Origin of the sequence: Candidatus Binatus sp. (assembly GCF_030646925.1) — a bacterium.
Lineage (GTDB): Bacteria > Desulfobacterota > Binatia > Binatales > Binataceae > Binatus.
Genome location: NZ_JAUSKL010000029.1, coordinates 57,672 through 108,954, shown reverse-complemented (window position 1 = coordinate 108,954; position 51,283 = coordinate 57,672). Strand labels below are relative to the sequence as shown.

Below are 51,283 nucleotides of genomic sequence, written 5' to 3'. Positions count from 1 at the left end.
CTGATGAAGGTCACATATCCCAACGTGACCGCGTATTTTCAGGCCGCGGATATCGTGAGCCAGGTGCTCAATTTCGGCCTTCCCGCGGCGATCGACGCGCAAATCAACGGCAACGACATGCAGGCCAACTACGATATCGCGCTGCGGCTCAAGGATCGGATGAAGCTGATTCCGGGTATCGCGGACCTCCGAATCGCGGAGCCGCAGGACTATCCCACGTTCAAAGTTGAAGTGGATCGCGACAAGGCGCTGCAACTTGGGATCACGCAGCAGCAGGTGGCGTCGAGTATGCTGTCCACGCTGAGCGGCGCGTCGTTGTTGCAGCCGAATTTCTGGCTCGACCCGAAGACCGGGGTGAATTACAACGTGGTGTCGCAGGCGCCGCAGCATCTGATTGATTCGGTCGCGGCGCTGTCGAATATCCCGCTCAGCACGCCGTCGAAGGATGGCGTGCAGGGGCGCCCGCAACTGCTCGGCAATCTCGCGTCGGTCACGCACGCGTGGAATCCGGCGGTGGTCGCGCATTACTCGGTGCAGCGCGTGATGGACGTCGATGCGGCGGTCGAGGGCCGCGATCTCGGCGGCGTGGCAGCGGCGGTGCAGCACGAGATCGACAATATAGGTCCGCTCCCGAAGGGCACGCACATTGTGATTCGCGGCCAAAGCCAGGCGATGCACGAATCTTTCAAAACGCTCGGCGAGGGACTGATTCTCGCGATCATCCTGGTGTACCTGCTGATGGTCGCGAATTTTCAGTCGTGGCTCGAGCCGTTCATCATCATGATGGCGGTGCCCGGAGCGCTGGCGGGCGTGCTCTGGATGCTCGCGATCACTGGCACGACGATCAATGTCGAATCCTTGATGGGCGCGATCATGGCGATCGGGGTCGGCGTCGCCAACGCGAATCTGCTCGTCACGTTCGCCAACGAACTGCGCGAAGACGGCTACAGTCCGACCGCCGCGGCGATCGAGGCGGGCCGAATCCGCTTTCGCCCGATCATCATGACGGCGCTCGCGATGATCCTCGGGATGCTGCCGATGGCGCTCGCGCTCGGTTCCGGCTCGGAGCAGAACGCGCCGCTCGGGCGCGCGGTAATCGGCGGATTGATCGCGGCCACGATGATGACGCTGTTCGTGGTGCCGGCGGTCTATTCGATCTTCAGCCGCAGCTTGATGGGCAAGCATCAGCGCGACCTCGAGATCGAGGCGATCACGCTGCCGGGCGCCTAAGCTGATATTGTGAACGACGCGACGCGTTAATCCGCGAACTCTATGGCTGAACTGGAAGAAGATCCACGGAACTTTACTGCTCCGCCACCCGGCAAATTTTTCTATGCCGGCTGGATTATCGCGGTGGTGCTGATAATGGTCGCGACCGCCGGCTTGGTGCTCGCGCGCGAACTCTGGATCGGACGGCAAACTTCGGAACTCGAACGCCAGCACGAGGCGGGGCCGCACGTGCTGGTGAAGAATGTCACGCGCTCGCCCGCGACCCGCGAAATCAAGTTGCCGGCGACGATCCGCGGCTTCGACGAGACCGAGGTGTACGCGAAGGTCTCCGGCTACCTGAAGAAGATCAACGTCGATAAGGGCGACCGCGTGCGCAAAGGTCAGGTGATCGCGATCCTCGAATCGCCGGAACTCGATCAGCAGGTCGCCAACGCGCGCGCCAACTACAACCTCGCGCGCATCACCGATCAGCGCAATCAGACGCTGCGCAAGGAAGGAGTCGTCGCGCCGCAGATGGCCGACGAGGCGCACGCGCAGATGCTGCAGGCGAAGGCAATCCTCGAGCAGGATCTCGCGAATCAGGCTTACAAGATAATTACGGCGCCGTTCGACGGAATCATCACTGCACGCAATATCGATCCGGGGCGCCTGGTGCCGGCGAGCACGAGCGGCGCTGGCGGCGGCAATATCGTCACGATCGCGCGCTCCAAACCGGTGCGCGTGCTGACGTCGGCGCCGCAAGCGGTCTCGCCGTTTATCAAGGACGGCGACCAGGCGACGATCACGGTCGCGGAATATCCAGCGCGCAAATTCAGCGGAACGATCACGCGGCATCCCGATGCGCTCTCGCCTGATACGCGCACGATGCTGGTCGAAGTCGATCTGCCGAACGACGATCTCGCGCTCTATCCCGGCATGTACGCGCGCGCGCAATTCACCGTCACGATGGGCGCCGGCGCGCCGATGGTGCCCGACGATGCGCTGGTGTTCCGCGACGGCAAAGTCTTCGTGCCCGTCGTCCGCAACAATCAATTGCATCTCGCCGAAGTGACGCTCGGCTACGACAACGGCCAGATGGTCGAAGTGACCAGCGGTATCAATGAGACGGACAAGGTTGCGGTCAACGTCGGACAGGCGGCGCGCAACGGCGAGCACGTCCAGCCGGTCGAGAGTCCGGTCGTCAAATAATCGTCGGCGCGCAAAAAAGGCTGACTCGTCGCGCGCCCGGAAGGACGGACCTCCCGCGCCCATGCAGCGAAGGAAGTCTTAGCCTGCTGCGAAAGATGATGCACAATCATCATTGTGACAGCCGCATTGGATAGGCGTGTCGATCGCATCGGGCGTGTCGGGAAGCGCTGGTTGATGCTGACCGCGGCGATCGCGATACTCGTGAAACCAGGGGCGGCGGCGCGCGCGGGCGATCCCGCGGCGGTGCAATCGAGTATAGAGGTCGCGCCGAGGGCGATACTCTTCGAGCCGGAAGAAGTCGGCAATCAGATCGATGAGAGCAGGCCAGTCGCGGTGACGTTCACTAGTTCCGCGATCGCGGGCGGTGCTCCGGTCAAATTTTCGGGACCTGTTATCAGCCGAGGATTCGCGATCGTCGCGAACGGATGCAGAGAACCGCTGATGCCGGCTGCGAGCTGCTCGATCACCGTCGCCTTCGCGCCAATCGCGGAGGGCGGGCAGCGCGGAACGCTGCAACTCATCAGCAATGCCGCCAACAGTCCGCATATCGTGAAGCTGCGCGGCAAGGGCGTCGCGGGGCCGCTCACCTTTCAGAAAAAACTCCACTTCGGCGCGTTGAAGGTCGATGGAACGCCGGCCTCGATGAGCCTGAAGGTGACCAACAACACGCGCACCGCGATCAAGTTCTCGAGCGTCGCGGCGTCGCCGCCGTTCAACGTCACCGCCAACACCTGCGAGACGCTCGAGGCGGGCGGCGGCAGTTGCGTGGTGCGCGTCGAGTTCGCGCCGCGCTCGGCGGGCATCTTCAAGGGCACCCTCGAACTGCGCGATACCGCGGCCAAGAGTCCGCAGCATGTGAAACTGGTGGGTGTTGCGAACTAGATTGCGCAGTATCGGGTTCTCGCGTCATTGTGAGGCGCGCGCGGAGGCCGCGATTGGGGCATCCTCGCGCTGAGATGGCGCAAACGATGAGACGACCGCAACTATGAATTGGCTCGACGCCTTTTCGGTCTCCTTGCAAGCCGAAATTGTCGCGCTGGTTTTCGCCGGCGTCACGATCGCGGGACTACTTATCATGCGCCGCCTCGTGCCGTGGGAGACGTTGCGCGAGAACCACGAAGTCGCGGGCTTCACCTTCGGCGTGGTCGGCGCATTCTATGGCGTGGTGCTGGCATTCGTGATCGTGGCGGCGTGGCAGCGCTACGAGAGCGCGAACGAGAGTGCGCAGCAGGAAGCGCTGGCGCTGGCGAACATCTTCTATCTGTCGCGTGGATTTAACGAGCCGATGCGATCCGAAATGCGCTCCGCGGTTCATCAGTACGCGCGGATCGTCGTGAACAACGAATGGGAAGCGATGGCGAAAAACGATTTCGCCGCCGACAGCGCCACTGCCAACCGGCTGTGGGACGATCTGGTCGCCTACAAGCCGGCCGATTCGCGCGAGAGCCTGCTGCTCGACAAGAGCCTCGACCAGATGGCCGATCTGAACAACGCGCGGCGCCTGCGCTACGTCTATTACAGCAATGACCTGCCGTCGGTGGTGTGGATCGTGATCTACGTTGGCAGCGTGATCACGATCGGCTTCAGCTATTTTTTCGGTACCCGGTATTATTATGCTCAGGCATTGATGTGCGGCGCGTTCGCGGCTCTGATCGGACTGACGATCCTGGCGATTTCAGAACTCTCGACGCCGTATCAGGGCGCGGTGCACGTCTCGAGCGACGCGTTTCGCGCGGTGCTGGCTGGAGTAGGATCGCCGGGTTCAACTGAGTCGCAGCCGCGCTAGGCCGTCGCGATTAGGCGCGCAATAAGATCGATCACAGTCGATTCGGCGAGCGAGACTAGACGGTAGAAATGGCAATGCAGGCTGCTCACTTGGATCCGGGCACCGTTCCTCATCCCTCCACGCCGGGACTGCCGCGTCCGCGGCGCTACCTGATCGCGCTGTTCGTGATGCTGATGTCGGCCACGATCTTCGAAGGCTACGACATCACGATTTTCCATCTCTGTACGCCCGATATCGCGCGCACCTTTCATCTGGGCGATCCTGCGATCGGGCTGATCGCGACGATCGTGCGCCTCGGCGGGATGATGTCGTTCTTCGTCGTGATCCTCGCCGATCGTTTCGGCCGCAAACCGATCATCTCCACCACCGTGCTCTGCTACACCGTGCTGACCCTGCTGACGGCGCTGTCCACCGGCGTCGGAACCTTCACCGTCTTTCAGAGCTCGTCGCAGATTTTTCTCGCGGCGGAGTTCGGCGTCGCGGTCACGATGATCAGCGAGGAATTTCCGGAGTTGCAGCGCGGGCGCGCGATCGCGGGCCTGCACATGATTGCGTTTTTGGGCGTCACCGCAGCCGGCCTCGTGTACGGCGCGATGTCGGAGTCGCGCTTCGGCTGGCGCGGGATGTACATGCTGGGGATCGTGCCGCTGGTGCTGATCGCGTTCCTGCGCCGCGGTATCCAGGAAACCGCGCGCTTCAGCGCGCTCGAGCACGCGCGCGCCGCCGAGGGGAAACCGCTGATTCCGTTCTGGACTGCGATTCGCAACTGCCTTAGGCCGTTCGCCGGCGCGTATCGCTCGCGGCTGCTGATCGTCGCGTCGCTCTGGAACAGCATCGGCCTGATCGGCGGTCCCACGATTACTTACTTCAGCCTCTACGCGCGGCGCGATCATCATTGGACCTCCGCGCAGGTCGGCAGCGCGGTGATCGTCGCATACCTGATGGGCACGGTCGGCACTCTGCTGTGCGGATTTTTGATGGATCGCATCGGGCGGAAATTGACCGCGGCGACAGCGTACCTGATTTCGGCGGCCGCGATGTTCTGGCTGTTTCGCAGCGATACCTACTCGGCGATTCTTGCCGCCGAGGTTATCACGATGTTCGCTTACCAGGCGGCGCGCACCGCGACGTCCGCGCTCTCGACCGAGTTGTTCCCGACCGAGATTCGATGCACCGGCTATAGTCTGTGCGCGCAGGTGATCGGGCAAATCTGCTGGATGCTATCGCCGGTGGTCGTGGGACTGCTATCCAAACCGCTCGGCGGACTCGGCCAAGCGGCTTCGATTTTCGCGGTCGGACCGCTGATCGGGGTCGTGGTGCTGGTGCTGTTCGTGCCGGAGACGCGCGGCAAATCGCTCGAGGATCTTTCGCCGTCTTTCTCCGAAGAAGAATAGAATAGCCTTTCAGCACGCCGCCTTCCTCCATCGCCGCTCCATTCCGTCATCCTGAGCGAAGGCTGCCGGAGTCGAAGGATCCGGACACGCCCATCACGATTACGACCTTCTTCGGCTAGCCCTGCACACGCGCAGATAATTCAAATCCGATGCTGATTCTGACTGAGCAGGACCGTGCGGTCGTCTGCTTCCTTGACAGCTTTCAAAGTCAGTCTAAGATACAGTCGTCGTATCCCACTTGCAGGTTTCTGCGGAGGTTCCCCCTATGGCAGGCGCAATTCTCGGTGAAGTGAATGAGCCCAATCGATGGCGGCTCGAATCGCCTGGACATGCGGGATGGAAGCGCACCGGGCGTCCCGGCGATCCCGATAAATACGTGATGATTTCGGCGGACTGCCACGCCAACGAGCCGACCAATCTGTGGGTCGATCGAATTGACGCGAAGTACAAGAGCCGCCTGCCGCGAATCGACATCGACGAGAACGGCGTGAAATGGCAAATCTCCGAGGGCTGGGCCAAATCGCGCCTGCTCGACAGCAATCTCGAAGGCGAAGACAAGGTCCGGTCGCGTGCCGGCGCCGATCCGGAGCAACGAATCAGGGATCTGGCGGCCGACGGCGTCGATGCCGAGATCATTTTTCCGAACAAGGGCCTCACGATGTGGGCGACGACCGACGCGGATTTCGCGCAGGCGCAATGCCGCATCTACAACGATTGGGCGTGGGAAACTTTCGCGAAGTACAATGATCGATTGTCGCCGCTGGCGGCGATCGCGACGGCCGATCTGCCGGGATCGATCAAGGAAATCGAACGCGTCGCCAAGATGGGATTTCGCGGACTGACGCTGCCCTGCAAGCCGATCTTCGGTCCGCACAATCATCGCGATCCGAACTACAACATGCAGATGTTCGATCCGATGTGGGCGATCATCGAGGAAACCGGGATGCCGATCACGTTCCACGTTTCCACCGGGCGCGACCCGCGCGCGGCGCGCAAGGACGGTGGCGCCGTGATCAATTACGTGTCGCATTCGCTGGTGCCGACGATCGAGCCGGTCGCGAATCTCTGCGGCTCGGGCGTGCTCGAGCGTTATCCGGGAATCAAATTTGCGGCGATCGAGTCGGGTATTGGATGGGTCGCGTGGGCGCTCAGCGCGATGGACGAGGCCTATCACAAGCATCATATGTGGGCGCTGCCACGGCTCAAGATGCTGCCGAGCGAATATTTCCGCGCGCACGGCTACGCGTCGTTCCAGGAGGACCCCGTCGGGCTGGATCTCGCCGTGAAATATGATTTGACCGACAATTTCCTGTGGGCGAATGACTATCCGCATCACGAGGGCAGTTGGCCGCATTCGCCCGAAGCGATCGAGCGCCAGATGGCGCATCTGCCCGACGATGCGCGCGCGAAAATTCTCGGACTGAACGCGGGGCGGCTGTTCAAGTTCGACGTCGATGCGTTGACGCAAAGGCATCGCGCCACGCTGAACTGATCGGCGCCTCGTCGGCATCCGCAATTTTACCTCCCGCGTCTGCGGCTTGATCGCGGGCGCGGGAGTTTTTGCATTGAGTGGCACAGGCTTCAGCCTGTGCGAATTCATCTGATACGCTTCGGGCCCACGGAGACTACCGATGATTAGCAGCGACTTCATTCATCACTATGCGAATCTGAAAGGCGTGCGGATCCATTTCGTTACGATGGGGCAGGGCGCTCCGGTCGTCCTGCTTCATGGATGGCCGCAGACTTGGTTCGAATGGCGCCGCGTGATGCCGCTGCTCGCCGACAAGTTCTCGCTGGTCGCGCCGGACTTGCGCGGACTCGGCGATTCGTCGCGCCCAAGCAGCGGCTACGATAAAAAGACGGTCGCCAACGACGTCTGGCAGGTGATGCACGATCATCTCGGGCATGCGCGGTTTGCCGTCGTCGGGCACGATTGGGGCGCGCCGGTCGCGTTTCGCCTCGCCGCCGATCATCCCGCCGAAGTCACGCATCTTGCGATGCTCGATGTTCCCGTGCCCGGCGATCAGCCGGCGGGCGCCGCGATCGGCGGTGCTCCGCGATGGCATCATATGTTTCACCAGGTGCCCGATTTGCCCGAGGCGCTGACGGTCGGCCGCGAGCGAACCTATCTCGAGTGGTTTTTCATGAACGGATGCGATCAGGCGGGCACCTTCAGCGATGACGATGTCGCGGAATACGTGCGGACCTACTCGCAGCCGGGCGCGATGCGCGCTGGATTCAATTTCTATCGCGCGCTCTCTCAGGATGTCGCCGACAATCGCGCGAGGTTCGCCGCCGGATTCAAATTGCCGATGCCGACCCTCGGTATCGGCGGGGGAGGACCGCGCGGCCGTGGCGATCTCGTGGTTGAATCGCTGCGACGGATCGCAAATCGCGCTGAAGGCGGCTCGATCGCCGACTGCGGCCATTTCATCCCGGAAGAAAAGCCCGAAGAACTGGCGCGCCGTTTGCGCGAATTTCTTTCGGCCTGATTCTGCGACTCTTCAAGCGCGGCGGCATCTAATAGACGTTGCGCGTCGTAACGCGCCCGCAGCTTTGGGCTCTCGCATCACGGTACGAGAACGCGCATCAATATTAGTCACGCGAATTTTTTAGATCGCACAAGGAGCAAAGCCGATGCAGATGGGAATGGTTGGTCTTGGCAGAATGGGCGCGAACATGGTCCGGCGGCTGCTGCAGGGCGGCCACCAATGCGTCGTGTATGACGTCAATCCCGCATCGGTTAAAGATCTGGCGAAGGACGGCGCGATTGGCGCGACCTCGCTCGACGATTTTGCGGCGAAGCTCAGCAAGCCGCGCGTCGCGTGGATGATGGTGCCGGCGGCGGTGGTCGAGGACACGCTGGCCGAGTTGTCGAAGCGCTTTCAGACCGGCGACATCATCGTCGATGGCGGCAATTCGTACTACGTCGATGACATCCGGCGCGCCAAGCAACTCAAATCGAAGGGGCTGCACTACGTCGATTCGGGCACCAGCGGCGGCGTGTGGGGACTCGAGCGCGGCTACTGCCAGATGATTGGCGGCGAGCTCGGCGTCGTCAAGCATCTCGATCCGATCTTCGCGACCTTGGCCCCGTCAATCGATTCCGCCCCGCGCATCGCGGGCCGCGAAAAAATCACCGACAGCACCGCCGAGCACGGCTACCTGCATTGCGGGCCGAATGGCGCGGGCCACTTCGTCAAGATGGTGCACAACGGAATCGAGTACGGAATCATGGCGTCGTATGCCGAGGGTCTCAACATCCTGCGCCACGCGAACGTCGGCAAGCAGACGCACGCCGTCGATGCGGAAACGACGCCGCTGCGGGCGCCCGAACTGTATCAATACGATTTCAATCTCCCCGACATCACCGAAGTGTGGCGGCGCGGCAGCGTGATCGCGTCATGGCTGCTCGACCTCACCGCGACGGCGCTGGTCGATGATCCGGAGTTGAAGAAATTCGCCGGGCGCGTCTCCGATTCGGGCGAGGGTCGATGGACGATCGAGGCGGCAATCGATGAAGGCGTGCCGGCCTATGTGCTGAGCGCATCGTTGTATGAACGCTTCAGCTCGCGCGGCGCGGCTGACTTCGGCGACAAATTACTGTCGGCGATGCGCTACGAGTTCGGCGGCCATCTCGAGAAAAAGAGTTAACCGGCAACCGCAGATGCGACCTAAGCTATAGAAGCGAAAACACGGGCGCTCTGTTCGCGCCGAAAGGGGCTATCCGATGGCCGACTCAAAGAAGAGCGCGAGCGCCGCGCACGTGCGCCGCGGCGACGACTGCGTGATGGTGATTTTCGGCGCGACCGGCGATCTCACCAAGCGCCTGCTGATGCCCGCGATCTACAATCTCGCCAGAGCAAAGCTGCTGCCCGAGAAATTCGCGCTGGTCGGCTTTTCGAATATCGAAGAAAGTTCCGACAGCTACCGTGATCAGATCACCGCCGACTTGTCGAAATACGCAACCGCGAAGGTCGATCCGAAGATGTGGGAGCACGTCGCAAAAAGCATCCAATACACATCTGGCGACTTCAAGAATCCGGCCGCGTTTAATCACTTGAAGGAGATGCTTGCGGATATAGACAAGGAATCCGGAACACCCGGCAACTACCTATTCTATCTGGCTACGTCGCCGATCTTTTTCGGCGAAATAGTAAAGCAACTGGCTAATGCCGGACTGACTACCGAACCGAATCATCAATGGCGGCGAGTGATTATTGAGAAACCGTTCGGCCGCGACCTTGAGTCCGCCAAGGCGCTCAATCATGAGATCGGCACTCATCTCGACGAATCGCAAATCTTCCGCATCGATCATTACCTCGGCAAGGAGACCGTTCAGAATCTGATGGTGTTTCGTTTCGGCAACGGCATCTTCGAGCCGATCTGGAACCGGCGCTACATCGAGTTGGTGCAGGTCACCGCGGCCGAGACGGTCGGTGTCGAGTTGCGCGGCGGCTACTACGATACCGCAGGCGCGCTGCGCGACATGGTGCCGAATCACATGCTGACGCTGCTCTCGATGACCGCGATGGAACCGCCGATTTCATTCGATTCGGAGGCCGTGCGCGATGAAAAGGCCAAGGTGATGCACGCGATTCGGCCGCCCAGAAAAGAGGACGTCGCCCGCGACGCGGTGCGCGGCCAGTACGCCGCCGGCAATGTGCTCGGTAAGCCCCGCGCGGCTTATCACGCGGAGCCCAGCGTCGATCCGAATTCCAACACCGAGACTTACGCCGCGGTCCGCCTCTTCATCGACAACTGGCGATGGGCCGACGTGCCGTTCTATCTCCGCACCGGCAAGAGCATGGCGAAGCGGGTCACCGAAATCGCGATCCAGTTTCGCCGCCCGCCATTCCTGATGTTCAAGGATACGTCGGTCGAGTCGATGGTGCCGAACATACTAGTGATTCATGTCGAGCCGGATCAGGGAATCTCACTTCGATTCAGCGCGAAGATACCTGGTCCAGTAGTCAGTCTCGGCAATGTGGATATGAACTTCAAATACTCAGAGTATTTTCGGGCCACCCCGGCAACTGGCTATGAGACTTTGCTTTGGGATTGCATGCTCGGCGACACCACCCTGTTCCAGCGCGCCGACATGGTCGATGCCGGATGGCGCGCGATCGAGCCGGTGCTCGAGGTCTGGGGCGAGCAGAAGGCCACCGACTTTCCGAACTACATGGCTGGTTCGTGGGGTCCGGCCGCTGCCGATGAACTGCTTCATCGCGACGGACATTCCTGGCGCAAGATCGAGTGATCGAAACGCACCAAGTAGCGGGCGAGGTAAAGGAAAATATCCGGGATCCTTCGAAAGCTCTCGATCCTTAAGCGGCTTCGCATCAGCCTGGATCGCTAAACTACAAAAAAATTCAGTCATGAGCTGACTTCGATCACGACGAACGCGGCAATCCGTAAACGCTGCGGATGCTCTCGCCGTGGTCGAATCGCGCCTGAGTCTCTCTCATCGTGCGGATCGCTTCCGGCGTTTGCGCGACTGTCTGGAACAGGCGTTGCTCGTTGTTCAGCGCTTCGGTGAGATTCATTTCGTCGTTGTCGATGAGAATCTGCTTGAGCGTCGAGAGCGCCTTGGCCGGACGAGCGGCGATCGTTGTCGCCCATTCGAGCGCGACTTCGACTGACTTGCCCGCCGGTACAACTTCATTCACGCCGCCGAGTTGATAGATGCGCCGCGCGGTCATCGGCCGCCCGAGCATCACCATCTCGGCCGTCGCGGTGCGGCCGATCAATCGCGCGAGCCGGCAAGTGCCGCCGATTCCCGTCGTCAGCGCGATCTGGATCTCCGGTTGCGCGAACAGCGCCTGCTCCTCCGCGATGCGCATGTCGCAGGCCCATCCGAGCTCAGCGCCGCCGCCCGAGCAATCGCCCGAGACCGCCGCGATCGTCACCACGTGCGTCTTGCCGATTTCGTAGAGCGCGTTGAACCACGCGACGCCTTCCGCGGTGGTCGGCTTGCCCTCGATCGCATCGGCGAGGTCCTTAAGCCACGCGTGCTCGAACCAATGCCCCGGCACGCCCGACGCAAGCACCGTCACGCGCGCGCCCGCCTCGCGCGCCCGCTTTATCGCGGCCGCCAATTCGGCGATTCCGATCCACGAGCCATGATTGTTGATTGCCGGATTGGTCATCGTGACGAGCGCGACGCCGTCGCGCGGCTGTTCGAGTTTGATTATTTCAGGCATGCAATTTCTCCTGCGGTGATAGGGCTGAAACAAGTGCGACGAAGCAGTCCTCAGTCTAGATCGTACGTCGTCCAGGGCGAAATGATTCGGCGCCCCGACCCGGATCGTTCAGCACGCAAGCCGTAGCTACCCCGCGCTGATTGATCTCGCCGGCATGAAGGATTCGTTCGGCAACATACCGCGAATCGTGACGCACGTCGTTCAAACCCCAGCGCGCGGTATCGCAGCGAGTTTTCCTGACGGCGATCGGGATGCCATTATCGGGCGACTGCGATTTGTCCGGATCGAATCGTGGATGCGAGCGAACCTCAGGAGGGATTGTGTCTTCACGGCTGTGTTCTCGAATGAAGTTGCCTGCGATCGCGGCGAGCATCGCGCTGATCACTTTGCTTTTCGGCTCGGCGCTCGCGGCCGGCGACAATCGCATCAACGTGGTCGTCGCATGCCAGTGCGCCGACGAAGTCGGCCAGGATCTTTGCAAAGCGATCCGCACCGAGGTCGCGGCCTCGCCGGCCTACCGGTTGCAGGACTCGACGAAACAGTACGGCCTCGGGCTGCATCTCTCGTGCACCGACGCGTGGAAGGGAATCAACGCCGAGCTCACCGGCCATATGTCGGCAGTCGCGATCACATTCACAATCTATTCGCAAGATTTGCCAGGCGAGGTGTACGAAGACTCGTCGGTGTTTCGCGTCGGCAAGGATGCGGTTGGCGACGTGTCCGGCAAAATCACCGAAGCGATCGGACAGCTTGTCAAGGTGAACGCCAAATTCTTCGAGCACGAACGCAGCGTGACGGCCGCAGCGCCGGCCAAGCCGCCGACCGCAAAGCCGTCCGCCGTTCCGACGATGCACGAACTGACGACGATACCTCCCTGATTCGCGAGCGCCGCCAATCGATGCCGTGCGCTCATTTCGACCCGCCGATTTCTTCGACGAGCGCCTCGGTTCGTGGTAAACCCTCGATCGACGAGTTGACTTGTACGGCCCAATTTGCGGTGGCCGACACGCCAGGAGGTTTCATTGCAAATGGATTGTCCATACGACCGCGCTAGCGAGGATCTCGGCAATATCGTCGCGCTCGAACACGTCAACGTGACGGTGCCCGATCAGCAACTCGCGACGCTCTTCTATGTGATCGGGCTGGGGCTGACCCGCGACCCCTACCTGATGAACAGCATCACCAACATGTGGGTGAATATCGGGCGCAACCAGTTTCATCTGCCGACGAACAAGCCGCAGGTGGTGCGCGGGCACGTCGGAATCGTGGTGCCGGATCGAGCGGCGCTGCTCACGCGATTGACGCGGCTGCGCAAGCGCCTCGATGGCACCAGCTACGGTTTCTTCGAGCACGAGGAATTCGTCGAGGCGGTCTGCCCGTGGGGCAATCGCATCCGATGCTACGAGCCATCGGAGCACTTCAAGCCGATTAGTCTGGGTATCGCGTATGTCGAATTCGACGTTCCGATCGGAGCGGCGGAAGGAATTTCGCATTTCTATCGGCGCGTGATGGCGGCCCCGTCCGACGTCGTTCAGGCGGCCGCCGGCGCCTATGCGCGGGTTACCGTCGGTATCGGTCAACGTTTCATCTTTCGTGAAACCGATCGCGAGATTCCGCCTTACGACGGGCATCACGTGCAGGTTTATGTCGCCGATTTTTCGGGGCCGCATCGCCAGCTTCAGGAAAAGGAGCTGGTGTTCGAGGAGAGCGACCAGCATCAGTACCGCTTCCGCGACATCGTCGAGCCCGAGAGCGGAGCGCTGCTCTTCAAGATCGAGCACGAGGTGCGCAGCATGAAGCATCCGCTGTACATGCGGCCGCTAGTGAATCGCAATCCCGCGCAGAGCAACATGAACTATATGCCCGGTCACGACGCGTGGGTTTGAACGCTCGGCGCGAGGAGTGCGGCGATGAATCAGCTTAATACCGAGCGCGAGCAACGCTTTATCGATCTCGCCGCTGGACTGGCTGACGATTTTGCCAAGCGCGCAGCACTGCACGACGAAGAGGCGTCGTTCCCGTTCGAGAACTACGCGCGGCTCCGCGAGAGTGGCTACACCGTCCTGACGGTGCCCGAGAAATTCGGTGGCCTCGGCGCGACTCTGCTCGAGCGGATCAAGGCGCAAGAGCGGCTGGCCGAAGGATGCGGTGCCACGGCGCTCGCGATCAACATGCATTTCAACGTGCTGGGACTGCTGATCGATCTGCATCGCAAGTTCAAGGCGCCCAACGTCGAGGCGATGCTGCAGCGAATCGGCGGCGAGCGGCTCATCTGCGGCGGATCCGGATCGGAGCCCGACAACGCGGTGATCAATTTGCGTCCGCGCACCACGGCCAGCCGCGTCGAAGGCGGCTTCCTTGTCAATGGCAGGAAAATTTTCGGCACGCAGAGTATCGCGCTGGACTTGTTCTTCGCCGAGGCGGCGTGGGAGGACGCGCCGCAAGGCATCACGATCATCACGTTCTTCATCCCGCCGCGCGAAACGCCGGGGCTGACGTTCAAGGATGACTGGAACGTGATGGGGATGCGGGCGACGGCGTCGCGCAGCTCTGAGCTCAAGGACGCGTTCGTGCCGGATTCCGCGGTCGCGCTGCAACGGCCAATGTCGGGCAGCGGCCGGGTGACCAAGGTGTTCGCCAAGGCGCCGTTCACGATCGGCGCGCCGTATATCGGGATCGCAGTCGCGGCGCGCAACTTCGTCGTCGAGTTCATGCGCGATCGTCCGCGCTTCCCGCTCAAATTTCCGATGAGCCACCTGCCGGGCGTCTATAATAAGGTTGGCGAGATGGACATGCTGATCGAAGGCGCGCGCGCGGTGATGTGGAAAGCCGCCGCCGAAGTGGATAGCGATCATCCGCAAAGCTGGTCGCGCAAAGCGGTGGCGGCGCGCATGATCGCGATCGAAAATTCGGTGCGTGTCGTCGATCTCGCGCTGCGCGCGGTCGGCGGCTCATCGTATTTCAAGCGACTACCGCTCGAGCGATTCTTCCGCGATGTGCGCGCGGGTCTTTATCATCCATTCGATAGCGACGAGTCGCTCGAATTTCTCGGCAAGAGTGCGTTCGGGATCCCATTGGTCGAGGGCCTCAAGCCCGACTGATGCTGCCGAACGCCGGATAGACCAGAAACGCGATATGGTCACTCGAAGTTCGCGATCAGCTTGCCGATCCCCTTACACTTTGAGATAAGAAATCTAACAGTGTGCTATTAGATTCGGGGTTAGGTGCATCTTCACGTTTTCGAACGTCTGGGAAGCAATTGATCGGCAGGCCGCGCTACTTCCCGACAACTGAGGAAAAATTATGGAATACGATCTGATCATTCGAGACGGAACGGTCATCGATGGTTCGGGTCAGCCGCGATTTCGCGCCGACGTCGGCGTCGCGGATGGCAAGATAGCGACTATCGGCAAAGTTAGCGGCAGCGCGAAGGAAACCATCGACGCCGAAGGGCACGTGGTGACGCCGGGTTTTATCGACGCGCACACCCACATGGATGCCCAGGTGTTCTGGGATCCGTTCGGAACTTGCTCGTGCTGGCACGGCGTCACGTCGGTGGTGATGGGCAACTGCGGGTTCTCGCTCGCGCCGTGCGCCGAAAAGGACAAGCTGCTCGTGATGCGCAATCTCGAGCGCGCCGAGGACATTTCGCCCGAAGCGATGGAAGCCGGCATCAAGTGGTCGTGGGAGACCTTCCCGCAGTACCTGGACTCGGTTGATCGATTGCCCAAGGGAATCAACTACGCGGCTTACATGGGGCATTCGGCGCTGCGTACCTACGTGATGGGCGAGCGCGCGTTCACCGACGAAGCGACCGAGCACGATCTCCAGCGGATGAAGCACGAAGTGCGCGAGGCAATCCGCGCCGGCGCGATCGGCTTCACCACGTCGCGCACGCGCAATCATCAGACGCCGGACGGCAACCCGGTCGCGAGCCGCCTCGCCAATTGGGACGAGGTGCGCGAACTCGTTTCCGCGATGGGCGAGATGAAGGCGGGCATCTTCGAGATCGCGGGCGAAGACACCGGCATGGATCCGGAGCGAATCCAGGATTACCTGAATCGCCTGAAGGCGCTCGCGGTGGACTGCAAGGTGCCCGTGACCTACGGGATGTTCAGTTCGCGGCGCGTGCCCGACTACTGGCGTCCATTCTTCAGCCTCGCCGATGAAACCGAAGCCGCCGGCGGCCGGATGTTCATCCAGGTGCACAGCCGCTCGCTGAACCTTGTGCTCTCGTTCGAAACCGCGATGCCGTTCGATCGGCTGCCGGTGTGGCGCGACATCCGCAAACTGCCTCTCGCAGAGCAGGAAGCTGCGCTGCGCAATCCGGAAATGCGCCGCAAACTGGTCGAGGCGGTGCACTCGGAACCGCGCAACCGCAATGAGGCGATCGGCGCCGAGCCTCGCGGCGTCAATTTCAAGTGGCTGTTCGTGATGGACAAGGCGAGCCCGCCGCATCGTTCGGTCGCGGAGATCGCGGACGAGCAGCACAAGGATCCGGTGGACGTCGTGATCGATCTCGCGCTCGCGAAGCACATGAAGCAGTTCTTCCTGCAGCCGCTCGCCAACGAGAATCAGGATCACGTGCTCGAGATGATGAAACATTCGAAGTCCGTCGTGACCTTCTCGGACTCGGGCGCGCACGTTTCGCAAATCATGGATTCGTCGCTGCAGACACACGTGCTCAGCTACTGGGTTCGCGAGAAGCAGGCGCTCACACTCGAACAGGCAGTCAGGATGCTGACGCTCGTGCCCGCGACTCAATGGGGCTTGAAAGGCCGCGGACTGCTGCGCGAGGGCAACGCCGCTGACGTCATCGTGTTCAATCCGGACACTGTCGCGGCGACGCTGCCGCAGGTCGATCACGATCTGCCCGCCGGTGCGCGGCGCCTAAAGCAGAAGGCGAACGGATTTCTCGCGAGCGTCGTCAACGGACAAGTGGTGCTGCGCAACAACGAGCACACCGGTGCGCTCCCCGGCCAGTTGCTTCGAGGACCCTTGGCGTCGAAGTAGAGCAGAGTAAAATTGCGCTCGAGCAACCGGCCTCTCGGATTAAATTCGGGAGGCCGGTTTTCTTTTTGGGTGACTAGCGGGAACTGTTTCTGGCGGATAACGGTCGGATGATGGAAGTTGTCGCCGGCATCGACGTAGGCGGAACCAACACCGATGCAGTGCTGGTCAGCGAGGGCCGCGTCGTCGCGTGGGCGAAAGTACCGACGACGCCGGACATTCGCGGCGGCATCGTCGACGCCCTCGACAAAGTTGCAGGCACGCATCGCATCAAGCGCGTGCATATCGGCACGACTGCGTTTACCAACGCGCTGGTCGAGCGGCGCGAACTCGCGCCGGCTGCGGCGATCCGCGTCGGCAAGCCGGTTTCCGAATCGCTGCCGCCGATGAGCGACTGGCCCGACGACCTGCGTAGCGTCGCGCGCAATCCGATCTTCTTCGTGAACGGCGGCCGCGAGTTCGACGGCCGCGCGATCGGCGCGCTCGACCGCGAAGAGATCGCCGAAGTCGCGCGAAACGTCGCCTCGAGCAACATCAGCCAGGTCGCGGTGACTTCGGTTTTCGGCACGTCTTATCCAGAAGATGAAATTCGAATCGCTGAATGGATCCGCGAGGCGAACCCGGAGCTCGAAGTTTCGCTCGCGCATCGAATCGGCCGCTTCGGAATTCTCGAACGCGAGAATGCGACGCTGCTCAACGCGATGCTCCGACCGCTGGCCGCGCGCACGATTGCGGCTTATCGCGAGGCGGTGCCGGCGAACTTGCTCATCAGCCAGAACGACGGGACTGTGCTGCGCAGCACCAGCGCGGCCGAGCTGCCGATTTTCACGGTCGCGTCGGGACCGACCAACAGTTTGCGCGGCGCCGCGATTCTCGGCGCGCTCGCCGACGCGATCGTGTTCGATGTCGGCGGCACCACGACTGACGCCGGCGTGTTGCGCGGGTCCTATCCGCAACCAGCCGGGCTCGATCTCAGCATCGCGGGCGTGCGCACCAATTTCCGGATGCCGGATCTGTGCTCGATCGGCATCGGCGGCGGCAGCCTGATCGATGCATCTACTGGAGCGGTCGGCCCCAAGAGTGTCGGCTATCGTCTGACCGAAGAAGCGCTGGCTTTCGGCGGCTCGACGCTCACCTTGACCGACATTGCGCTCGCAGCGGGACGAATCGAAATCGGCGATCGCTCACGCGTGAAGCATCTGGATTCCGAACTGATTACGCGCGTCGATTCGCATCTGCGAACTCGGCTCGCTCGTCTGCTCGAGAATTACGAACGCATCGGACAACAGCTCCCAATCATTTTGGTCGGCGGTGGCGCGTCGCTAATCGAGGATCTGCTGCGCGAACTCGGCCGCGTGGTGATGAGGCCACCGCACGCCAGCGTCGCCAACGCTTACGGTGCCGCGATGGCGCAAGTCGGCGGCGAAGCGGACATGACGTTCGCGAGCGCGGGCATCTCGCGCGCCGAAGCGCTTAGCCAGGTCGAAAAGGAGGCGCATCGGCGTGCGCGCGAAGCCGGCGCATCGGCAGGATCCATCGTGACGGTCGAGTTGGAAGAAGCCGCGCTCTCGTATCTGGCCGGCGACGCACTCCGTGTGCGCGCCCGCGCGATTGGCGATATCGAGGAGTCGAGCCGATGAGTTTCGAAATTCTCCGATCGGATATTTCGGCGCTCGCGCTGGGCTCCGCCGTGCTCGGATGCGGCGGCGGCGGTAATTCCTACTACGGGCAACTGGTCGCGAGTCGCGCGCTCGCCGCCGATTCGTCGGTGCGGGTGATCGATATCGAGGAAATGGATGCGCGAGCGTTCGCGCTCACTTCGGCCGCAGTCGGCGCGCCGCTTATCTGTCTGGAGAAGCCGCCCAGCATGAGCGCGTTGCGGGTCGGCGTCGATTCGGCGAAGGCGCTTCTGCATGGATCGGTTGGCGCATTTTTCGCCGCCGAGATCGGCGGTCTGCAATGCATGTTTCCGCTGATGCTCGCCGCCGAGACCGGACTGCCGCTGCTCGACGGCGACGGGATGGGACGCGCATTTCCCGAACTCCAGATGTCCACGTTTGCGATTTACGGCACCACGCCCGGTCTTCCGACGGTGCTTAGCAGCGACCGTGGTCTCTTGTTCGACAATGTTTCCGCGATGCTGAAATATGCGCCGCCGCCCGCCGACTCCCGCGACTCCGGTGATGTCAGATTCGAGCGCGCAGTGCGCAAAATCTGCGCCGACGATGGTGGACTGATCTATCTTACTGCGGCGTTCGATCAGCCGTCTCTATCGCGCACGATAGTTCGCGGCTCGATTCATCTGGCGTTGAAAATTGGCCGCGCAGTCGAATCCGCGCGCAGCGCCAATACCGATCCCATCGCGGCATTGATCGATGCGGGATGCGGCAAGCGCTTTATCGGCGGCAAGATCGTCGATGTCGAGCGGCACTTCCGCGGCGGTCACGATTGGGGCGAAGTGCGGCTCGAAGGTATCGACGATTCTCGCGCGCGAAGTTCCAGTCGAGACCGCGGGCGCGTCGCCAGAATCTCCTTCAAGAATGAATATCTGATTCTCTGGCTCGACGGCGAAGTCGTCCTGACCGTGCCCGATCTGATCACGCTTGCCGAAACTGAAACCGGAACGCCGGTGAGCACCGAAATTTTGCGGCCGGGACTCCGCGTCACCGTGGTAGGGCTGCCCTGCTCACCGCTGCTGCGATCGCCGGCAGCGCTACGCGCCGTTGGGCCGCGCGCATTTGGCTACGATCTCGAATACGTCTCGATTGATCGAATCGACTAGGGGCTCAAGTTGATTCGTTCGCGGTCTGCGCCTTCCGCTGATGGCTCGATTGGGTGCGCCGACCATACTTCGAACAGGCTGTAGCCGACCGCGAGCAGCGTGGGCCCCAGGAACAAGCCGATCAATCCGAAGGCCATCGCGCCGCCGATCACGCCGAAAATTACGAGGATCAAAGGCGTCGTTCCACCGCCGCGGCTGATCAGGAACGGCCGCACAAAGTTATCCATCGTGCCGACGATCACGCCCCACACCATGATGAAGATGGCCCATCCCGATGAACCTTGCCGATACAGCCAGAACGCGGCCGGCGCCGCGACCACCGCCGGACCGCCAGGAATCGTTGCGACGATGAAGGTGATGAAACCCAGCAGCGTCGCGCCCGGCACGCGCGCGATCATGAAGCCGATTGCCGCCAGCACGCCTTGAAAAAGAGCGGTGCCGAGCACGCCATACACCACCGCGCGCGTAGTTTCCGCCGCGACGCCGAGCAGCCGAACTCCTTGCTCGCCGCCGATTCGATCGACGACGGCACGCAACCGTTCGGCGCCGGCCTCGCCATCGCGGTAGAAAATGAACACGAGCAACAAGCTGAGGATTATCTGGAAAATCCCGCCGCCCAGCGCGCGGCCCCCGCCGAGCACGATCTTCTGTGCGGCCGGCAGTAACTTCGCCATCTCGGCCAGGCGCGCCGAACTGCTTTCGGTGAGCAAAGTCCAGTACGACGCCAGGCGCTCACCGACCAGCGGAATCGACGACACCCATTCCGGCGGCGCGGGCGGGCCTTGATGAATCAACCGCTGCGACGCGGCGATTATTTCGGACAAGCTACTGGAAAGTTTCGCCACCAGGATTGCAACTGGCGCGACAATGATCGCTGACAGCAGCAGCATCGCGATCAATGCCGACAGCGTGCGCCGCTCGCCGGTCAGTCCTTTGAGCTTCGCGAACAGCGGCCACGTGGTGTAACAAAGGATCGCGGCCCACAACGCAGCGGAAATGAACGGACTGAGAATAAGCAGGCAGCCGAGCGCGAGCATCGCGAGCGCGGCTATCCCGATCGAATTTTCTATGCGGCCGCGCGTCTCTTCGCCATTGTTCATTCGTAGTGACCGTTCAATTCGGCTGGTCGGCTAAATTTGCAATACCTGCGATACTCTAGCCATCCTGCCATCTACTCTCTATTCTTACTCGACGAAACCAGTGCGATTGCGATCGACAAGCGTATGACAGATCGAATGTCACGCGGGCTAACGTGTCATGCTCCAGGGGAGGGAAGGAAATCATGAAATCGAGACTGCTCAACGGAATGTACGTGCTGATTGCGCTCGCGGCCGCGGGATGCGCCGGCGCGCAGGTTACCCAGGAAACCGCCTCAACGCCGATGACGGCTTCGCGACCGACAGCCATTTACATCTATCCGTTCGCGGTCGCTCCGGAAGACGTAAAACTTAACTCCGGAATCGTCGCATCGACGTATCGCAACTGGTCGGGTGGTGACCAGAATGCCGAACAGTTGAAAATCGCGAAAGACACCGCGCACAACGTATGCGTATCGGTCGCCGCGACGCTCTCACAGAAGGGCTTTAACGCGGTATGCCAGGAGCGCGGAATACCCGTCACCGCCAGCAATGTAGTGATCGTCGATGGTGAGTTCACCGACATCAGCGAAGGCAACCGCTTGCGCCGGATGGTGATCGGTCTCGGCGTCGGCGCGTCTGTGCTCGATACTACGGTGCAGTTGCATCAGCACAATGGCGGCGGCACGCGACAAATACTCGAGTTCACCACTCATGCCGATAGCGGCAAGATGCCCGGCGCCGGAATCACCGGACCGGCAGGCGCGGCTGCCGGCGGCGCCACCGCAGTGGCGAGCATCGGACTGAATGTCGCGGCCGGCGGCGTAAAGAGTGTCACGTCTTCTACTGGGTATCTGGCTGACAAGACCTCGACTCAGATCGTCGATCAGATCGGCAAGTACTATCAGAATCAAGGTTGGGGCGCCTGAACTTTCGATGGCGGCGCAGGCGTCGATCTATCTAATCGGCGCCTGCGTCTAGTCGGCGAGGCGGCAAAGCTCGCCGCGATAATTTGCGGGGATGCGACTCGATGGCGATCGTAGCGGGCCGCTGGATTCCCCAGAGCGCGACTGCGGACGCCAGGGTTTTATTGACGACGCGATCGTTGCGCGGGTTCGCCGATGGCGCAGTCAGCGTCCTCCTGCCGAGCTATCTGATCGCGATCGGATTCAGCGCCGCGCAGGTCGGCGCGATCGTCTTCTCGACGTTGCTCGGCTCGGCGGCGCTGACGCTCGCCGTCGGATTGCTGAGTCATCGCGTCGGGCGCAAGCGATTGCTCCTCGGCACGTGCATCCTGATGTGCGCGACGGGGATCGGCTTCGCCGCGTCGCGAAATTTCTGGGCATTGTTCTTTATCGCGGTGGCCGGCACCTTGAATCCGTCAGCCGGCGACGTGAGCATCTTCCTCCCGATCGAGCAAGCCGCGCTTACTGAAACCGTCGAGGCGCGCGACTTTACCGTGATATTCGCGCTGTACAACGTCGGCGGATCGTTCGCGGGAGCATTGGGCGCCCTGGCCAGCGGACTTCCGCTGACGCTCGCATCTCGATTCGGCTGGACGACCGTCGAGGCGCAGCGTTCAGGATTTTTCGCCTACTCTGCGATCGCGATCCTAGCCGCGCTCTTATACTTGTCACTGTCGGCGGCCGTCGAAGCTGATCCGATGCCCGCCAGCGCGCGACCGCTCGCGAAATCCAGAACAGTCGTCTTGAAGCTTTCGGCGCTGTTCAGCATCGACGCGTTCGGCGGCGGCTTCGTCGTTCAATCGCTGCTGGCGCTCTGGCTGTTTCGACGATTCGGCCTGTCGGTGCAGGCGGCGGGAACCTTCTTTTTTGCGACTGGATTGCTCGGCGCGATGTCGCAATTTTTATCGTCGTCGCTCGCCGCGCGGATCGGACGAATCAACACGATGGTCTTTACGCACGTGCCCGCGAATTTATTTTTGATGCTGGCCGCACTGATGCCGACTGCACCGCTTGCGCTCGGATGCCTGCTGCTGCGCGCCTCGATGTCCTCGATGGATGTGCCCGCGCGGCAATCCTACGTGATGGCGGTGGTGCCGCCGGAAGAGCGCGCCGCCGCCGCGAGCGTCACCAACGTCCCGCGCAGCCTCGCCTCGGCGTTCGCGCCGTTGCCGTCGGGCCTGCTGCTCGATTACTCGCTATTCGGTTGGCCACTCCTGATCGGCGGCGGATTGAAAGTGCTGTACGACGTGCTGCTGCTGATGCAATTCCGCGCGGTTCGGCCGTCGGACGAGCAGTCCTCGTTAGCGAGCGATTGAAAGTATCACGCGTGTGCGGACGCCGCGGCGGTACGAACAGCATCGTGCGCGATTCGATCGCTATTGCGCGACGGGGCTGGCCGTCGGAAACCGCCGCACGTATTGCAGAAAGCGGGCGAGGGCGCGATCGGCGTCGATTAGCAGGCCGTCGTGGAAGCGAATCGTTTGCATGATCGGCTCGTCTTCCTGGATGAGCCGCCGAAAAAACGCCTCGCCGATAGCAAGCCGATTCTCGCGCTCTTCCGCGGTTCCCTCGTTCTTTGGCGTCGCGGTGACGGACCATCCGTGCGTTCGTCCGTCGGGCGTCGGCGTCCCGGTTGCCATCGAGAGGATGCCCATACCGCTCAAGCGGCCCGCGAGCGCGATCGTATTAGTTCCCGTGACGCGGATGCGCTGATCGAAAATGCCAAAGGTTGGATCTTCGAAGCGGACGTCGTACTGGATGCGGTAGTCGCCGACGTGGATCGCGTCGGGGTCGCATTCGATTTTCAGTCCGTGCAGCACGCGCAGATGCTGAAAGTCCATCGAATTGGTGAATGGCACCCATGGCTCGACTGGTAGATCGAATGCTTCGGCTGTGCGGATGTCGAGGTCGGCTTCCTCGTAGCCGACAAATTCGGGAACGTCGAAAAGCGGTTTGCTTCCGTTGAAGGCCCAAATCAGACCCCACTTCTCGGCGGTGGGAAATTTGAAGATCCTGGCGGCTTTCGGAATTTTCTCGGCAGCCGGAATTTTCGTGCATGCGCCGTCGGCGCCATATTGCCAATGATGAAACGCGCATTGAATGTCGTTGCCTATAACCTTGCCGAGGCTCAAATCGGCCCCCAAATGGCGGCAGTAGGCGTTCATCACGCACGCCCGGCCATCTTCGCCGCGAAAAACAATCGCCCGTCCCTCCAGGAAATCGCGTCCGATCACGCTGCCGGCGCTGACTTCGTCCGAGCGCGCGATCGCGTACCACGATTGGTGGAATCCGCCGCCCGATTTGTTTTGCGGCTTCGCGGCGCGCGCTTTGCGCTTCGATCTTACTGCGGTCGTCGATGCCATCCTCGAATCCTCCAGCGATCAACCGTCTGCGATCGGGCCGCGATCACGCGTCGAAAGGCCGATCGAAGTTCGCGAGTTGCACGAAGAACAGTTCGCAGTCCTCGACCGTTTCGATGGGCCGGCCCGCGTCGGACGGATCGACGCGGAACGCCGCGTGCTTGTCGAGCAACTCACCCGAAGTTACGTCGCGAATCGCGCCTCGGAGCACGAACAGCAACTCGGGCGATCGATGCCGATCGATCAAATGACGCGAACCCTTCGTCGAGCGGATCATCCCGATCGCGACGCCGCGTTCGCCGAATGTGCCGAGATGCTTGATCTCGAAGCCAGGCTCGCGAGTCGGAATCCAGCGGAAATTTTCCGGATGGAATATCACCGGCTCGTCATAGCGCGGCGATGGATACTCGACTTCGCGTCCATTGACGTATTCCCAGATCGCCTCATAGCCGTCCTTGCGGACTTTCCTGCCGTCCGCAGTATCGCGAGTAAAGACGCCGCCATCGAATTGACCAAGGTCGCACAACCGCTCATAGCCGTCATGCAATTGCTGATAGCTCATGAAACCGTAGCCGCCCGATCCGCCCATCTGAAGCAGCAGCACCGTTGATTGGCTGGTGTCGGCTTGCGGGCCGTAATAGGCGCCCTCGGGGAAATATCCGGCAGTGCCGGCCTTCAAATCCTTGCCCGGCGCATAGTTCATCGCGCCTTCGATACAGTAGCGCACCTGATCGAAGTTATGGCGATGACGCGGCGTGAAGTAATCGCCCGCGGTGCGCACGATACTCAGTTCGAAGTTGTCCTGAGCGCCGGGCGCGCCCTGCAACAGGCGCTTGAAATCGATCCCACCTGAGCGATGGCCCGAGACGGCGCCAAACTCGATTTCGTCGGCATGAATCGTTTGCATGGATGCGGATTAGCGCGCGGCGATACGAATCGTCAAGTGAGGGCGATACAAGCGCGGGCCGTTGCCGCGTCGATTGATGCCATTCGATCGGCGCGATCAGTCGTAGGAGGATTTTTTCCAGATGCCCCGCTGATGCATCAGCGCGATCTGTTTATCGATCACCTCGCGGCGATATTCCTGATGCTTCATCGGCGCGCGCTCGAGGTAAAGGTTTTTTGGATAGATTGGATCCTTGTACAAAAGCCCGTATAGCTCGGTGCGCAGATCCTTCAGCCAGTTGTCCCACTGCGCATGGTCGCGATGATACCGCATCGCCTCGATGTCGATAACGCCGGCAACATAGGTCGATACTCCGCCGTAGTCTTGGCGGCCCACGATGCGTCCGCGATAGTCGATGATAAATGAGCGTCCGCCGAACGTATCGATGGGGATCTCGCTCTCCGCGTCGAGATAGTAAGTGCCCATGTTGGGCGCGACGACGTACATATTGTTGTCGAGCGCGCGCGCACGGCTTTGAATTTCGAATAGCTCGTTGCCCGTCGCAGGATGCGGGTACGATCCGCGATAGACTACTTCGGCGCCATTAAGCGCGAGTGCGCGCGCATTCTCGGGATACGAACCCTCATTCGCCATCATGATTCCCAGCCGCCCAATCTCGGTGTCGGCCACCGGCCAGAATGCATCCAGCGTCATGCCGTACTTCTCGATCCACCAATCAAGGATGTCGTGCGGGCATACTGAGTGTTCCACAGGGAACAACGGTGAGACTTTGTAGTGCTTAAGGATGACCTCGCCGCGCGGATCGAGGATGAACCCTACGTTGAAGAAGCGATCCGGCCAATCGGGATGATGAGCCTTGGCTTGCGCCATGATGAACGTATCGTATTGTCGCGCGATTGCGCCCAGCGCGTCAGTTTCGGGACCAGGTATGTCGATAGCGCATTCGCGCGCAAACGATGCATGATCAAGGTCGAGTACTTCATCGTTGAAGCCTTGCAACGCGCCTTCGGGCAGCGCGATCAGCCGCACCGGCAGGTCCAGGCTGGATAGCCACGCCGCCGCCTTTACCATGTGCTTGATGTGATCGAGGTTGGCGGCGATGTCGGCGCGCATTCGTATCCCGCGTACTGTCGGAATCAGTCCGACCGCGGTGTAAGGTCTTATCATCTTTGCTCCCACGCCCCGGCGTTCATGCGGGATTGCGATCGACTTTAGGAAGATCGGCCAAGGCTGCCTGAATTGCTTCGTCAGGATAGGAAGTATCCTCGAGCTCGCCCGCGAAAAATCGATCGTACGCAGCCATGTCGAAATGGCCGTGACCCGACAACGTGAAATAGATAGTCTTTGGCTGGCCGATGCGCTTGCATTCGAGCGCTTCGTCGATCGCGACGCGAATCGCGTGATTGCTTTCAGGCGCTGGAATGATTCCTTCGGCGCGCGCGAAGGTGATGCCGGCTTCGAAAGTTGTGCGCTGCGAAACTGCGACAGCTTCGATCAATCCTTCATGATAGAGCTGCGAGACCAGCGGCGAATCGCCGTGATAGCGGAGCCCGCCCGCGTGAATCGACGGCGGAATGAAGTTGCGTCCCAGCGTGTACATCAGCATCAGAGGAGTGAGGCCCTCAGTATCACCCGAATCGTAGGCATAGTGCCCGCGCGTCAAGGTCGGGCATGACTCGGGCTCGACCGCGACCAGGCGCACTTGCTTGCCCGCGGCCTTATCGGCGAAAAACGGAAAAGCGGTGCCGCCGAAGTTGGAGCCTCCGCCGCAGCACGCGATGATCACGTCGGGATAGTCGCCGACTTTTTCGAACTGCTTTTTCGTCTCGAGCCCAATCACAGTCTGATGAAGCAGTACATGATTGAGCACCGAGCCGAGCGCGTAGTTGGTATCGCTGCGCGACGCCGCCTCTTCGACAGCTTCCGAAATAGCGATACCGAGCGAGCCCGGCGACTCAGGGTCCGAATCGAGAATCCTTCTTCCTGAGCGCGTTTCGCTGCTCGGACTCGCGATTACTTCGCCGCCCCACGTCTCCATCATCGAGCGCCGAAACGGCTTCTGGTCGTAGCTCACTCGTACCATGAAAATGCGCACTTCGATGCCGAACATCTGGCCTGCCATCGCGAGCGCGCAGCCCCATTGGCCGGCTCCCGTCTCGGTAGTAAGCCGCCGAACCCCGGCCATGTGATTGAAGTAAGCTTGCGCAACGGCTGTGTTCGGCTTGTGCGAACCGGCGGGGCTCACGCCTTCATACTTGTAGTAGATGCGAGCAGGAGTATCGAGCGCCGCCTCGAGCCGTAGCGCGCGGTAAAGTGGAGTGGGGCGCCACTGCCGATAGATATCGCGCACTGGCTCGGGAATCGGAATCCAGCGCTCTCGCGAGACTTCCTGTTCGATGATCGCGGCCGGAAAAATGGCCGCTAGCGCGTCAGGTCCGATCGGCTTGCCGTCGGGACCAAGCGGCGGCGCCGGCGAGTTCGGCATGTCCGCGACCACGTTGTACCAGTGGCGCGGTATATCAGACTCATCAAGTGTAGTTTTGACTTGTGGCATCGGATTTAGCCTCTGCGCGATGCTCGCGGTGTGGCTCTCAACTCCTTCGATTATTCGCTACGGCTCGCATAATCCATCGTGCGAGTTCCCGTTTCAAGGGTGTCGCCGGTTCTCAGCTTGTCGGATGCGGCCTAAGAAGCGTTCCTCGCTAGACAACTATTTAGCCTGATGAGTTGCGCTGTAGCAGCTATACTGATAGCGATAGTCTGGTCAGGAGCAAAGGTCGAAACTGTCAACGCGCCTAAGAGCGCACTTGCAGCGTAACTGGACGCTGCCTAGCAACAACCCACCGGTCGAAGGAGCGAAACTTGGATATATCGAAAATCGTCGCTGAATTGAAATCCGAAAGAGATCGGCTCAGTAGCGCAATCGCCGCACTTGAAGGCGCCACCGCCGGACCTGCGATGAAGAAGGCCGCGGTTGTTCGCACCGCGCCCGCTGCTCGCAAAGGACGACGCGGTCGCCTTACTCCTGAAGGACGAAGGCGACTGTCAGAAGCAATGAAGCGCCGATGGGCTGAGCGCAAGCGCAAGGCTTAAAGCGCGTTAGCTGAACAGGATCACGGGTGCCTGCTGCGGTAGGCACCCTCTCTCCGCGGATAGCTACAATCCGCCCGGCGGCTAGATGCCGACGACCATCTGTGCGTTGTCGATACGCAGTTCGGCGCCGTTGATAAATCTCGATTCGTCTGAAACCAGAAACAGCACCAGGTTTGCGACGTCCTGCGGATCGCAGAAGCGCGACGCCGGATCGTTTTCGATTCGCAGGCGATCGACATCGTTGCCTAGATACGCGAGCGTCATCGGCGTCAGGATGCCTCGGGATGAATCGAGTTACATCGAATTCTATAGCCGTTGAGACGGCAATGAACTGCGACGCTGCGAGTCAGCGCCGCCACCGATCCTTTGGCTCCGCTGTAAGCGCAAACCATCGGAATACCTGTAAGCGCGGCGACCGACGACATATTCACGATCGAACCTCCGCCGCTCTGCTTCATAGCTGCGATCGCGTACTTGCAGCCGAGAAAATAGCCATCCGCATTGATGCGATGAACCTTGCGCCAATCTTCAAGCGAGGTGTCTTCGATCGATCCCATCATGAGGATAGCCGCGTTGTTGACCAGCGCGTCCAGCCGGCCGAAGCGATCGATAGTCGCCTTCATCGCAAGCTTCCAATCGTCCTCGGACGAGATGTCATGATGCACGAAGATCGCCGATTCGCCGATTTCGCCGGTAACCTCGCGCCCGCCTTGCTCATTGATGTCGGTCAACACCACGCGCGCGCCTTCGCGCGCCAGCAATCGCGCATCTTCGCGGCCAACTCCACTAGCTGCGCCTGTGACGATGACAACTTTGCCTGCGACGCGATCCATATTCCGTATTCCTTGTTTTGAAGTTACTTCGAGATTCGAGTCAGGCCGTGGCCCGAGCTTGCGAAGCATTGCGGAGTGCCGTCTTCGACGCCGACTTGCCCGCGCGGCGGCCCGACCAGATGCAATCGGCGAGTGCGAGGCCGCTCACGTAATGGTTGGATGCGATCCCGACCGCCGCGCGTCCGGCGGCATACAATCCAGGTACGCAATCGGCGCTAGCCTGCTTGACCGCGCCAGTCGCTTCATCGATACGAAGTCCGCCAAGCGTAATTACCGGACATGGAAAGATCCTGCTGCCGGCTGAGATGTTCACCGCGTAGAACGGCGGCGCCTCGAGCGCCTGGCGCATCGCGGACGATTTGCCCATCGCGTCGTCACCGCCGCGCGCGCCCGAGTTGTAAGCGTCGCAGCTCAGGCGCATCAGATTTGCATCCGCGCCGATCTTTCTCGCCAGGTCTTCGATCGTACGACCGCGCTTCGCGGTTAGCATCAGCATGATCGCAGGCATACTTTGAAACGCCCAAAGACCGCCGAACAGCGCCTCGCGAATCGCCTCGCGGCGCAGGTGTGAATCGATCACCAGCCACGCCTTGCCGCCATGATGCTCGCACATTTCGTGGCCGAGCAGCGCGCCGTAAACTTCCTCGTTGCAAAAGCGACTGCCGCGCGAATCGACGACGATACCCCGCGCCCACGCCAGCGGCGGATTGATGAAGCGCCACGCCGAGATGCGCTCCAGGTGCGCAACGTCGCCGCCGACGGATTGGCCGAGGCGGATTCCGCTGCCGTCGCATCCCGAAGTCCCGAGACGGAAATTGCGCAGATAACCGGGCGCGTGCCGTGAAACCATCGCGCGATTGAAAATAAATCCTCCAGTCGTGAGCACGACGCCGCCGCGCGTGCGGACCATGATCGGGCGCGCGTGCGTGAGTTCCAACGCGAGCGCGCGACGCCGCACCAGATCGGAGAGACTCGCCGCAGTGTAGTTGAGTCGCTCGGCCCATCGACTGAGCCGTCGATGCCGACGCGCGACGCTGGCGCCAGGAGGAAGTTGCCAAACTTCGGCGCCGAGTACCGCGCCGCTGCTCGAATCGACGACCAGTCTCCGCACCGCGGATTGAGTCATCACCTTGACGCCGGCCGTATCGACTGCGGCTCGCATCGCCTTGAACATCGCCGAGCCCGACAGGCCGGCGCCTTTCACGCGATGCCCGCGCGGAGCGGGCGGATGCTCGCCCGCGAATTGCGGCACGGCTTCGTTGCCCGAGAAATACAGATAGTAGCCGTCGGGCGGATACGAAGTTTTCTTCGGCGGAACCGTCGAATCGAATTCGATGCCGAGCGATTCGAGCCACGAAATCATCGCAGCGCTTTGCGCGCAGAAATCGCGCAGCGTCGATTCGCCGACGGCGTCGCCAACTTCGCGCCGCAGATATTCGTACATCGCGTCGGGGGTGTCGTTGAATCCCGCGCGATTCTGGTATCGCGTGCCGCCGCCCGCATACACGACGCCGCCGCTCCTCGCGCTCGCACCGCCGCCGCCGAATCGATCCGCGACGATCACGCTCGCGCCGCGATGCGCCGCTTCGATCGACGCGGACGCACCGGCCGCGCCGAATCCGACCACGAGCACGTCGCAATCCGAGTTCCAGCGAATCGGATCGGCACCCTCGGCGAGAATCGGTTTGTCGATCGGCAGGACGCCCGATGCCGACGCGTCGATCGCAACCTCGCTCGCCGATGGATTCTGGCTCACGGCTATTCCACGACGGTCGGCGAATAGCTCGGCGGATCGCCCATAAATCCGCGGCCCGACGGTGGCTCGAAGCCGTTCAAATCCTTGACGCCGTAGTGCTGCGCGAGTTCGGCCGCGTTGTCGCGAGTGCTGCGGCCGGTGACGTAAACGGTCGCGCCCGCCGCGCCCAGCGCCTGTGCGATTCCTTTGCCGACGGCGCGGCTCGCGCCGGTGACCAGACACACTCGCCCTTTGAGCATCGTCGAACTCCTGTGATGACGCAGCTTCGATATGTCGATCGTTATTGTCGGTCAAACTCCCGCGAGGTGATGCGCCGCGACGTATCCGAACGTCATCGCAGGACCGATCGTCGAGCCCGCGCCGGGATAGCTCGGCCCCATCACCGCCGCCGACGTGTTGCCGATCGCGTAGAGGCCGGGAATCGGCTGGCCGTCCTCGCGCAACACGCGCGCATGTTCGTCGGTGAGCAGGCCGCCCTTCGTGCCGATATCGCCCGCATCGATCCTGAGCGCATAGAAAGGCGGCTTCGCGATCGGCGCGAGACACGGATTCGGCTTCACGTTCGAGTCGCCGTAGTAGCGATCGAAAGTGTTGGCGCCTTTGCCGAAATCGCGATCGATTCCGGTCGCCGCATACGAGTTCATCAAGCGAATAGTCTCCGCGAGCCCTGCCCGATCGATACCGATTCGATTCGCCAGCGCTTCGAGTGAATCGTCTTTGAAATAAACTTTGTCGGCCCAATCCTTCGGCAGCGACGAATCCGATTGCACCATCCCGGGCAGCAGCGGACCGCAGGGATACTTGCGTCGAAAGTCCGCGTCGAAAATCATCCACGCCGGCAGGTTCGCGCCGCTCGCCTGATGGTCGGCGTACATCGCGGTCACGATATCCGAATAGGGCGCGGCTTCATCGACGAAACGCCGCCCCAGCTTGTTGACCATCACGCATCCGGGCAGCGCCCGCTCGACGAACAGCGCGCGGCGTTTTTCCTTGCCCGGAACGAATACGGTGGGCGCCCACCACGCCATGTCCATCAGCGCGAGTTGCGCGCCGACCCGCTGGCCCGCGCGGATCGCATCGCCAGTGTTGGATTCCGGCGTCGTGGTCCATTCGGCGCTGGTCGGATGCGGCAAGTATTGATCGCGCATCGCCTGGTTGTGCTCGAATCCGCCCGCGCCAAGGATCACCCCGCGATTCGCCGCGATTCGAATCGGCTTACCTGCTCGATTCGCGATCACGCCGGTTACGCGCCGTCCATCACTAACAACGGTGTCGAGCGCGGTGCCGAGCCACAGTGCGATCCCGCGATCCATCATCGAGCGCCGGAGCGCGCCGACCAGCGCGTTGCCGAGCGTGAGACGGCGATCGCGCCTGGTGCGCCTGCGCCAGCGAACGTCGAGCCAATACTTGGCGAATCGCTTGACGACCAGCATCATCCAGCCGCGTTCCTTCGCGAGGATCGAATGCGCTTCTCCCGCCGTCATCCCGACCCGCCCCGCGATCAGCGTGCCCGGCGAGGGCGCGCGCAACCGATCGAACTCCTCGCCGAGTTGCGCGGCGTCGAATGGCAATGGATCCATCGTGCGGCAGCCGGGCTTCGCGCCGGGAAGTTCGGGGTAGTAATCGGAATAACCGGGCATCGCGCGGTAACGCATCCGCGTTTTTTCTTCGAGGTAACGAACCATCTGCGGCGCATGGTCGAGATACGCGCGGAGCCGCGCCTCGCTGACCATTCCGCGCGTTGCGGCCCTCAGATAGTTCATCGCGTCGTCGTAACTGTCGGCGCCGCCTGCCGCATCGATCTGATGATTGCACGGCACCCACACGGCACCGCCGGAAATCGCCGTCGTGCCGCCGTACACGTCGGCCTTTTCGATCACCACGACCGATTGCCCGAGGTCGTGCGCGCAGATCGCGGAAATCATCGCGCCGGCGCCTGAGCCGACGACGACGACATCGAAGCGATGATCCCACTCGCCGTCGATTCGTGCCGACGTTCCGACGATGTCGCTCATATGAACAAATCCGAGTTCTGCATTCCGAGCAGCACCCCGCCGTAATTGCGGCCGAAGCGATCGGGATTGTTGGCGTAGTGCGCGCGCGCGGCGTGGATATCGGCGAAGAAGCGCGCGATTGGATTGCCCTGAAAAATTCCCGACGCGCCGCACGAGTGAAGCAGGCGCGCGACATGCTTGGCGCATCGTTCGGCGCAGAGCGCGGACTGGTAGCGAAAATGGATGCGCGCTTCGATCTCCAGCGGATGCCCGCGCTCGAGCGTCGCGAGCATCGAATCGAAGCTGCGATACAGTTCGAGTTTCATATCGTCGATCGCGAGCGCGGTGTTGGCCGCCGCGAGCTGCGCGGCCGGATCCTGCGACGTGCTCGAAAAATCATTTGAGCTGATTCGCGTCGATCCGAAAGCGCGAAACGCGTCGAGCGCGCCTTGCAGCGCGCCGATCGACGCCGCCGAAACTGCGCGCACGAAAACCTGGCCGAAAGGCAATCGATAGAGCGGCGCGGAATTGTCCGCGAGCCCCGGGCTGGTGCCGGTGAAGCCGTCGCGCGCGCTGTGGGTGCGATACTCCGGCACGAACGCATTCTCGACGACGACGTCCTTGCTGCCGGTGCCCTTGAGGCCGATCACGTGCCACGTATCGATCACTTTGAAATCCGCGCGCGGCACCAGGAAAGTGCGGTAGTCGGGCGAGCCGGGAGTGCTGCCCTCGGGCATCACGATTCCGCCGAGGAACGCCCACTCCGCGTGATCGACGCCGCTCGAAAATCCCCATCGGCCGCTGAGCTCGAATCCGCCGGCGACGCGTTTCACCTGGCCCTTGGGCATGTACGACGACGAGATGAGCACCGAGTCGTCGCGGCGCCACACGTCGTCAGCCGCGCGCGCGTCGAACAGCGCGATTTGCCAGTTGTGCACGCCCATCACGCCGAAGACCCAGCCGCTCGAGGCGCATCCTTCGGCGAGCGTCATCTGCACTTCGTAAAAAACGTTGGGATCGAGTTCGAAGCCGCCGTGGCGTTTCGGCTGCAAGATTCGGAAGAACCCGGCTTTGCGGAAATCGTCGATCGTCTCGGCCGGGATGCGCCGTTCCGAATCGGCGCGCGCGGCGCGCTCGGCGAGTATCGGCGCCATCGCACGCGCGCTTGCGACCAGCGATTTTTCGGCTTCGGTCCTGGCTCGGACTTCGCGCTGCATTTGGAATCCCCCGATTTTCTTCAGGCGAAGCTATCTTCGCGCGCCAATGTTTCCATCACCAGGGCGGAGCTTCATCGTCCGAAAAGACTATGAAGACCCGGCGCGGCGTCAGCCAAGCCAAATCACGCTGCTGAGCAGCGTGCGCACCAGCGTTGTCTGGCGCGTGATGCCGATCTTCGAAAAGATCGATCGCAGATGAGCGCGCGCGGTGTTCTTGCGGATGCCGAGTTGCCCGGCCGCATCTTCAAGCGTCAACCCGTTCGCGAGCGCGATCGCCAGCGACGCTTCCGCCGCCGTCAGATCGAACAGCCGGCGCACCATCTCGACCGACGCTTCCGAGCGGCGCTCCGGATCGCGGATGAACACGGCGACCGACGGCCGGCGCTGTCCCTCGGACCATTCGCCCGGCGGATTGCTCCGAATCAGCACGCCGAGTTTGCCGCGCCCCGACGGACGCGTGATCGACATCGCCTCGATAATCGCGGGCGAGTCCGCGCGGTTGCCGCCAAGCGCCTGCTTGATCAGACGCTGCAGTTCGCGATTTTCTCCCGCGCCCACGGCCTGCATCGCGCCGGTGACTTCGCGGATGCCATCGCCGGCGCGGACCATCTCGCGCGCGATGTCGTTGGTCTTCAAAATCGCGCCGCGCTCGTCGAGGATGATCGTGCCGACCAGCATCCGATCGACCGTGCCGGCCAGCAGCTTGCGCTCCGACTCGATCAGGTCGAGCTGCGAATGAATCTGCACGGCGCGCTTCAGATGCGGCAGCAGCGCGGTGCAAATCGCCTTGTCAGTTGCGCTGAAATTCACTTCGGCGTGCGAACGCGCGACGCGAAAGCGGCACTCGACGCCGTCGTCGGTGTGGATGTCGGCGCCGAGCGCGTGCAGCACATCCACTGGCCTCAGAAACTGCTGATAGATTTCGCTGTCGCGCCACCTTCGACCGAGCAGTTCCTCCGCCGTCACGACGTGGTCAGTCGGCAATCCGACGAAGACATCGAATGCGTAGTAATAGTTGCTGTAATCGGCTTCGCGCTCGACCGGGCGATCGCCCGAAGCGTTGACCATCAGGCCGGAGCGATTGCTCGACGGCGGCCGCAGGATCAGCGTGACGTAGTTCGCGCGCAGCAGCCGGCGAATCGATTCAAGCGCACTCTTGAACGGTACCGACTCGAGCGGCCCCTGGTAGATCAGTCCGACCAGTTCGCTGAACTCGGCGAGCGAGAGCGGCATCGACGCGCGGCGATGCGATTTGCTTCGCGCCTTTGGCCCGGTCCGAGATTTTGCGATTCGGTTGATAGGTCAGCGTATAGCACAAATCCAGTTAGCCCGGATTCAAGCTCTACGCGAGATAAAACTCTATCGCTCGAACACGTGATGAAGCGGCGGCGCCGTGCTAAGACCGCCGGGATTCAGCTCGAACACGCGATGCTCGCGCGCGGCGGCGGGAACCTCGCCGTCATCCTGGTAGAACTGCTGATACCATCGGCGCAGATGATAGATGGGTCCATCGCCTTCGCAGAGAAGGGGATTGTCGATGCGCACCTTGTTGTCCCAGATCGCGACGTCCTGGTAGAAGCCCTGCTGCGTGAACTTGATGTAGGTTCGCGCCATCTCCTGGTTCTGCTCTTCGCCGAGCCCGGGAATTTTGCGCACCAGCATCCCGAACCGCAGATCGAAACTGTTCAGCGAGATCGGCACGTGGCAGTTGAGCAGAATCGAATCGATCGTGAAGCCGCCCATCTCGCCCTTCATCTCGGTGATTTGATAAGCGGGTCCGTAGTAAGTCGCATAGGTCAGCAAGCCGCCTTCCATCGCGAGCTGCGAACTCTTGCCGAGCATCACCTGCGTCGCCTTGTGCCCCTCGAAAATATTGGCGAAGTATTCGACCGGCACGCCGTGAACCGAAATGAAATGCGCCATGTCCGAGACATTGTCGATCAGCTCGCGGCAATTGGTGTTGATCGTCCACTTCTCCATCACCCAATCGTTCCAATCGTCAGAGTAGCACGCGTCGATGCGCGGGATGTCGAGTTCCGCAGACGGCGATTTGCCCGCCGGATCGTGCCACACGAACAGCAGGTGATTCTGTTCGCAGGTCGGCCACGACTTGACGCGCGCGGTCGGTGGAATCGTTATCGAATATGGAATCGAGTTGCAGATGCCGTCGCAACCCCAGCTCCAATTGTGAAAAGGGCAGACGAGCGAATTGTTGCGCACGACGCCGTGGCTCAAGTCGGCGCCCATGTGCGGACAGTGTGCATCGAGCACATGAAAGCGCGCGTCGTCGCCGCGGTACGCGACGAGTCGCGTGCCGAATGCATTGACGGTGTGGGGCTGGCCGTCGCTGAACTCGGACGCAAGACCAAGGCAATGCCAGCCGCGCGCGTAACGATTAGCGATCGGCTGGGCTTCGATAGTTCGCATTGACGGCATAGCTTTCACCCCTTGCGCGAGTGCTCCGATTTTCACGCCCGCGCGGCCGCGCCGCATCGTCCCTTTGGACGATAGATGGCAACTACTGCGCCCCGGCCTCTCATCTTGCTACTCGCGCGCGCATCGGGAAGATTGCTAACGGGTTGGTCGAATTGCAAGGAGGAGTCGCGATATGGGAGCACCTTCAGCTAACGATTCAATTGTGATGCTGGCGCTGGGCGATTCGGTGATGTGGGGGCAGGGCCATCTGCCGCATAACAAGTTCCACCAGTTGGTGTGCGACCAGTTGCGCTATCAGGACGACTACCAGGGGATCACTCCGGTGATGCGCGCGCATTCGGGCGCGATCATCGGCGCCCGCACCGATCGCCAATGGACCGCGAAGAACGGCGAGATACCGATCTCGGGCCCGTCCATCCTGACTCAATGCCGCCAGTACGACGACGATCCCGATGCAGTGCGGGTGGTGCTGCTCGATGGCGGTATCAACGACGTAACGGTCGGCAAGATCATCGATCCTTCGACTTCGAGCACAGAACTTCGGGAACTCATCGATGACTTCTGCTACACCGACATGCTGCAACTGCTCGGCGAAGTCGCCGCGAAGTTTTCGAATCCCAAGTGCCGCATCATCCTCACCGGCTACTATCAGATACTTAGCCGCCGCAGCGATCTGACTAACGCGATCAGATACCTGGTCACTCGAGGCGTGGCCAATGCTGTAAGTCTGCTTGCTTCGACCAGGGGCCTCAGCGATGCGACCGACAACTGCCGGCAATTTCACCTGGAATCGGATCAGGCCTACGCCAATGCCGTTGCGGAAGCGAACAAGACTGCGGGCGGCCGCATCACGTTCGTCGCATCGGGATTCACCGACGCCGATGCGCTTTTCCAGCACGACTCGCTGCTCTGGGGACTGACCAATCTGCAGCCGCAGGATCCGCTCGAAGATTATCGCGACGAAGTCTGCCCCAATTTTTTTCGCGACAGCCAGCTCGATTGCCTGAAATGCCGCTTCGCGTCGGTGGGGCATCCCAACGGATCGGGCGCGATCAAATTCTACCAGGCGATCATGAACGTGTTTCCGTAGTCGCCGCGCGTTCTCGACAGAGTTCTACAGATTTGCGATCACGGCCCGCGCGAATTCCAACGTCTTCGCGGTGCCGTCCTGATCGGGCGTGAGCACGCGGCCCTCGGCGTAAACTTGGCGCACCGCGGAATCGAGCCGCGCGGACGCTTTGTCGAAGCCGAGGTACTCGAGCATCATCGCCGCGGAAAGCATCGTCGCCGACGGATTGATGATGCCCATGCCCGTGATGTCCGGCGCGGTGCCGTGCACCGACTCGAAGTATGCGTACTGCTCGCCGTAGCATCCGCTGGGCGCGAGCCCGAGACCGCCGATCGTTCCCGCCGCGGCATCGGAGAGGATGTCGCCGTAGAGATTCGGCGCGACGACCACGTCGAGCTCGTGCGGCGATTGCACCAGCCGGCGCGCGAAATCATCGACGATGAACTGCTCGTATTTGATCTCGGGATATTTTGTGGCGGTCTCTTCGACGATCCTGCGAAACAGGCCGTCGGACTCGCGCAGCATGTTGTACTTCGAGGTGCAGGTGAGCTTGCCCTTGCCGCCGGCCCGCTTGCGCCGCATCGTTAGCTGGCAGGCGAATTCGGCGACCCGGCGCGTGGCGCGTTCGGTGATCACTTTGATCGCGTAGATACCGCGTTCGGAAGTATCGAGCGGTGCGCGCAGAATCTTGCTGAAGAGGTTCAGCGGCGCGAGATTGGCGAGCGGACCTTCGAGGCCGAGATAGAGGTCCTCGAGGTTTTCGCGCACGATTACGTAGTCGATCCCGTCGGGATTCGCGAGCGGGCTGCGGAAGCCCTTCGAGTAGCGCGCCGGCCTGACGTTGGCGAACGTCTGCTTGCCCCAGCGGAGATAGGTGATCCCGCCGGTCTTGCCCGAGGTCGAGCCGAACAGCGTCGTGTCCGACGCGTCGATCTCTTTGCGGGCGAGCGCTTCGGTTTCGCCGCGCACCCATTTCTCGCCGGGCGGAAACTCGAGGTAGTCGATCGGCAGCTCGAGCGCGCGCAGCGCGTCCATTGTGGCGGCCATCGCCTCGGGCGCGGAATCGTCGCCGGGCAGAACTACGACACGTTTGTTCGCCATTGCTTTATTTTCCGATCGTGCGCGATCTTCCGGTTATGTCGCGCGGTACCGATCTTCGCGACCTTCAGCCGCCGTAATTCCAGCCGGTCTCCTTCATCGTGAGCGACTCCGCGGCGCGCTTTACGTGGGCCTGCGTGACTTCGCCCACCACCACGCTGTGATCGCCGAGTTCGTAGAAGCCGACGACCTTGCATTCGACCGACGCGGGCGCATCGCTGATGATCGGCGCGCCGTTGGCGCCAAGCCCGAACGCGATACTGCCGAATTTTCCGTCCTTGGGTTCGACGTGACGGAAGAAAAATCCCGCGATCGATTTTTGCCCTGACTCCAGAATCGAAAGCGCGAAGACTTTCGAATCCTTCACCAGCGCGTGCGAGCCCGAATCCTTCTTGATTCCCACCATTACCAGCGGCGGGACGAAGCTCGCCTGGGTCACCCAATTGACGGTGGCGGCGGTGGCGATGCTGCCGTGCGCCGCGCCGAGCACGAACAGTCCGTAGGGAATCATCAGGAGTGCTTCCTTTTTTGCCTTTTCATCCATGAGCGATAGTCTCCGTCGCGTTTTTCTGCGGCCCGCATCCGCGAGCCTGATGTTCCGATCTTCGAGCCCGATCGATACCGCGCCGCGACTGGCCGAGATAGCGTCTCCCCAGCGTTCGCCGCGCAGGATACAATCATTATTCAGAGACTGCACCGATGGCGCTTATCAAGTCAAAGACAGCGAAGATCAAAGCTCTGCACGAAGTCGGCCGCTACGCGATCGGCGTTCAATGGGTCGATGGCCACGACAGCATATTTCCGCTGGAAAATTTGCGCCGCCAATGTCCATGCGACGCATGCAAAGGCATCGTTGCCGGCGAGATTCCGGCTGCGGCGCAGCGGCTAAAGCAATTTTCGCGACTCGGCGAAGCGGCGGTGTTTCTCGGCTGGGCCGATGAACATGAGACGATTCTCACGATGCGCCAATTGCGCGACGCGTGCCGATGCGCCTACTGCGTCGGCGAGCCGGAGCGTCCAATCACCGGCGGCTAACGCGAAGCGGTATCTGAGTGGGGCGACGATGCGAGCGATGAAAAAAACGATCGCGATGCTCATCGCGGCGACGGCGATTGTCGCGGCCGCATCGATCGCGGCGGATGCGCAAGGAATCGGGGGCGGCGGAGTCGGAACGGGCGGAGTCGGCGCGGGCGGTTTCGGCGCGGGAGGAGCGCCAATCGGCGGCATCCCCGGCGTCGCGCCCAACAATCTGGTCATTACGAATCGGCCCGGCCCCCAACAACGATTCCGCCAGATCACGCTCGCCGGCCGTATCCCGACCGACCCTGCGAAAACGGTCGCTGGCGCGAAAATCGTGCGCCTTTCGGTGAATGGAGAAATCGTTCCGATGACGCTGGATACGGAATCGAGCAGCGCGGAACTGCTATTCGATCCCGACTTCGATTATGGCCGCCAGCTTTACGAGGCGATCCTGACCAAGCCGGTCACGGTGATCGGTGACGAGCGACTCCGCAGCGAAATTTCTGAGGCTGCGTCGTCACCTCCGGCGAACGCGCGAGTGCTGAAAATCGACGGCTTCGTGTTCGATCGATTAAGCCCGTACATGGTGGTGCGCTCCGTCGAAGACGCGAACTGAGGGCCGGTTCCCAAGGACGAGGAGTCGATAGCCAGGTCCGCTATCGGTGTCATCCCGAGCCGCAGCCCTGAGCGAAGTCGAACGGGAGCATATCGACGAAGGAAGCCGGATCCGGGATTTCTCACTGCGTTCGAAATGACGGAAGGCGTTCGATTACCGTGCGTCGCGCACCGTGGCGGCGGCTATTCAGACCGTGGCTGTGGCGCCGGGGGCTTCTCGCTGTGCTTTGACACCGAGCCGCGGCCGGTCTGGCCGCCGTTCAGTGCGGTGAGGTTGGTCCTTGCGATCGCCAGGTTGGCGTCGTACTTCAACGCTTTCTCGAAGGCTTCTTCGGCTTCATCGAACCGATGCGAATCGTTCAAAGCGAGGCCCTTGGCATTGTACAGGCGCGCATTCTCGGGCTCCTTGATCAGGCCGGCATTGGCAGCCATCAGGGCGTCTGCGGACTGTCCCATCCGCAGGTACACGTCGGCGAGTTCGAGGAAATTCGGCGCCGACGGATTGATCTTGGTCGCCTGCAGATACATGTCCACCGCGGTGGGTCCGTCGTGCAGCAATCCATAGCAGAAGCCGAGGTCAACGTAGGCGGAGTCGTTGCGCGGGTCGACCCGGATCGCCTGATGCAGCTTGTCGATCGCCTGATGCACCAGCTTGGTGTCGGTGGGCCGGGCAGCGCCGGCCTGCTTGATGATGCGCTCGGCCTCGTTGACGATCGCGTCGGACGCGACGCGATTCTGCGAGGCGGCGTAACTCGATGAAGCGACTGCGGCCACGGCGGCAAGCGCGACGATGATCGCGAGCATCCCGCTCGAACGACGCGACGCGACTCGCCGCGGCGGAATCGGTTCGATCTCGCCTGGGTCCAGGTCGGTCCGATCGAGGCGCTTGCCGAAGAGTTCGAAGATCGCGGGCAGCACGAGCAGCGTCGCGATCAAAATGAAGACGACGCCGATGCTCAAGACCCATCCGAGGCTCGAAATCCCGCGATGGGTCGCGGGAATCAGCGCGGCGAAGCCGGCGATCGTCGTGAGCGAGGCGAGGGTAACCGACTTGCCGACCGACTTGTCGAGAATCAAGTCGGACTTATCGCGCTCTTCGCGCCAGCGGTACACCATGTTCACGCCGTTATCGACTCCCGTCCCGATGATAATAGGCACGGCGAATAAATTGGCAAGATTGAACTCCCATCCGAGCAGGCCCATCGTCTCGAGCAGCCACGCGCCGCCGAAAATCAGCGGCACCGTCGCGAGCGCGGTGTCGCGCAAATTTCTGAAATCGGCGAACACGAAGATGAACACCGCAAGCAGCGCGAGGACGGCGGCGCGCTCGTAGCCGCGGCGCATCACGGTGGCGATCGCGTAGGTCTGCACCGGCGGTCCCGTCACGTCGGGCTCGACGCCGCGCAGCGCAGTCACGAAGCGATGGAGCGGCGCGTCGTCCCAGATGTCGCCCTTGGGATAAATCTGGACGAGGTAGCGGCCGGTTTTCCCGATGAATCGATCGCGCAATACAGGCGCAAGGTTGGCCTGAGTGACTTCCTTCGGCGAGAGGCTCCGCTTGAACTCGGACAGCTTCGCGGCGAGGCCGGTCGCCATCGCTTTTTCATAATCGGCGAAGGCGTTGGGATTCGCGTGCAGGCGCGCGATCGAGTCGTCAAGTAGATCGACGGTCCGCTCGATCGAGCCGGACGGATCGGAGCCCTTGGCGCTGCCCAATTTGAATCGAAGCGACTCGAGTTCGTGCGTCAGCATCGCCGGGTCGCCGGGATGGGAGAGAGCGTTTACTTTGATCGGCTCGAGGTCGGGTCGCAGCGAGTAAAGGATCGCGCTCTTCTCGGGCTGTTGGTCGGGGATGTAGCTCGCGATCGTTTCGGCGTCGGAAACTTCGGGCAGCTTGCGGAACGACGCGGCCTTGCGCTCCGCTTCGACGCGCGAGGGCGCCAGCGCGACGGCGAACCACGACGAGCGGCCCGAATCCTTCAGCAGCTTGCCCTCGAACTTGACCGCCTCGCTGCCTTCGGCCTGCAGCTTGAGCAAATTCTGATCGAAGCGAACGCGAATCGCGAAGATAGCCATCGCGAGCGTGATCGCGACGGCGCCGCCAACGATATACGCGGGGCGGCTGAAAACGCGCTTGAGAATCGAATCGCGGCGCACGAGTTTCAGGGCCGGTGGCGTCTTGACGATACGATTTCGATCGCGCAGCACGACCAGCGCCGGAAATACGAACATCGCGGAGAGCAGGCAGAAGAAAATTCCCGCGGCGGAAATCAGGCCCAGCTCGGCGATTCCGCGAAAATCCGAAAATATCGGCATCAGGAATGACAGCGCCATGATCGACGCCGACGCGACCACGCCGACGCCGGTATTGACGACGCCGAGCTCGACTGCGTCGGCCATCGTGCGGCCCGCTCTGCGCGCTTCGTCGTAGCGCGCCATCACGTGGATCGGAAAATTGATTCCGATACCTGCGAGCACGCTGGTGAAAACCGCCGAGAGCAGGTTCAGATGGCCGACGGCGAGCGTGGTGAAGCCGAACGACCATGCGACGCCGACGAGCAATGCGATGAGCGCGAAGGCCGGCTCGACGATTCCTCCGAACGGAATCACCAGCAGCAGGACGTTGCTCACGATCGCGATCACCGAGGCGAGCGCGATATCGTGCGCGGTGGAACTCTCCTCGCTGCGCGCCAGCGCGGGTCCGCCGGTCATGCCGGCTTCGACGTCGGGAAACTGCGCGCGGACTTCGTCCAGATCGCGCTGGATTACATCGACCGCGTCGGGGCCGTGCTCGACGCCGTCGCCGGGCGCAACCTGCATCAACAGGTACTTGCCGTTGTCGGAGGCGAGGTAGCCGTCGCGCAGCACGCTATTCTGATCGCCGATACTGCTGGTGAGGCGGTCCCACGGTAGCTGCATCCGCTTGCCGTCCGAGGCGACCATCCCGCTTAAGATTGCCTCGACGAAGCCTAAGTCGAGCTGGCGCGAATCGACGGCGGGCTTGGATGCATCCGCCTTCGAGCCGAGCAAGCCGCCGAGCATCTCGGACATCATCGCGCGGTTGGCCTCGTCGTTGATCAGCTTGAAGAGACTCGCGAGGTCGGGCGAGGCGGCATAGCCGGTGAGCAGTGCGCGATTGTCGCGAATGCGCGCTGCCAGTTCATTCAGTTCGGGCACGCTCATGTAGAGCAATTCGCCGCCGGAGAGCATCCCGCGATCGAACTGATAGAAGACGCTCCTCACGTTGGCGCGATCGGCGAGCAGGCGCGCGGCGAGCGTATCGGCGAAGAGTTCGGCGCGCGCCGGGCTCGGGGCAGCTTGCACCACGACGATCAATCCGTCGAGGTCGGGAAATTCGCTGGTGTAGTTGTGATAGTTGCGCGTGTCGGCGCTGCCACCGGAGACCAGGTCGTCCTGGCCGACGTGAAATTCGAGGCGCTCCTTGGTGTAGAGAATCGAGGCGGCCGCCAGCGCGAAGCACGTCAGCAGCACGAGCCACGGGCGCTCGACGTTCAGGCGCGCGAGCGCACGGAACATCCGGTAGCGCAAATTCAGACTGGAATTGGGTGCAGTCATTCAGTTAAGCAGTGCCGCGCACTCGCGGATCGGCGCTTCATAGGCAATGGTTCGAATCGCGGCTAAAAAGATTCCTGGGTTATCGCGTGACTCGCGCCGGAAGGCCCGTTCGGCAATCGCGTTCTTCGGACCCACAACCTCCGCTCAGATATCCTCAAGCTTCACCACCGCCCCTATCCGCTTCACCTGGATAGCCGATACTCGCGGCCGTCGGCGACGACAGACCAACATAGCAATATCACGCAGGCGGTGGAACGAGTTCGCGCGGCCAAGTTGTTTCGCTCGCGCGGCTGCGCCTAGTATAGCGATTGTGCCGCGCGACTCATTCAATCGCGAGATCGACTACCTGCGCATCTCGGTGACTGATCGATGCAACCTGCGATGCGTTTATTGCATGCCGTTGCAGGGGCTCAGGTTTTTGCCGAACGCGGAGTTGCTGAGCCCGGCTGAGATCGAGACGGTGACGCGGGCTGCGGTCAGTGTCGGGTTTAGAAAGTTCCGCCTGACCGGCGGCGAGCCGACGCTGCGCCTCGATCTGATCGAAATCGTCGAACGAATCACGCGCGTGCCCGGGGTCAAGGGGCTAGCGCTCACGACCAATGCGTTGCTGCTCGACGACCTGGCGGCGCCGCTGAAACGCGCGGGCTTAACCCGTATCAACGTGCACGTCGATAGCCTCGATCCGGCAACGGTCGAGCGGCAGATGCGATGGGGCAGCTTCGACAGGATCTGGCGCGGGATCATGGCGGCCGAAGAAGCGGGGCTGACGCCGATCAAGCTGAACGCGGTGGTGACGGCCGGCTTCAACGAAGCGGACGTGGTCGAGATGGCGCGGCTCACGATCGAGCGCGATTGGCACGTGCGATTTATCGAGCTGATGCCGCTTGGCGGCGGCGAATGCGCCACGCTTTCGGTCAAGCGCTACGTATCGAATATCGAGACGAGGCGGCGGATCGAGGCGGCGCTCGGCGCGCTAGTCGAGACACCGTCGGACAACGCTGCCGATGAAGCGCGCAACTATCAATTGCCCAGCGCGCGCGGCGTCGTGGGATTCATCAGTCCCGTCAGCGAGCCTTACTGCGGAACCTGCAACCGGATGCGGCTCACGGCGGACGGCAAATTCCATTTGTGCCTGCTGAATGACGACGAGCTTGACGTGCGCAACGCGATTCGCTCCAACGAAAGCGCGGCCGATCGGATCGCGGCGGTGGGCCGGATTTTGCGGCGCGCGGTGGAACTCAAACCGACGGGGCATCACCTGCTCGAGGGACGCTCGACGCAGGAACGCTCGATGTATCAGATCGGCGGCTGAGAATCTCGAAGCGATTAGTGGGGCCGTTCACTTCTTGCGCAGCAGCGCGAAGAAGTGAGTGTCCATCTGATCGGTTGCGATGACTTCGAGCGCCGGGTCGGTGACGAACGTTTCGATCACCCACTTGCCGCCGAATAGCAGCCACTTACCGATTCGGGAAGTTTCGAGCGAGCGGAGATCTTTATCTTCGCGGTAGTCGCAGGCGAGCACGAGATCGCCGGGGCGCATCGCAGCGACGATTTTATCGATCGCGGCGTGCAGTCGGGCGGGACTCCGCAGGCAGCTAAGGACGTCCATCACGACGATCAAATCGAATTGGCCGGGAATTGGATCGGTGCGGAGATTCCAGGGGCTGAAGGTGACGCGGCCTTCCCAATCGCGCCGGGCACGCGCGCGCTCGAGTGCAATCTCGGAGAAGTCCACGGCGAGAATCGAATCGCATCGGGAGGCGAGTAACTCGGTGAATACTCCTTCGGCGCAGGCGATCTCGAGGACGCGGCCGAAGCGGCGTCCCGCGCGCGCCGAATCAAGCAGGTTCAGCACGCGTTGAATGCGCTCGGCGGTGGTTGGATTGGTCGAGTATCCCCAGTGATCGGCTTGGACGGCGTAGTCGCGGTCGAAAGTATCGACACGCCCGTATGGATCGTCGACGGCTTCTACCAGGGCCAGCAGGGCTGGGAATCGCGCGTAGGAGTTGCTCAAAAATTTGACAAATCGAGGGTACTGCGAGGGCCGGATTCCGAGCGCGTGGCTGCCGCGGCGGAGCGCGGAGTAGATTCTCTGCGCCGCTGCGAGGGATAGATTTGAAATGGAGTTCAATCCGCGCGACAAATACCTGCACTCATCCGGAGACTAGAACCTAGAGTAAGCAGCGACGTTGGGGAAGCATAGGATAAGCGGGCGCGAGGAGTGCGAAACCGCGAAGTACCGCGGCGGTTGGGTGGAGGTGCGCACGCTCCGCGGTCACGTATCAGCGGTCAAAGTGCATTATGAGTCGTTTAAGGTCGTTATGGCGCATTGACTCTTGTTGCATTTTTGTGACATCGTGCCGAGATATGCGGTGACCTCTTACAGCATAATTTGACCACAGTACCGCGTTTTAAGCCGTAGAATTGATCCAATACTCCGAAATCGGACTGATTCTGTTGGTCGCTTTCGTCACAGCGTCAGCGCTGGTGCCGATCGCGAAGCAGATCGCGATGCGGATCGGAGCGCTGGCGAGACCCTCGACCGACCGCGTTCATTTGCAACCGACGCCGCAGTTAGGCGGAATCGCGATCATCGGCGGTTTCGTGGTGGCGATCGGGCTCGTTTGCAATCTGTCGAATTGGCCGCAAGACAAGCTGATGTGGCTGACGGCATTCTCGTTTGCGATGTTCGCGGTGGGACTGCTGGACGACCTGATGGAATTGCGGCCGCGCTACAAGGTGGCGCTGGAGCTGATCGCGATCGGCCTGCTTGGCGTGTGGGGACCGCAACTCGATTTGCTGCCGTACCAGTGGGCGAATATCGCGCTCACGATTTTCTGGCTGCTGGTGGCGACCAACGCTTTCAATCTGATCGACGGACTCGACGGGCTCGCGGCCGGCGTTGGAATGATCGCGGCGACCAGTATCGCGATCGTCGCGGCGCTGCATGACCATCAGGCGACGATGGCGGCGGCGCTCGCGCTGAGCGGCGCGATGGCGGGATTCCTGGTTTTCAATTATCCGCCGGCGTCGATATTCATGGGCGACGAAGGCGCTCTCACGGTCGGGCTGATTCTCGGCGTTTTGTCGATCCAGGCGAGCCACGCGGGCGAAGGCTCGATGCCGGCGCGGCTGGCGATGCCGCTGCTCGCGCTGATGGTGCCGTTGCTCGACACGGTAACGGTGACGATCACGCGGCTCGCGCTGGGGAAACCGATCTCCAAGCGGGGGCTGGACCATTCGCATCATCGATTGGCGCGATTGGGACTCTCGGAATCGCGGGCGGCGGGCACGCTGGTTGCGCTGCAGGCGCTCGCGGGCGCATGCGCGATCGCGATCAGCCTCGTGCCGGGTTACGACGCGGTGTTGCTGCTGCCGTTCGTCGTGCTGTTCTTCGCGCTGGTGGCATTGTTCCTGATGGACAAATCATTCGACACGGAGTCGCAGAGCCGCGCCGCGGAGTTGCCGCCGGTCGCGCGGATAATTCTGAGCTTCGGGTATAAGCGGCGGCTGGTGGAACTGGTGCTCGACGTGGCGCTGGTGATGGCGGCGTATTTTGGCGCGATGAGCCTGCGTTTCGACTTTCACCTGCGGCCCGATCAGGTGGGCCAGATGCTGATCGGGCTGCCGTATGTGGTGGTGATTGGATGCGGCGCGTTTCTGTTCGCGGGAGTTTATCGCGGTATCTGGCGATATACCGGAGTCGCGGAGGCGGTGCGCTTCGCGGTCGCCTCGATGCTGGCCGGCGTGATGGTGGTGATCGCGGCGACCGTGCTGCCGATTTCGATCACGCACTCGACCGCGGTGGTGTTCGTGCTGTTGCTGTTCAACTTCCTGATGGCGACGCGGTGGTCGTTTCCGGTCTTCGGCAGAATTGCGCAACTGCTCGCGTCGTCGCCGCGCCGGGCGATCGTGGTGGGCGCGGACGGACGCGGGCAGGCGGTCATCCAGCACTGGCAGGCGAGTCTCGGCAATCATGTAGAACTGCTCGGACTTATCGACGAGGATCGCTTCAAGCATGGCAAGCTGTTCCACGGATATCCGGTGCTGGGAGGAATCACGGATCTGGCGGAGATCGTGGCGCGCAAGCCGTTTCACGAGATCGTAATCGCGCAGGAATCGCTGTCATCGGAACAGATCGATGCGCTCAAATCCTTCGCGATGGATCATCGGATGATGCTGCGGCGATTCTGGCTGGGACTCACGGATATGAAGTCGGCGAACGGCAGCGACGCGGCATTGGTGGAGATGGAGGCGGCGGCGTTGATGAGCAACGTTCCGGGGCCGCTCAGGTCGTAAGCGCCGCCTCGAATGAAAAATCTGTCGCTCCTGGTTCTGGGCGTCGCGGCCGTCGGCGGGATCGCTACGGCGCACTGCTTCGCCGCCGAAGTTGTGGGACGGGTAGCCGATGCGGGTGGTGCGCCGATCGCGGGAGTGGCGGTAGCGATCAAGAATCCAGCGGGGATTCAGATCGGTTCAGCACTTTCGGACTCGAGTGGCCGCTACGCGATCCACGACCTCGCGCCCGGAATCTATACATTCATGGCGGGCGGACAGACCGCGGTTTCCTACGTTGATGCGGACGGCCTGACAGTGGATTGGGGAATCGCACCGAGTGCACCTGCGATCGCAATCGCGCACCGAGGGATCGCCCCAAACAGCGATCAGACGCTCCGCACAACACCCCCTGCGAAATAGAGTCTTCGCCGACAGCCGTGACTTGGGGCGCTCGACAATCGGACGTGTCTGATTGTCAAAGTCGGCTACTTGTAGTTTTATCGGGACATCAAGAGCCAGAATCGCCGCAATGGCTGTTAGCCGCATCATAGAGAGGCAGGCGGCGCGCAATCCCGACGCGATTGCGCTGCTCGCGCCGGGCCGAAAACCGATCAGCTATGGACGGTTGATGCGGCATTGCGAGGCGGTGGCGTCGGCGCTGGCTCGGGCGGGCGTCGGGCGGGGCGAGCGCGTCGCGGTGGTGCTCGGCAACGGGCCCGAGATGGCGGCGTGTTTTCTTTCAGTTACGATGATCGCGGCGTGCGCGCCGCTTAATCCGGGCTATCGCGCGAACGAGTTCGAGTACTTTCTCACGGAACTGGCGCCGGCTGCGTTGATCGTCGAGGAGGGCGTGGATTCGCCGGCGATCGCGGTGGCGGAGGCGCGCGGTATCCGCGTGATCCGGATGCGGATCGAGGCGGATTCGCCGGCGGGGATTTTCTCGCTCGACATCGGTGACGGGAATTTCGGTGCTCCGCTCGACGTGCATGCGACGGCCGGCGACGAGGCGCTGGTGCTGTTCACTTCGGGGACGACCGCGCGGCCGAAGATGGTGCCGCTGACGCAGGCGAATATCGAGGCGTCGGTCGAGAATATCGTCGAATCGATAGCGCTGACGGAGCGCGATCGATGTCTCAACGTGATGCCGCTATTTCATGTGAGCGGAATCGTCGGCGTGCTGCTGGCGTCGCTCGCGTCGGGCGGGGGCGTGGTGTGCACGCCGGGATTCTATGCGCCGCGATTTTTCGAATGGTGCGAGGAATTTGCGCCGACGTGGTATTTCGGCGTGCCGACGATGCATCAGTCGGTGCTGGCGCGCGCGCGCGAGAACCCGGGCGCGCTGTCCAATCTGAAATTGCGATTCATCCGTTCGGCTGCTGCGCCGATGTCAGTTGAGCTTCATGCCGAAATGGAAGCGACGTTGAAGGCGCCAGTGCTCCAGGGTTATGGGCTGACAGAAGCTTCCCAGCAGGTTTCGGTCAATCCGCTGCCGCCGAAGATTCGAAAGCCGGGTTCGTCAGGCCTGACGGGCAGAATTCCGGTTGCGGTAATGGATGAAGTGGGGAAACTTCTGGCGCCGGGCGAGACCGGCGAAATCGTCGTTCGCGGACCGACGGTGATGCGCGGTTACGCAAACAATTCTGAAGCGAATAGGGAATCCTTTGCCGGAGAATGGCTTCGCACCGGCGATGAGGGCCGGCTGGATGCAGACGGGTATTTGTACATCACCGGGCGCATCAAGGAGATAGTGAACCGCGGCGGCCAGAAAATCTCGCTGCGCGAGATCGACGAAGCAATCAGCGTTCATCCCGACGTGATCGAGGCGGTGGCGTTTGCGGTTCGCGACCCTCGACTTGGGGAACAGGTTGCGGTCGCGGCCGTGCTGCGGCACTCGAGCTTGCTCGCCGAGCGCGATCTCCGCAATTTCGCGGCGGAGCGATTGGCGGACTACAAAGTGCCGAGCCGGATCGTCTTCGTCGATAGGATCCCGCGGGGACCGACGGGCAAGCTGCAACGGAGCGAGCTTGCCGCGCACTTCGGTCTGGAGCGCGAGGACACCGAATCCCTGCAGGCGCCGTACGTGCCGCCGCAAACCGCGACGGAGAAATGGCTGGCGGAAGTGTGGCAGAGCGTGCTGGGAGTGGCGCAGGTTGGAATCCACGATCATTTTCTGGCGCTGGGCGGCGATTCGTTGTTGCTGGCGCAGGTGGTCTCGCGATTGCGCGCGATGGGCGGACCTCAAATCTCGATTCTTACTTTTTTCGAGCGGCCGACGGTTGCCGGACTGGCGGCGCTGATCGACGGTGGCCCGCTACTCGATGCCGCTTCGGACGAGCAACCTGAAGCAGACGTAGGGGATGCGGCAACTGAAAAAGCGCCGCCGGAGAGCATTCGGAGCGCTTCGCACGCGCATTGGCCGATCCAGCCGCACGGGACGCGACCGCCGCTCTACGTGGTGGGTAGCTTCAACGCATTCGTGCCGCTGGCGCGGCGGCTGGGTGACGATCAACCGATACTGGGAATCACGTTACCCGACGAATTGAAGCTCAGGGTTCCGTACCGGCTCGAGGAGATCGCGGCGTCGGAGGTCGAATCGATCCTGAAGGCGCATCGCGAGGGTCCGTTTTATCTCGCGGGATTCAGCGCGGAGGGCGTGCTGGCCTACGAAGTCGCGCAGCAACTCGCCGCGAAGGGCTATCCGGCCGAACTGGTGGTGATGGTCGATAGCGCGTGTCCCACCGTGTCGGATCCGATCGTAGCGCGGATGGCGCGCAACGCGCGGATTCATGCGAGTCACGTCGCGAGCGGAGGACTCAGCCAGCTACGCGAAACGGCATCCGGAATTTGGCGCCGTCTGCGCCTCAGGCTCAGGATTCACGGCTGGCGGATGGCGCGGCCGTTCGGGTTGCCGATCAGCCGGCCGACGCCGCGCGAACCGATGGACGTGATCCTGGCGAACGTGATCGCGAGCCGCGAGTACGTGCCCAAGCCGTACGCGGGGCGCGTGCTGCTGTTCCGGCGAACCGAATCGTTGGTCGGGCGACATCGATTGCCGGACAACGGATGGGGACGGCTGGTGCGCGGCGGCTTCGAGGTGGTCGCGGTCGAGGGTGGTCATCTGGCGCTGCTGGCGGAGCCGGGAGTGGCGAAGGTAGCGAGCAAGCTCGCGGACACGATGGGTATCGCGGCGGAGGAATCCGCCACCGAGGTCGAGCCGGTCATCGCGGCAGGCTGAATCGACTCGGCAACGCGGGGTGTGCAACGAATGCGTCGCAAGGGCATGGCGCTCACGGAGCACTTAATAGCGGGGTCCGATTTCAAGCGCACACGTTTCCATGACGAGAAAGGCGACTTGGTGGATTTCGCCGGGGCGCTGTTCGCACCGCAGGCGTTGTTC

General features: G+C 62.0%; 41 protein-coding genes and 1 pseudogene (1 of these 42 running past the window's edge). 25 read left to right on the top strand and 17 right to left on the bottom strand.

Going from position 1 to position 51,283, the window contains the following annotated elements:
• From Q7S58_RS04495 to zwf, 9 genes are all read left to right on the top strand, one after another.
• Window positions 1-1,230, top strand: a 1,230-nt coding sequence (locus Q7S58_RS04495) for an efflux RND transporter permease subunit (RefSeq protein ID WP_304821267.1), incomplete at its 5' end; no start/stop codon positions are given.
• Window positions 1,231-1,272: 42 nt separating this feature from the next.
• Window positions 1,273-2,418, top strand: a complete 1,146-nt coding sequence (locus Q7S58_RS04490; protein ID WP_304821265.1) for an efflux RND transporter periplasmic adaptor subunit — start codon at window positions 1,273-1,275, stop codon at window positions 2,416-2,418.
• A 174-nt stretch (window positions 2,419-2,592) separates the two neighbouring features.
• Window positions 2,593-3,300: a choice-of-anchor D domain-containing protein gene (locus Q7S58_RS04485; RefSeq protein ID WP_304821263.1), complete on the top strand. Its 708-nt coding sequence runs from the start codon at window positions 2,593-2,595 to the stop codon at window positions 3,298-3,300.
• Window positions 3,301-3,403: 103 nt separating this feature from the next.
• The gene (locus Q7S58_RS04480; RefSeq protein WP_304821261.1) at window positions 3,404-4,204 is read left to right on the top strand and encodes a DUF4239 domain-containing protein; all 801 of its coding nucleotides are present in this window, start codon (window positions 3,404-3,406) and stop codon (window positions 4,202-4,204) included.
• 68 nt (window positions 4,205-4,272) lie between these two features.
• Complete coding sequence (locus Q7S58_RS04475) at window positions 4,273-5,598, top strand: MFS transporter (protein ID WP_304821259.1); 1,326 nt, start codon at window positions 4,273-4,275, stop codon at window positions 5,596-5,598.
• Between the two features lie 265 nt (window positions 5,599-5,863).
• Complete coding sequence (locus Q7S58_RS04470; RefSeq protein WP_304821257.1) at window positions 5,864-7,090, top strand: amidohydrolase family protein; 1,227 nt, start codon at window positions 5,864-5,866, stop codon at window positions 7,088-7,090.
• Window positions 7,091-7,229: 139 nt separating this feature from the next.
• Entirely contained in the window at window positions 7,230-8,090 is an 861-nt protein-coding gene (locus Q7S58_RS04465) for an alpha/beta fold hydrolase (protein WP_304821255.1), read from the top strand.
• Between the two features lie 145 nt (window positions 8,091-8,235).
• Window positions 8,236-9,252, top strand: coding sequence for a phosphogluconate dehydrogenase (NAD(+)-dependent, decarboxylating) (gnd, locus tag Q7S58_RS04460; protein WP_304821253.1), 1,017 nt, complete (start codon window positions 8,236-8,238; stop codon window positions 9,250-9,252).
• 76 nt (window positions 9,253-9,328) lie between these two features.
• Complete coding sequence (zwf, locus tag Q7S58_RS04455) at window positions 9,329-10,858, top strand: glucose-6-phosphate dehydrogenase (RefSeq protein ID WP_304821251.1); 1,530 nt, start codon at window positions 9,329-9,331, stop codon at window positions 10,856-10,858.
• Between the two features lie 133 nt (window positions 10,859-10,991).
• On the opposite strand, the gene Q7S58_RS04450 is transcribed toward zwf, so the two are convergent.
• Complete coding sequence (locus Q7S58_RS04450; RefSeq protein ID WP_304821249.1) at window positions 10,992-11,801, bottom strand: enoyl-CoA hydratase/isomerase family protein; 810 nt, start codon at window positions 11,799-11,801, stop codon at window positions 10,992-10,994.
• A gap of 344 nt (window positions 11,802-12,145) precedes the next feature.
• On the opposite strand from Q7S58_RS04450, the gene Q7S58_RS04445 reads away from it, so the two are divergent.
• From Q7S58_RS04445 to Q7S58_RS04420, 6 genes are all read left to right on the top strand, one after another.
• Window positions 12,146-12,679: a hypothetical protein gene (locus tag Q7S58_RS04445; protein ID WP_304821247.1), complete on the top strand. Its 534-nt coding sequence runs from the start codon at window positions 12,146-12,148 to the stop codon at window positions 12,677-12,679.
• A 150-nt stretch (window positions 12,680-12,829) separates the two neighbouring features.
• Window positions 12,830-13,687 (top strand): VOC family protein, encoded by an 858-nt coding sequence (locus Q7S58_RS04440; RefSeq protein WP_304821245.1) that lies wholly within the window; start codon window positions 12,830-12,832, stop codon window positions 13,685-13,687.
• A gap of 24 nt (window positions 13,688-13,711) precedes the next feature.
• Entirely contained in the window at window positions 13,712-14,902 is a 1,191-nt protein-coding gene (locus Q7S58_RS04435; protein WP_304821243.1) for an acyl-CoA dehydrogenase family protein, read from the top strand.
• Between the two features lie 202 nt (window positions 14,903-15,104).
• Window positions 15,105-16,814 (top strand): amidohydrolase family protein, encoded by a 1,710-nt coding sequence (locus tag Q7S58_RS04430; RefSeq protein ID WP_304821241.1) that lies wholly within the window; start codon window positions 15,105-15,107, stop codon window positions 16,812-16,814.
• Between the two features lie 107 nt (window positions 16,815-16,921).
• Entirely contained in the window at window positions 16,922-18,451 is a 1,530-nt protein-coding gene (locus Q7S58_RS04425) for a hydantoinase/oxoprolinase family protein (protein ID WP_304821239.1), read from the top strand.
• Window positions 18,448-19,593: a DUF917 domain-containing protein gene (locus tag Q7S58_RS04420; RefSeq protein WP_304821237.1), complete on the top strand. Its 1,146-nt coding sequence runs from the start codon at window positions 18,448-18,450 to the stop codon at window positions 19,591-19,593. The genes Q7S58_RS04425 and Q7S58_RS04420 overlap by 4 nt, the downstream gene beginning before the upstream one ends.
• Here Q7S58_RS04420 and Q7S58_RS04415 read toward each other — a convergent pair.
• The gene (locus tag Q7S58_RS04415) at window positions 19,590-20,693 is read right to left on the bottom strand and encodes an AI-2E family transporter (protein WP_304821235.1); all 1,104 of its coding nucleotides are present in this window, start codon (window positions 20,691-20,693) and stop codon (window positions 19,590-19,592) included. The genes Q7S58_RS04420 and Q7S58_RS04415 overlap by 4 nt on opposite strands.
• A 182-nt stretch (window positions 20,694-20,875) precedes the next feature.
• Between Q7S58_RS04415 and Q7S58_RS04410 the strand changes: the two genes are divergently transcribed.
• The gene (locus Q7S58_RS04410; RefSeq protein ID WP_304821233.1) at window positions 20,876-21,598 is read left to right on the top strand and encodes a DUF4410 domain-containing protein; all 723 of its coding nucleotides are present in this window, start codon (window positions 20,876-20,878) and stop codon (window positions 21,596-21,598) included.
• Between the two features lie 101 nt (window positions 21,599-21,699).
• The gene (locus Q7S58_RS04405) at window positions 21,700-22,950 is read left to right on the top strand and encodes an MFS transporter (protein WP_304821231.1); all 1,251 of its coding nucleotides are present in this window, start codon (window positions 21,700-21,702) and stop codon (window positions 22,948-22,950) included.
• Between the two features lie 60 nt (window positions 22,951-23,010).
• Here the strand turns inward: Q7S58_RS04405 and Q7S58_RS04400 are convergent, their stop codons facing one another.
• From Q7S58_RS04400 to Q7S58_RS04345, 11 genes and pseudogenes are all read right to left on the bottom strand, one after another.
• Window positions 23,011-23,997 (bottom strand): aromatic ring-hydroxylating dioxygenase subunit alpha, encoded by a 987-nt coding sequence (locus Q7S58_RS04400; RefSeq protein ID WP_304821229.1) that lies wholly within the window; start codon window positions 23,995-23,997, stop codon window positions 23,011-23,013.
• Window positions 23,998-24,040: 43 nt separating this feature from the next.
• The gene (locus Q7S58_RS04395; RefSeq protein WP_304821227.1) at window positions 24,041-24,901 is read right to left on the bottom strand and encodes a cupin domain-containing protein; all 861 of its coding nucleotides are present in this window, start codon (window positions 24,899-24,901) and stop codon (window positions 24,041-24,043) included.
• Between the two features lie 96 nt (window positions 24,902-24,997).
• Window positions 24,998-26,068 carry a nitrilase-related carbon-nitrogen hydrolase gene (locus tag Q7S58_RS04390; protein WP_304821225.1) on the bottom strand — a complete coding sequence of 357 codons (1,071 nt, stop codon included), beginning with the start codon at window positions 26,066-26,068 and terminating at the stop codon, window positions 24,998-25,000.
• A gap of 22 nt (window positions 26,069-26,090) precedes the next feature.
• On the bottom strand, window positions 26,091-27,455 hold the full coding sequence (locus Q7S58_RS04385) for a TrpB-like pyridoxal phosphate-dependent enzyme (RefSeq protein ID WP_304821223.1): 1,365 nt from the start codon (window positions 27,453-27,455) through the stop codon (window positions 26,091-26,093).
• Window positions 27,456-28,075: 620 nt separating this feature from the next.
• Window positions 28,076-28,827 (bottom strand): annotated as a pseudogene (locus Q7S58_RS04375) (glucose 1-dehydrogenase).
• 40 nt (window positions 28,828-28,867) lie between these two features.
• Window positions 28,868-30,583 (bottom strand): FAD-binding protein, encoded by a 1,716-nt coding sequence (locus Q7S58_RS04370; protein WP_304821216.1) that lies wholly within the window; start codon window positions 30,581-30,583, stop codon window positions 28,868-28,870.
• A 2-nt stretch (window positions 30,584-30,585) separates the two neighbouring features.
• Window positions 30,586-30,822 carry a hypothetical protein gene (locus tag Q7S58_RS04365; RefSeq protein ID WP_304821214.1) on the bottom strand — a complete coding sequence of 79 codons (237 nt, stop codon included), beginning with the start codon at window positions 30,820-30,822 and terminating at the stop codon, window positions 30,586-30,588.
• Window positions 30,823-30,873: 51 nt separating this feature from the next.
• Window positions 30,874-32,598, bottom strand: a complete 1,725-nt coding sequence (locus Q7S58_RS04360) for an FAD-binding protein (RefSeq protein WP_304821212.1) — start codon at window positions 32,596-32,598, stop codon at window positions 30,874-30,876.
• Entirely contained in the window at window positions 32,595-33,794 is a 1,200-nt protein-coding gene (locus Q7S58_RS04355; protein ID WP_304821211.1) for a flavin-dependent monooxygenase, read from the bottom strand. The genes Q7S58_RS04360 and Q7S58_RS04355 overlap by 4 nt, the downstream gene beginning before the upstream one ends.
• 108 nt (window positions 33,795-33,902) lie before the next feature.
• Entirely contained in the window at window positions 33,903-35,027 is a 1,125-nt protein-coding gene (locus tag Q7S58_RS04350; RefSeq protein WP_304821209.1) for a LuxR C-terminal-related transcriptional regulator, read from the bottom strand.
• Between the two features lie 126 nt (window positions 35,028-35,153).
• The gene (locus Q7S58_RS04345) at window positions 35,154-36,230 is read right to left on the bottom strand and encodes a Rieske 2Fe-2S domain-containing protein (RefSeq protein WP_304821207.1); all 1,077 of its coding nucleotides are present in this window, start codon (window positions 36,228-36,230) and stop codon (window positions 35,154-35,156) included.
• Between the two features lie 172 nt (window positions 36,231-36,402).
• Between Q7S58_RS04345 and Q7S58_RS04340 the strand changes: the two genes are divergently transcribed.
• Complete coding sequence (locus tag Q7S58_RS04340; RefSeq protein ID WP_304821205.1) at window positions 36,403-37,320, top strand: SGNH/GDSL hydrolase family protein; 918 nt, start codon at window positions 36,403-36,405, stop codon at window positions 37,318-37,320.
• Between the two features lie 24 nt (window positions 37,321-37,344).
• Here the strand turns inward: Q7S58_RS04340 and Q7S58_RS04335 are convergent, their stop codons facing one another.
• Window positions 37,345-38,400 carry an isocitrate/isopropylmalate dehydrogenase family protein gene (locus Q7S58_RS04335; protein WP_304821202.1) on the bottom strand — a complete coding sequence of 352 codons (1,056 nt, stop codon included), beginning with the start codon at window positions 38,398-38,400 and terminating at the stop codon, window positions 37,345-37,347.
• 64 nt (window positions 38,401-38,464) lie between these two features.
• Entirely contained in the window at window positions 38,465-38,941 is a 477-nt protein-coding gene (locus tag Q7S58_RS04330) for a flavin reductase family protein (RefSeq protein WP_304821200.1), read from the bottom strand.
• 155 nt (window positions 38,942-39,096) lie between these two features.
• Between Q7S58_RS04330 and Q7S58_RS04325 the strand changes: the two genes are divergently transcribed.
• Both Q7S58_RS04325 and Q7S58_RS04320 read left to right on the top strand, forming a co-directional pair.
• Entirely contained in the window at window positions 39,097-39,432 is a 336-nt protein-coding gene (locus tag Q7S58_RS04325; protein ID WP_304821198.1) for a gamma-butyrobetaine hydroxylase-like domain-containing protein, read from the top strand.
• A gap of 37 nt (window positions 39,433-39,469) precedes the next feature.
• Complete coding sequence (locus Q7S58_RS04320; protein WP_304821196.1) at window positions 39,470-40,033, top strand: hypothetical protein; 564 nt, start codon at window positions 39,470-39,472, stop codon at window positions 40,031-40,033.
• 182 nt (window positions 40,034-40,215) lie between these two features.
• On the opposite strand, the gene Q7S58_RS04315 is transcribed toward Q7S58_RS04320, so the two are convergent.
• Window positions 40,216-43,608, bottom strand: coding sequence for an MMPL family transporter (locus tag Q7S58_RS04315; RefSeq protein ID WP_304821194.1), 3,393 nt, complete (start codon window positions 43,606-43,608; stop codon window positions 40,216-40,218).
• Between the two features lie 310 nt (window positions 43,609-43,918).
• On the opposite strand from Q7S58_RS04315, the gene moaA reads away from it, so the two are divergent.
• A complete protein-coding gene (moaA, locus tag Q7S58_RS04310) occupies window positions 43,919-44,920 on the top strand; it encodes a GTP 3',8-cyclase MoaA (protein ID WP_304821192.1) in 1,002 nt (333 codons plus the stop codon).
• Window positions 44,921-44,947: 27 nt separating this feature from the next.
• On the opposite strand, the gene Q7S58_RS04305 is transcribed toward moaA, so the two are convergent.
• Entirely contained in the window at window positions 44,948-45,622 is a 675-nt protein-coding gene (locus tag Q7S58_RS04305; protein ID WP_304821190.1) for an SAM-dependent methyltransferase, read from the bottom strand.
• Between the two features lie 410 nt (window positions 45,623-46,032).
• Here Q7S58_RS04305 and Q7S58_RS04300 point away from each other — a divergent pair, with 410 nt between their 5' ends.
• The 4 genes from Q7S58_RS04300 to Q7S58_RS04285 form a co-directional block, all read left to right on the top strand.
• Complete coding sequence (locus Q7S58_RS04300) at window positions 46,033-47,907, top strand: hypothetical protein (RefSeq protein WP_304821188.1); 1,875 nt, start codon at window positions 46,033-46,035, stop codon at window positions 47,905-47,907.
• Window positions 47,908-47,919: 12 nt separating this feature from the next.
• Window positions 47,920-48,306, top strand: coding sequence for a carboxypeptidase-like regulatory domain-containing protein (locus Q7S58_RS04295; protein ID WP_304821186.1), 387 nt, complete (start codon window positions 47,920-47,922; stop codon window positions 48,304-48,306).
• A 109-nt stretch (window positions 48,307-48,415) separates the two neighbouring features.
• On the top strand, window positions 48,416-51,121 hold the full coding sequence (locus Q7S58_RS04290; RefSeq protein ID WP_304821184.1) for an AMP-binding protein: 2,706 nt from the start codon (window positions 48,416-48,418) through the stop codon (window positions 51,119-51,121).
• 30 nt (window positions 51,122-51,151) lie between these two features.
• Window positions 51,152-51,283, top strand: the 5' portion of a protein-coding gene (locus Q7S58_RS04285; protein ID WP_304821182.1) for a hypothetical protein. The gene runs 441 nt beyond the window's last position; 132 of the gene's 573 nt are visible here — the first part of the coding sequence; it begins with the start codon at window positions 51,152-51,154; its stop codon lies beyond the right edge, outside the window.

Bases quoted from the DNA above. Each gene is read 5' to 3' on its own strand.
- Q7S58_RS04490 (WP_304821265.1), top strand. From the start codon at position 1,273: ATGGCTGAACTGGAAGAAGATCCACGGAACTTTACTGCTCCGCCACCC.
- Q7S58_RS04485 (WP_304821263.1), top strand. From the start codon at position 2,593: ATGCTGACCGCGGCGATCGCGATACTCGTGAAACCAGGGGCGGCGGCG.
- Q7S58_RS04480 (WP_304821261.1), top strand. From the start codon at position 3,404: ATGAATTGGCTCGACGCCTTTTCGGTCTCCTTGCAAGCCGAAATTGTC.
- Q7S58_RS04475 (WP_304821259.1), top strand. From the start codon at position 4,273: ATGGCAATGCAGGCTGCTCACTTGGATCCGGGCACCGTTCCTCATCCC.
- Q7S58_RS04470 (WP_304821257.1), top strand. From the start codon at position 5,864: ATGGCAGGCGCAATTCTCGGTGAAGTGAATGAGCCCAATCGATGGCGG.
- Q7S58_RS04465 (WP_304821255.1), top strand. From the start codon at position 7,230: ATGATTAGCAGCGACTTCATTCATCACTATGCGAATCTGAAAGGCGTG.
- gnd (WP_304821253.1), top strand. From the start codon at position 8,236: ATGCAGATGGGAATGGTTGGTCTTGGCAGAATGGGCGCGAACATGGTC.
- zwf (WP_304821251.1), top strand. From the start codon at position 9,329: ATGGCCGACTCAAAGAAGAGCGCGAGCGCCGCGCACGTGCGCCGCGGC.
- Q7S58_RS04450 (WP_304821249.1), bottom strand. From the start codon at position 11,801: ATGCCTGAAATAATCAAACTCGAACAGCCGCGCGACGGCGTCGCGCTC.
- Q7S58_RS04445 (WP_304821247.1), top strand. From the start codon at position 12,146: ATGAAGTTGCCTGCGATCGCGGCGAGCATCGCGCTGATCACTTTGCTT.
- Q7S58_RS04440 (WP_304821245.1), top strand. From the start codon at position 12,830: ATGGATTGTCCATACGACCGCGCTAGCGAGGATCTCGGCAATATCGTC.
- Q7S58_RS04435 (WP_304821243.1), top strand. From the start codon at position 13,712: ATGAATCAGCTTAATACCGAGCGCGAGCAACGCTTTATCGATCTCGCC.
- Q7S58_RS04430 (WP_304821241.1), top strand. From the start codon at position 15,105: ATGGAATACGATCTGATCATTCGAGACGGAACGGTCATCGATGGTTCG.
- Q7S58_RS04425 (WP_304821239.1), top strand. From the start codon at position 16,922: ATGATGGAAGTTGTCGCCGGCATCGACGTAGGCGGAACCAACACCGAT.
- Q7S58_RS04420 (WP_304821237.1), top strand. From the start codon at position 18,448: ATGAGTTTCGAAATTCTCCGATCGGATATTTCGGCGCTCGCGCTGGGC.
- Q7S58_RS04415 (WP_304821235.1), bottom strand. From the start codon at position 20,693: ATGAACAATGGCGAAGAGACGCGCGGCCGCATAGAAAATTCGATCGGG.
- Q7S58_RS04410 (WP_304821233.1), top strand. From the start codon at position 20,876: ATGAAATCGAGACTGCTCAACGGAATGTACGTGCTGATTGCGCTCGCG.
- Q7S58_RS04405 (WP_304821231.1), top strand. From the start codon at position 21,700: ATGGCGATCGTAGCGGGCCGCTGGATTCCCCAGAGCGCGACTGCGGAC.
- Q7S58_RS04400 (WP_304821229.1), bottom strand. From the start codon at position 23,997: ATGGCATCGACGACCGCAGTAAGATCGAAGCGCAAAGCGCGCGCCGCG.
- Q7S58_RS04395 (WP_304821227.1), bottom strand. From the start codon at position 24,901: ATGCAAACGATTCATGCCGACGAAATCGAGTTTGGCGCCGTCTCGGGC.
- Q7S58_RS04390 (WP_304821225.1), bottom strand. From the start codon at position 26,068: ATGATAAGACCTTACACCGCGGTCGGACTGATTCCGACAGTACGCGGG.
- Q7S58_RS04385 (WP_304821223.1), bottom strand. From the start codon at position 27,455: ATGCCACAAGTCAAAACTACACTTGATGAGTCTGATATACCGCGCCAC.
- Q7S58_RS04365 (WP_304821214.1), bottom strand. From the start codon at position 30,822: ATGCTCAAAGGGCGAGTGTGTCTGGTCACCGGCGCGAGCCGCGCCGTC.
- Q7S58_RS04360 (WP_304821212.1), bottom strand. From the start codon at position 32,598: ATGAGCGACATCGTCGGAACGTCGGCACGAATCGACGGCGAGTGGGAT.
- Q7S58_RS04355 (WP_304821211.1), bottom strand. From the start codon at position 33,794: ATGCAGCGCGAAGTCCGAGCCAGGACCGAAGCCGAAAAATCGCTGGTC.
- Q7S58_RS04350 (WP_304821209.1), bottom strand. From the start codon at position 35,027: ATGCCGCTCTCGCTCGCCGAGTTCAGCGAACTGGTCGGACTGATCTAC.
- Q7S58_RS04345 (WP_304821207.1), bottom strand. From the start codon at position 36,230: ATGCCGTCAATGCGAACTATCGAAGCCCAGCCGATCGCTAATCGTTAC.
- Q7S58_RS04340 (WP_304821205.1), top strand. From the start codon at position 36,403: ATGGGAGCACCTTCAGCTAACGATTCAATTGTGATGCTGGCGCTGGGC.
- Q7S58_RS04335 (WP_304821202.1), bottom strand. From the start codon at position 38,400: ATGGCGAACAAACGTGTCGTAGTTCTGCCCGGCGACGATTCCGCGCCC.
- Q7S58_RS04330 (WP_304821200.1), bottom strand. From the start codon at position 38,941: ATGGATGAAAAGGCAAAAAAGGAAGCACTCCTGATGATTCCCTACGGA.
- Q7S58_RS04325 (WP_304821198.1), top strand. From the start codon at position 39,097: ATGGCGCTTATCAAGTCAAAGACAGCGAAGATCAAAGCTCTGCACGAA.
- Q7S58_RS04320 (WP_304821196.1), top strand. From the start codon at position 39,470: ATGAAAAAAACGATCGCGATGCTCATCGCGGCGACGGCGATTGTCGCG.
- Q7S58_RS04315 (WP_304821194.1), bottom strand. From the start codon at position 43,608: ATGACTGCACCCAATTCCAGTCTGAATTTGCGCTACCGGATGTTCCGT.
- Q7S58_RS04295 (WP_304821186.1), top strand. From the start codon at position 47,920: ATGAAAAATCTGTCGCTCCTGGTTCTGGGCGTCGCGGCCGTCGGCGGG.
- Q7S58_RS04290 (WP_304821184.1), top strand. From the start codon at position 48,416: ATGGCTGTTAGCCGCATCATAGAGAGGCAGGCGGCGCGCAATCCCGAC.